51 protein-coding genes (2 of these 51 cut by a window edge) are annotated in these 57,671 nt (G+C 51.6%); 36 read left to right on the plus strand and 15 right to left on the minus strand.

Features of this window, described 5'->3' with window-relative positions:
- Positions 1 to 1,208: the 5' portion of a polyphosphate kinase 1 gene (gene ppk1, locus ACOQPM_RS26415; RefSeq protein WP_420631387.1), read on the minus strand. Its footprint begins 922 nt before the window's first position; 1,208 of the gene's 2,130 nt are visible here — the first part of the coding sequence; it begins with the start codon at positions 1,206 to 1,208; its stop codon lies beyond the left edge, outside the window.
- A 3-nt stretch (positions 1,209 to 1,211) separates the two neighbouring features.
- Here ppk1 and ACOQPM_RS26420 point away from each other — a divergent pair, with 3 nt between their 5' ends.
- The 3 genes from ACOQPM_RS26420 to map all read left to right on the plus strand — a co-directional run bounded on the left by ACOQPM_RS26420 (position 1,212) and on the right by map (position 4,778).
- Positions 1,212 to 2,936, plus strand: coding sequence for a CapA family protein (locus tag ACOQPM_RS26420; protein ID WP_420631388.1), 1,725 nt, complete (start codon positions 1,212 to 1,214; stop codon positions 2,934 to 2,936).
- Positions 2,937 to 2,941: 5 nt separating this feature from the next.
- Complete coding sequence (locus tag ACOQPM_RS26425; RefSeq protein WP_420631389.1) at positions 2,942 to 3,613, plus strand: hypothetical protein; 672 nt, start codon at positions 2,942 to 2,944, stop codon at positions 3,611 to 3,613.
- A gap of 400 nt (positions 3,614 to 4,013) precedes the next feature.
- Positions 4,014 to 4,778: a type I methionyl aminopeptidase gene (map, locus tag ACOQPM_RS26430; protein WP_420631390.1), complete on the plus strand. Its 765-nt coding sequence runs from the start codon at positions 4,014 to 4,016 to the stop codon at positions 4,776 to 4,778.
- A gap of 79 nt (positions 4,779 to 4,857) precedes the next feature.
- Here map and ACOQPM_RS26435 read toward each other — a convergent pair whose 3' ends face one another.
- Positions 4,858 to 6,018, minus strand: a complete 1,161-nt coding sequence (locus tag ACOQPM_RS26435; RefSeq protein ID WP_420631391.1) for an AI-2E family transporter — start codon at positions 6,016 to 6,018, stop codon at positions 4,858 to 4,860.
- 233 nt (positions 6,019 to 6,251) lie between these two features.
- Here ACOQPM_RS26435 and ACOQPM_RS26440 point away from each other — a divergent pair, with 233 nt between their 5' ends.
- From ACOQPM_RS26440 to rpsU, 9 genes are all read left to right on the plus strand, one after another.
- Complete coding sequence (locus ACOQPM_RS26440) at positions 6,252 to 6,971, plus strand: SDR family NAD(P)-dependent oxidoreductase (protein ID WP_420631392.1); 720 nt, start codon at positions 6,252 to 6,254, stop codon at positions 6,969 to 6,971.
- A complete protein-coding gene (locus tag ACOQPM_RS26445) occupies positions 6,971 to 8,080 on the plus strand; it encodes an S-adenosylmethionine:tRNA ribosyltransferase-isomerase (RefSeq protein ID WP_420632423.1) in 1,110 nt (369 codons plus the stop codon). Before ACOQPM_RS26440 ends, ACOQPM_RS26445 begins: the two co-directional genes overlap by 1 nt.
- A 217-nt stretch (positions 8,081 to 8,297) precedes the next feature.
- A complete protein-coding gene (locus ACOQPM_RS26450; RefSeq protein WP_420631393.1) occupies positions 8,298 to 10,232 on the plus strand; it encodes a Kelch repeat-containing protein in 1,935 nt (644 codons plus the stop codon).
- 89 nt (positions 10,233 to 10,321) lie between these two features.
- On the plus strand, positions 10,322 to 11,557 hold the full coding sequence (locus tag ACOQPM_RS26455) for a metallophosphoesterase family protein (RefSeq protein ID WP_420631394.1): 1,236 nt from the start codon (positions 10,322 to 10,324) through the stop codon (positions 11,555 to 11,557).
- Positions 11,554 to 14,532 (plus strand): AAA family ATPase, encoded by a 2,979-nt coding sequence (locus ACOQPM_RS26460; protein ID WP_420631395.1) that lies wholly within the window; start codon positions 11,554 to 11,556, stop codon positions 14,530 to 14,532. Before ACOQPM_RS26455 ends, ACOQPM_RS26460 begins: the two co-directional genes overlap by 4 nt.
- A gap of 190 nt (positions 14,533 to 14,722) precedes the next feature.
- On the plus strand, positions 14,723 to 15,100 hold the full coding sequence (locus ACOQPM_RS26465) for a response regulator (RefSeq protein ID WP_420631396.1): 378 nt from the start codon (positions 14,723 to 14,725) through the stop codon (positions 15,098 to 15,100).
- A 126-nt stretch (positions 15,101 to 15,226) separates the two neighbouring features.
- Complete coding sequence (locus ACOQPM_RS26470; protein ID WP_420631397.1) at positions 15,227 to 16,039, plus strand: UbiA family prenyltransferase; 813 nt, start codon at positions 15,227 to 15,229, stop codon at positions 16,037 to 16,039.
- A gap of 24 nt (positions 16,040 to 16,063) precedes the next feature.
- Positions 16,064 to 16,699 (plus strand): deoxynucleoside kinase, encoded by a 636-nt coding sequence (locus ACOQPM_RS26475; RefSeq protein WP_420631398.1) that lies wholly within the window; start codon positions 16,064 to 16,066, stop codon positions 16,697 to 16,699.
- A 113-nt stretch (positions 16,700 to 16,812) separates the two neighbouring features.
- On the plus strand, positions 16,813 to 17,016 hold the full coding sequence (gene rpsU / locus ACOQPM_RS26480) for a 30S ribosomal protein S21 (RefSeq protein WP_420631399.1): 204 nt from the start codon (positions 16,813 to 16,815) through the stop codon (positions 17,014 to 17,016).
- 127 nt (positions 17,017 to 17,143) lie between these two features.
- Here the strand turns inward: rpsU and ACOQPM_RS26485 are convergent, their stop codons facing one another.
- Complete coding sequence (locus ACOQPM_RS26485; RefSeq protein WP_420631400.1) at positions 17,144 to 17,839, minus strand: sugar transferase; 696 nt, start codon at positions 17,837 to 17,839, stop codon at positions 17,144 to 17,146.
- Between the two features lie 431 nt (positions 17,840 to 18,270).
- Between ACOQPM_RS26485 and ACOQPM_RS26490 the strand changes: the two genes are divergently transcribed.
- A complete protein-coding gene (locus ACOQPM_RS26490) occupies positions 18,271 to 18,915 on the plus strand; it encodes a LysM peptidoglycan-binding domain-containing protein (RefSeq protein ID WP_420631401.1) in 645 nt (214 codons plus the stop codon).
- Between the two features lie 68 nt (positions 18,916 to 18,983).
- Here ACOQPM_RS26490 and ACOQPM_RS26495 read toward each other — a convergent pair whose 3' ends face one another.
- Entirely contained in the window at positions 18,984 to 19,205 is a 222-nt protein-coding gene (locus ACOQPM_RS26495) for a hypothetical protein (RefSeq protein ID WP_420631402.1), read from the minus strand.
- 27 nt (positions 19,206 to 19,232) lie between these two features.
- Positions 19,233 to 19,466, minus strand: coding sequence for a hypothetical protein (locus ACOQPM_RS26500; RefSeq protein ID WP_420631403.1), 234 nt, complete (start codon positions 19,464 to 19,466; stop codon positions 19,233 to 19,235).
- A gap of 261 nt (positions 19,467 to 19,727) precedes the next feature.
- On the opposite strand from ACOQPM_RS26500, the gene ACOQPM_RS26505 reads away from it, so the two are divergent.
- Together ACOQPM_RS26505 and ACOQPM_RS26510 are read left to right on the plus strand one after the other, a co-directional pair.
- The gene (locus tag ACOQPM_RS26505; protein ID WP_420631404.1) at positions 19,728 to 20,153 is read left to right on the plus strand and encodes a hypothetical protein; all 426 of its coding nucleotides are present in this window, start codon (positions 19,728 to 19,730) and stop codon (positions 20,151 to 20,153) included.
- A 307-nt stretch (positions 20,154 to 20,460) separates the two neighbouring features.
- The gene (locus tag ACOQPM_RS26510) at positions 20,461 to 20,850 is read left to right on the plus strand and encodes a LutC/YkgG family protein (protein WP_420631405.1); all 390 of its coding nucleotides are present in this window, start codon (positions 20,461 to 20,463) and stop codon (positions 20,848 to 20,850) included.
- A gap of 93 nt (positions 20,851 to 20,943) precedes the next feature.
- On the opposite strand, the gene ACOQPM_RS26515 is transcribed toward ACOQPM_RS26510, so the two are convergent.
- The 7 genes from ACOQPM_RS26515 to ACOQPM_RS26545 all read right to left on the minus strand — a co-directional run bounded on the left by ACOQPM_RS26515 (position 20,944) and on the right by ACOQPM_RS26545 (position 27,322).
- On the minus strand, positions 20,944 to 21,252 hold the full coding sequence (locus tag ACOQPM_RS26515; protein WP_420631406.1) for a hypothetical protein: 309 nt from the start codon (positions 21,250 to 21,252) through the stop codon (positions 20,944 to 20,946).
- 87 nt (positions 21,253 to 21,339) lie between these two features.
- Complete coding sequence (locus ACOQPM_RS26520; RefSeq protein WP_420631407.1) at positions 21,340 to 21,840, minus strand: ester cyclase; 501 nt, start codon at positions 21,838 to 21,840, stop codon at positions 21,340 to 21,342.
- A gap of 210 nt (positions 21,841 to 22,050) precedes the next feature.
- Positions 22,051 to 23,244: an ester cyclase gene (locus ACOQPM_RS26525; protein ID WP_420631408.1), complete on the minus strand. Its 1,194-nt coding sequence runs from the start codon at positions 23,242 to 23,244 to the stop codon at positions 22,051 to 22,053.
- A gap of 104 nt (positions 23,245 to 23,348) precedes the next feature.
- Positions 23,349 to 24,356, minus strand: a complete 1,008-nt coding sequence (locus ACOQPM_RS26530) for a carbohydrate ABC transporter permease (RefSeq protein WP_420631409.1) — start codon at positions 24,354 to 24,356, stop codon at positions 23,349 to 23,351.
- 1 nt (position 24,357) lies between these two features.
- Complete coding sequence (locus ACOQPM_RS26535; RefSeq protein ID WP_420631410.1) at positions 24,358 to 25,221, minus strand: carbohydrate ABC transporter permease; 864 nt, start codon at positions 25,219 to 25,221, stop codon at positions 24,358 to 24,360.
- Between the two features lie 101 nt (positions 25,222 to 25,322).
- A complete protein-coding gene (locus ACOQPM_RS26540) occupies positions 25,323 to 26,804 on the minus strand; it encodes an ABC transporter substrate-binding protein (RefSeq protein ID WP_420631411.1) in 1,482 nt (493 codons plus the stop codon).
- Positions 26,805 to 26,830: 26 nt separating this feature from the next.
- Positions 26,831 to 27,322: an ester cyclase gene (locus ACOQPM_RS26545; RefSeq protein WP_420631412.1), complete on the minus strand. Its 492-nt coding sequence runs from the start codon at positions 27,320 to 27,322 to the stop codon at positions 26,831 to 26,833.
- A 496-nt stretch (positions 27,323 to 27,818) separates the two neighbouring features.
- Here ACOQPM_RS26545 and ilvE point away from each other — a divergent pair, with 496 nt between their 5' ends.
- From ilvE to ACOQPM_RS26625, 16 genes are all read left to right on the plus strand, one after another.
- Positions 27,819 to 28,721: a branched-chain-amino-acid transaminase gene (gene ilvE / locus ACOQPM_RS26550; RefSeq protein ID WP_420631413.1), complete on the plus strand. Its 903-nt coding sequence runs from the start codon at positions 27,819 to 27,821 to the stop codon at positions 28,719 to 28,721.
- A 74-nt stretch (positions 28,722 to 28,795) separates the two neighbouring features.
- Entirely contained in the window at positions 28,796 to 29,527 is a 732-nt protein-coding gene (locus ACOQPM_RS26555) for a FadR/GntR family transcriptional regulator (RefSeq protein WP_420631414.1), read from the plus strand.
- A gap of 149 nt (positions 29,528 to 29,676) precedes the next feature.
- Positions 29,677 to 30,660, plus strand: coding sequence for an ester cyclase (locus ACOQPM_RS26560; protein WP_420631415.1), 984 nt, complete (start codon positions 29,677 to 29,679; stop codon positions 30,658 to 30,660).
- Positions 30,661 to 30,675: 15 nt separating this feature from the next.
- Complete coding sequence (locus tag ACOQPM_RS26565; RefSeq protein WP_420631416.1) at positions 30,676 to 31,773, plus strand: ester cyclase; 1,098 nt, start codon at positions 30,676 to 30,678, stop codon at positions 31,771 to 31,773.
- 317 nt (positions 31,774 to 32,090) lie between these two features.
- Positions 32,091 to 33,521: an extracellular solute-binding protein gene (locus ACOQPM_RS26570; RefSeq protein ID WP_420631417.1), complete on the plus strand. Its 1,431-nt coding sequence runs from the start codon at positions 32,091 to 32,093 to the stop codon at positions 33,519 to 33,521.
- A gap of 96 nt (positions 33,522 to 33,617) precedes the next feature.
- Positions 33,618 to 34,481 (plus strand): carbohydrate ABC transporter permease, encoded by an 864-nt coding sequence (locus ACOQPM_RS26575; protein ID WP_420631418.1) that lies wholly within the window; start codon positions 33,618 to 33,620, stop codon positions 34,479 to 34,481.
- A gap of 1 nt (position 34,482) precedes the next feature.
- Positions 34,483 to 35,487 carry a carbohydrate ABC transporter permease gene (locus ACOQPM_RS26580; RefSeq protein ID WP_420631419.1) on the plus strand — a complete coding sequence of 335 codons (1,005 nt, stop codon included), beginning with the start codon at positions 34,483 to 34,485 and terminating at the stop codon, positions 35,485 to 35,487.
- A gap of 23 nt (positions 35,488 to 35,510) precedes the next feature.
- Positions 35,511 to 36,578 carry an ester cyclase gene (locus ACOQPM_RS26585; RefSeq protein WP_420631420.1) on the plus strand — a complete coding sequence of 356 codons (1,068 nt, stop codon included), beginning with the start codon at positions 35,511 to 35,513 and terminating at the stop codon, positions 36,576 to 36,578.
- A gap of 50 nt (positions 36,579 to 36,628) precedes the next feature.
- Complete coding sequence (locus ACOQPM_RS26590) at positions 36,629 to 37,774, plus strand: NAD(P)/FAD-dependent oxidoreductase (RefSeq protein ID WP_420631421.1); 1,146 nt, start codon at positions 36,629 to 36,631, stop codon at positions 37,772 to 37,774.
- A 97-nt stretch (positions 37,775 to 37,871) separates the two neighbouring features.
- Entirely contained in the window at positions 37,872 to 38,918 is a 1,047-nt protein-coding gene (locus tag ACOQPM_RS26595) for an ester cyclase (protein WP_420631422.1), read from the plus strand.
- A 143-nt stretch (positions 38,919 to 39,061) separates the two neighbouring features.
- Positions 39,062 to 40,141 (plus strand): ester cyclase, encoded by a 1,080-nt coding sequence (locus tag ACOQPM_RS26600; RefSeq protein ID WP_420631423.1) that lies wholly within the window; start codon positions 39,062 to 39,064, stop codon positions 40,139 to 40,141.
- Between the two features lie 49 nt (positions 40,142 to 40,190).
- Positions 40,191 to 40,700, plus strand: coding sequence for an ester cyclase (locus ACOQPM_RS26605; RefSeq protein WP_420631424.1), 510 nt, complete (start codon positions 40,191 to 40,193; stop codon positions 40,698 to 40,700).
- 70 nt (positions 40,701 to 40,770) lie between these two features.
- Complete coding sequence (locus ACOQPM_RS26610; RefSeq protein WP_420631425.1) at positions 40,771 to 41,262, plus strand: hypothetical protein; 492 nt, start codon at positions 40,771 to 40,773, stop codon at positions 41,260 to 41,262.
- A gap of 10 nt (positions 41,263 to 41,272) precedes the next feature.
- Positions 41,273 to 42,370 (plus strand): hypothetical protein, encoded by a 1,098-nt coding sequence (locus tag ACOQPM_RS26615; RefSeq protein WP_420631426.1) that lies wholly within the window; start codon positions 41,273 to 41,275, stop codon positions 42,368 to 42,370.
- A 4-nt stretch (positions 42,371 to 42,374) separates the two neighbouring features.
- Complete coding sequence (locus ACOQPM_RS26620; protein WP_420631427.1) at positions 42,375 to 43,607, plus strand: MFS transporter; 1,233 nt, start codon at positions 42,375 to 42,377, stop codon at positions 43,605 to 43,607.
- Between the two features lie 2 nt (positions 43,608 to 43,609).
- The gene (locus ACOQPM_RS26625) at positions 43,610 to 44,707 is read left to right on the plus strand and encodes an ester cyclase (protein ID WP_420631428.1); all 1,098 of its coding nucleotides are present in this window, start codon (positions 43,610 to 43,612) and stop codon (positions 44,705 to 44,707) included.
- Positions 44,708 to 44,745: 38 nt separating this feature from the next.
- On the opposite strand, the gene gyrB is transcribed toward ACOQPM_RS26625, so the two are convergent.
- The 3 genes from gyrB to pulA all read right to left on the minus strand — a co-directional run bounded on the left by gyrB (position 44,746) and on the right by pulA (position 53,454).
- Positions 44,746 to 46,683, minus strand: a complete 1,938-nt coding sequence (gene gyrB / locus ACOQPM_RS26630) for a DNA topoisomerase (ATP-hydrolyzing) subunit B (RefSeq protein WP_420631429.1) — start codon at positions 46,681 to 46,683, stop codon at positions 44,746 to 44,748.
- 247 nt (positions 46,684 to 46,930) lie between these two features.
- On the minus strand, positions 46,931 to 48,910 hold the full coding sequence (locus ACOQPM_RS26635) for a hypothetical protein (RefSeq protein WP_420631430.1): 1,980 nt from the start codon (positions 48,908 to 48,910) through the stop codon (positions 46,931 to 46,933).
- Positions 48,911 to 49,095: 185 nt separating this feature from the next.
- Positions 49,096 to 53,454, minus strand: a complete 4,359-nt coding sequence (gene pulA, locus ACOQPM_RS26640; protein WP_420631431.1) for a pullulanase-type alpha-1,6-glucosidase — start codon at positions 53,452 to 53,454, stop codon at positions 49,096 to 49,098.
- 159 nt (positions 53,455 to 53,613) lie between these two features.
- Here pulA and ACOQPM_RS26645 point away from each other — a divergent pair, with 159 nt between their 5' ends.
- The 5 genes from ACOQPM_RS26645 to ACOQPM_RS26665 all read left to right on the plus strand — a co-directional run.
- Positions 53,614 to 54,294, plus strand: a complete 681-nt coding sequence (locus ACOQPM_RS26645; protein ID WP_420631432.1) for a restriction endonuclease — start codon at positions 53,614 to 53,616, stop codon at positions 54,292 to 54,294.
- Complete coding sequence (locus tag ACOQPM_RS26650; RefSeq protein ID WP_420631433.1) at positions 54,291 to 54,920, plus strand: class I SAM-dependent methyltransferase; 630 nt, start codon at positions 54,291 to 54,293, stop codon at positions 54,918 to 54,920. Before ACOQPM_RS26645 ends, ACOQPM_RS26650 begins: the two co-directional genes overlap by 4 nt.
- The gene (locus ACOQPM_RS26655) at positions 54,917 to 55,720 is read left to right on the plus strand and encodes a hypothetical protein (protein WP_420631434.1); all 804 of its coding nucleotides are present in this window, start codon (positions 54,917 to 54,919) and stop codon (positions 55,718 to 55,720) included. The genes ACOQPM_RS26650 and ACOQPM_RS26655 overlap by 4 nt, the downstream gene beginning before the upstream one ends.
- On the plus strand, positions 55,717 to 56,328 hold the full coding sequence (locus ACOQPM_RS26660; protein WP_420631435.1) for a histidine phosphatase family protein: 612 nt from the start codon (positions 55,717 to 55,719) through the stop codon (positions 56,326 to 56,328). Before ACOQPM_RS26655 ends, ACOQPM_RS26660 begins: the two co-directional genes overlap by 4 nt.
- Positions 56,329 to 56,405: 77 nt before the next feature.
- On the plus strand, positions 56,406 to 57,671 hold the 5' portion of the coding sequence (locus tag ACOQPM_RS26665; protein WP_420631436.1) for a M20/M25/M40 family metallo-hydrolase. 114 nt of this gene lie beyond the right edge of the window; the window shows 1,266 of its 1,380 coding nt (coding positions 1–1,266); its start codon is at positions 56,406 to 56,408; the stop codon falls past the right edge of the window.

Raw genomic sequence — 57,671 nt, forward strand, 5'->3', positions numbered from 1 at the left:
ACCTGCTTGCCATTTTCTCTTGCCTTCATGAGGGCATGAACGATGGGCGGATTTGGCCCCACGCGATAAAGCGTTTGCTTGATGGCCAGCACGTTCGGGTCTTCGGCAGCTGCCTTCACGAAATCTACGACTGGCAAAAAGCTGTCGAACGGCGTGTGAATGAGAACATTGTGTCGCTGCAAGACATTAAAAATGTTGTCTCCAGTCCGTAAATTGGCGGGAACCGTTGGCTGAAAGCCCTCATCTTTAAGCTCTGAGCGTTCCGATTTGTGCAGTTCCCACAGACTGCTTAACCCTAATGGCCCATTTGTAGCGTAAACATCGGTCGCGCTAACTTCCAAATTGCTAATCAAAATGTTGCGGATAGTATCTGGCGTATCTTCGTCAATTTCCAGGCGAACCACACGCCCAAAGTGGCGCTGGCGCAGATTTTCTTCCATCGTCAGCAGTAAATCGTCCGCTTCCTCTTCCTGAATTTCCATATCGGTGTTACGTGTGACGCGGAACGGATAGGCGGCACGGATATCCATGCCGGGAAAGAGCCGATCCAGATTGGCGGCGATGACCTGCTCTAGCCAGATAAATTTCTGGGTGGTGGGCGGCAGCAGCTCATCCGGGTCTAGCGGATTAAGCGGCACCAGCCGGGGTAGGGTGGCTGGCACTTTTACGCGGGCAAAATGAATTTCATCATTGTCTGGGTCGCGCACTTCTACGGCCAAATTGAGGCTGAGATTGGAAATGTGCGGGAAGGGATGTGTGGGATCGAAAACCAGTGGGGTGAGCACGGGGAAAATCTCTTGCTCAAAGTAAGCAGCCAGCTTTTTTTTCTGGCGAGATTTTAGCTCGCTGTAATTGAGGGTATGAATGCCTTCCTTTGCCAGGGCAGGCTGCAACATCTCTAGCCAGCAGTTGTTGGCTTGGGCAAATAGCTGGGTGACAGTGCGATGAATGGCGACGAGCTGCTCGCGCGGGGTGAGTCCGTCGGCGGGGCGGTCTGTGATGCCGAGCAGCACCTGCTGCTTTAGCCCGGAGACACGCACCATGAAAAATTCATCCATATTGCCGCTGAAAATGGCAATAAATTTGACGCGCTCCAGCAGGGGATGTTCTGGATTTTCGCACTCTTCCAAAACGCGGCGGTTAAATTCGATATTACTCAATTCTCGGTTAATATACAGGCTAGGATTTTTCAGATCTATTTCGGACATAATATGATTTTTCGTGTAAAGGTTTGGATTAACGGACAATTTTTGGTATCAGGATTATATCTCGTTGCCCTGTTCTGGCTAACGGCTTGTGGGGGTTTGGGGCAGGAGCCGCTGCCAACCGTGGCTCCGCTACTTACTTTACCTGCGCCGCCCACACCCATCGGGCTGCCTACGCCCACGGGTGACCTGCCGCCGACCCCAGCGCTGCTTGGTGTGTTGCCGCCGACGGCGACTGCTGTGCCTTCCCCGACAGGAACGGCCGTTCCCCCCATCACCCTCAGCGCAGACCCCAGCGTGCCACAGGATTTGGTTCGCATGGCGCAAACGCTGGCAGAGCAAAACCCTGCCTTCGTTTGGGTAGAGTCTATCTCTGCTGATGTGCAGCTAACGTTAGGTACTGGCCGCCATTTGGCAGATTGGATCTATGTGGTGGCTGCTCCCTTCGCTACGGTGGAAGATGAGATTTCGCTAGCACAGGTGCAGTCGCGCTGGCAGCAGGGTGAGGCAGTTTTTGCTGTGAATGAGCTGGCTGGATGGGATACGGCCGTTCTCAACCAACCAAACCCCGCCATTACTTTCTTACTGGATGTGGCTGAATTGAGTGAACTGGCCTGGATGGAACGGCCGTCTCTGCTCATCTTTCCCTTCCATAAACTCCAGCCTGATTTGAAGCTGCTGCGGTTGGATGGCGTCTCGCCGTTGACGGCCGAATTTGACCCGGCGACCTACCCTTTGACGGTGGAAGTGAATGTGGTGGGGGAGGAAACGGCCGTTGCTCAATTCCTCGCGGCCTGGGATGGCCCCGCCAGCAATTGGGACGGTAGCAAGCTCACCCGCGTGGCGATGAGCGGCGTCACCGCGCTCACCCGCGCTACCGCCTTCCAGATGGAAATTAGCGGCATCCTCACGCCGGGGCAGGCGGTTGGCCCGGTGCTGCAAAGTGCAGACATTGCCCATGTGAGCAACGAAGTCTCGTTTACGCCCGACTGCCCGTACCCCGATCCAGTTGGCGGCACGACTTTTTGCTCCCGCGACAGTTACTTTGAACTGCTCACCTTTTTAGGCGTGGACGTGGTGGAGCTGACGGGTAACCATGTGAATGATTGGGGCACAGATGCCATGCTGCACTCGCTTGATTTGTATGCGAAGGCGGGAATGGCGGTGTTTGGCGGCGGGGCAGATTTGGCTTCGGCGCAGCAGCCCGCCTTTTTTGAGCACAACGGCAACCGGATTGCCTTCATTGGCTGCAATCCATTTGGGCCAGCCTACGCTTGGGCGGGGGAAAGTAAGCCCGGTTCGCGTCCCTGCGACGCCGATTTCGAGGCACAAATCAGCCAGCTTGCCGCCGATGGCTATTTGGTGATTGCCACGCTGCAATACAACGAGTTTTATCATTACGCGGCAACGGCGCAGCAAAAGGTGGATTTTGCGGATTTGGTGCGGGCGGGGGCAACGGCCGTTTCTGGCAGTCAGGCGCATCATGCCCAAGGGTTTGCTTTTGTGGATGGTGCATTTGTCCATTATGGGCTGGGCAATCTCTTTTTTGACCAGATGAACATGCTGGGTACGCGGCAATCGTTTGTGGATACGTACGTGTTTTACGACGGCCGTTTGCTCAGCGTCGAGCTTTGGACGGGACTCATCGAAAATTATTGTTGCCCGCGAGAAATGACAGCTGTTGAACGGGAGGCGGTGTTAACGGCCGTATTCCAGGCCAGCGACTGGTAACTAATATGAATAAACGATTTAGATTGATTCTGCTTATTGGTTTTTTGCTTGTAATTATCGTTGGCGGTTATCTTTTTTATTTGAGTACACATCCACCCCAAGGCACCTACAGCTTTTTGCTAGACGAGGCTTGCGCGTTACCCTGTTGGGAAAACATAACCCCCGGCGAAAGCACACAGTTAGAGGCATTAAATTTGTTGGTGGAAGGAAGTTTGATTGATAGATCAGCACGTTATTTGGGTGATGGCTCGTTATTTTTAAACACGCAAAACGAAGATAAAGTCCACATTTACTTTTCTGAAGGAATTGTTCAACAAATTGATTTTGATCCATCTGCATCGCTTGTTCTCGATGATTTTATTGAAACCTTTGGACCGCCAGAAAAAGTTCACATGCTTGTTGATGGAGAGCATCAACTATGTATGGTTGGATACTTATATTACCCTCGGCACGGTTTGCTCATTTCGGCAGGGGAGTGTGCAGATTTCAATCGAACTGATACTTTTAAGAACGGGAATGTTTTGCCTGACACCCCTGTGATTTCGCTTAGTTTTGTTGAAGTTTCCACGAATGCTGAACAAGTGCTCCAATCCTTACAGCGAGTGCAAGGAGTAAAGCTAGAAGAAGTCCCGTTAAATTGGGTTGATTGGAAAGGCCACGGTTACTATGAGCCATAAAAATTCTTAGCAATTATTTTTCGCGTTAATTAAGGGCTTAAGCCACTGCCTCAGGCAGTGGAAAAAGTAACGATTTTACCAGCGTATTGAGTATGATGAGTAATATTCTATCTGCTTAGAAGGTGCGAAACTAATTAGGAGATAGACAAAGACTACTCGTCACTTCAAGAGGTTAGCCCATTCGTTGTATGAGTACAAATATCATATCGTATTTTGTCTAAAATATCGCTACAAAATCCTACAAAAGAAAGTAGCAACGTACCTCAAAGCAAACTTGCCCTACGAACCTTTGACTTCGCATAAACATTGTGCTGGAGAGCTTTACATTGATTGGCAGGCTCTTTTTCTTGTGTGCTATACTTCGCTCTCGAACAAAATATACATAAATGAAGGACATTTTATGCGATTGAAAAATGCCAAAGCAATCTCCCGGATGCGAGATTCTGGCCGGATGGTGGCCGAATGTTTTGCTTTGCTAAAAGAAAATATTCGGCCAGGGGTGAGCATTCGCGCATTGGACCAAATGGTAGAAAATTACATTGCCGAGCGGGGGGCCGAGCCGCTTTACAAAGGGTACAAAGGTAGCGGCAACAACCATCCGCCGTTCCCCGGCGTTATTTGTGCTTCTGTTAACCACGAAATTTGTCATGGTTTGCCCGATGACCGCATTCTCAATAATGGCGACATCATTGGAATTGATATTGGCCTGAAATACAAAGGTTACTGTGGGGATGCCTGCTACACTTTTCCGGTGGGTACGGTTCCGCCAGCGGCGGCACGCCTGCTACAGGTGGCCGAAGAGGCACTTTATGTGGGCATTGAGGCGGTGAAGCCGGGTGGCTATTTGTACGATATTGGCCGCGCCATCCATGATTTTGCCGATAGCAAGGGCGTGTCTGTGGTGCACGAGTGGGGCGGGCATGGCATTGGGCGCATCTTGCACGATTCGCCCTCCGTGCTGCACATTCGTCAGAACGGCCGTGGCCCCAAGCTGCGCCCCGGCATGACGTTTACCATTGAGCCGATGATTAACCAGGGCGGGCATGAGTGGATTTTGCTGAAGGATGGCTGGACGGTGATTACGAAGGATGGCTCTCTCTCGGCGCAATTTGAGCACACGGTGGCAGTTACCAAATCTGGGTACGAGATTTTGACGAAGTTGTAGATTTGCCACAGAGTGCACAGAGATTTTAGAGAATATTTTCTTTCAATATCTCGAAAAGCTTCTTTAGTCGGTGGCTTTTTTAGTCTGAAGATTCAACGGCCGTATTCTGCGTGGATGCGGCCGTTTCTGCTTCCTCGGGCTCTTCAATGATCCGTGAAGCCATCCGGGCATTGTCTGCCCACGGGTCCATTTTGAACAGTTTGTGATAGGTGTAGCGGCTAATCACGGCAATGGAGCCCAAGACCGGCACAATGATCAGTGCCGTCAGGACACCCGCCAACGAGAGCGACCCCACAATGGCAATAAAAATGATGGCTGGATGAATTCGCACGCTGGAACTCATGATGCGCGGGCGCAGCCAAATATTTTCGATCCCTTGTATGCCCAAATTAAAGGCCAGCACAATAAAAGCAAAGATCGTATTGGAAACTGCCAGGGTGTTTGAGCCAGCCAACAAAGCAACCACGGTGGCAATAACCATGATGATAGCTGGGCCAACCGAGAGCAACACATCGAAGATGGCGGCAAACACCCCAAACAGAATTGCCCCAGGCAAGCCTAAAATGAGCGAACCAGCCCCTGTGAGCAGCCCTACAATAATCGAGAGCCGTAGCTGCCCCCGAAAATACCGATTCCACACCAGCTTAATTTCATCGTAAAGTCGCCGAAAATCAGACTCAAACGGACCTGGTGCCCAGCTAAACAGCCATTCTCGCAATTTATCCCAATCTTGCAGCAAATAGTAGGTGGCAACCAGCACGACCAAAATCCAGCCAAGATTAGTGGTGCTGGTTTGCAGTAGCTGCACAATGATGTCGGCGCGAATGAAAGAGGAAACCAGTTCAGAAAGGTCTGCCTCAGGCAACAATCCGTCCAGAGCAATCTCAGTGTTGAGAATAACAATGGGCTCGGCCAGAAAATCCTGTTCAGCCTGGGTCATCAATGTTTGCATATCTTCCAAAAAGCTGGCGGTTTGCTCTGGAATGGCGGGTATGAAGATGATGGTGACGGTGATGATGGCGCCCAATGAGAGCAGGTAAACGAGAAAAACTACCAGTGACCGCGCTACACGCGCTCGCTGGTTTACCACTGTCACGATAGGGTTAAGCAAGTATGCTAGCAGTGCAGAAATGGCCAATGCGCCAATGAGCGCCTCAGCTGCGGTGATGAACCAAATAAATCCGGCAAGAACCAGGGCAAAGACAAAATAGCGTGTTGTAGTACTCCACTCTTTATTCATAAATTAGCCAATGTTTTGCGCTTGCAAGAACAAAATAGAAACAACTGTAACAGAATTTTAGCAAATATTAGTTGGGAACCAAACTGCGTAACGAAAATTTTGAATAGCTGATCTTATGGACAGGCAAACGGCCGTACCTTTTGCAAGGTCGGTTCTGGTCTCTCGCCTGGGGTGGGGAGACGGCCGTTCCTCTACAATTTCCTTATCAATCATACTAAAAATGGAGAGTTCCCATGAATACAAACGTGAAAACTGCACTGATCACGGGTGCCTCGCGCGGGCTTGGCCTGGCGTTGGCGCGAACGCTGGCCCAGGCAGGCTGGCAGCTCATCATCAATGCGCGTGGGCAAGCGGCCCTAAGTCAGGCACATCAAGAATTAGAACAGTGGACAACGGTAACGGCCGTTCCCGGCGACATCAGCCAAAAAGCACACCGACAAGCATTGGCGGTAGCGGTTCGGGCGGCAGGTGGCCTCGATTTGCTGGTAAACAACGCCGGAATTTTGGGGCCAAGCCCCCAGCCAGCCCTGTTGGATTACCAGCTCGATGTACTAGAGACGGTTTTCCAAGTTAATGTGGTTGCCCAGCTTGGCGTGCTGCAAGCCGTTGCGGGTACGCTCAAGCCCACCGCTCGCATCATCAACATCACCAGCGATGCGGCCGTAGAACCTTATGCAGGCTGGGGTGGTTACGGGGCCAGCAAGGCGGCGTTTGAGCATCTTTCTGCAATTTTTGCAGTGGAGCTAGCAGACCAGTTGCCTGATGTCCGCGTTTACTGGGTTGATCCGGGCGATATGCGAACGCAGATGCACCAAGAAGCGTTCCCCGGCGAAGATATTAGCGACCGACCGCTGCCAGAGGCGAGCCTGCCCGGTTTTATGGGGCTCATCAACGGCAATTTGCCAAACGGCCGTTATCAGGCGCAAAATTTTCCGGTGGAGGCAGTAGCATGATGACCCTGCTCTCTCCGCCAGCTTCGGCTACCCAAAATGCTATCGCTCATTTGCCTGCGCTGGAGTTTGAGCTGCCGCCGGGGTTAGAGGCCAGCGAACCGCCAGAAGCGCGTGGGCTGGCCCGCGACGATGTGCGGCTCATGGTGTCTCATTACCAGGATGACCGGGTGCAGCACACGCACTTTCGGCAGCTTGGTGACCATTTGCAGGCGGGCGACCTGCTGGTGCTGAACACCAGCCGCACCATGAATGCCGCCTTGCCAGCCACCCTGCCAGATGGGACTGAACTGTGGCTGCACCTGTCCACCCAGCTTCCTGCTGGTTTATGGAGTGTGGAGTTAAGACGGCCGTCTACCACAGCCACCGAACCTTTTAAGGATGGTCAGGCCGGGATGTTGCTCACCTTACCTGCAGGCGGCACGGCACGGCTGCTCACGCCCCACAATCTGGCGTTGCGCCACTGCCCGGGCCAGCCCGTGCGGCTATGGTTGGCAACATTGCAGTTGCCGCTGCCGCTCACCAGCTACCTGGCCGCACACGGCAGCCCCATTCGCTACAGCTATGTGCCAGATGCCTGGTCGCTGGATTATTACCAGACGGTTTTTGCCACAGAGCCAGGCAGTGCCGAAATGCCTTCTGCTGGCCGCGCTTTTACGCCGGAGCTAATGACGCAACTGGTGGCACGCGGCATTCAGTTTGCACCGCTGCTGCTGCACACCGGGGTGGCCAGTTTAGAAGACCACGAAGCCCCGTATGAAGAACATTACCGGGTGCCGTCGGAAACGGCCGTGCTGGTAAACCAGGCGCGGCAGCAGGAACGACGCGTTATCGCCGTGGGCACAACCGTCATTCGCGCTCTGGAAACGGTAACTGATGAAGCAGGCGTTACTCACGCTGGCTCCGGCTGGACGGATTTGTTCATCACGCCGCAACGGGGCGTACGCGCAGTGGATGGCTTGCTGACTGGCCTGCATGAACCGCGTGCCACCCATTTGGCAATGTTGGCTGCCCTGGCGAATCCAGGCCACCTATCACTGGCATATGAACAGGCGTTGCAACATCGCTACCTCTGGCATGAATTCGGCGATCTGCATTTACTCCTTCCTTAGTAGTTCAAATGAAGCGCGGCGAAATGAAGAATCCCAGCCAACTTGGCTGGGATTCTTCGTTGCACTTAGTGTGACAAGTGTTGCTTAGAAATATGTTGAGAAACTGAGTAACGAATGTCTAAAATAGCCAATTGCCCCGGCAGTTTGGTACAATCGCCACATATTGCGCGATTGGTAACTTCCAACACTGGTTACAAGTTTGCCGGAGGCTTTGGTTATGCGTCACCTCACATTTCTGTTATCTATTTTGCTGCTGTGCCTGGGCATTGTGAATATCCCCACGCCCGCACCAGCGGTGGTTGCTGCCGCGCCCAGCGTGGTGCCGGGAGCCCTGCCCGTACAAAAGATGACATTGCAGCCGCTGCCTGAAGCCCCGCTCATTGCCACCGCTGCCGCCGACAGCTGTTCTAACGCCACCACCATTACTTTAAACGGTTCCGGCGTGGGTGAAACGACAGTTGTCAACAGCATGACAGAAGGGAGTGAAGACCCGGTGCTGACCTGCGCCTGGGGCAGCCCTAGCCGCCCCGAGGGGTATCGCACGGTTTGGTATCAATTTACGCCCACCAGCAACGGCCGTGTCACCATAGACACTGCCAATAACTTTAACCCCAACAGTTACGACACCATTTTGGCAGTACACACGGGCAGTTGCGGCGCAGCCACACTCGATTTGGTTGCCTGCAACGACGATTACCAGGGCTTTGCCTCGCGGGTGACGTTTAATGTGTCTAAAGATGTGACTTACTTTGTAGAGGTGGCCGACTGGAACGCAGCCGAACCGGGTACGTTGGAACTGGATATCTTCTTTGTCCTCGATCCGATTCCCACCAAATGGGCAACGTTGGCAGCGGCTGGCCCTGCCAGGGCGCGCCACGCCTCAGTAAATGCCGATGGGCAAATTTATGTACTGGGTGGGCAAACCAATGCTGTTGGTACACCCGATATTGAGGCTGCGAATACGCCTTACCGCTACAATCCCGCACTGGATAGCTGGACCCCTTTAGCCCCAATGCCTGATCCCAAACTGACAGATGTAACGGCCGCATACCTGAACGGCCGTATCTTCATCCCCGGCGGCTATGATGGCAACAGTATGGTTGGGTCGCATCATGTGTTTAGCGTGGGGGCCGGCCTTTGGGAGCCAGATCGTGACCCACCCCCGGTGGCCGTTGGCTGGGCGCAGGCGGTTGTTCCCGACGACGAGGGCGGCTATTATCTCATTGGTGGCATTAGCAACACAGACTTTCTGCAAAATTCGGCGACGGTTCACAACGATGTTTCATTCTTTAGCTTGAGCACCAACACCTGGATAACTGCCATACCAGACATGGATGTGCCGCGTTATGGGCATACAGCCGTGTGGACCAACGATGGCATCTACGTCGTGGGTGGTATTGACGACAACAATCAGCTACTGCCCGGTGGTGAATATTATCAGCCAGCGGGCAACGGCCAGTGGGATCCGCTACCGCCGATGAATATCGCCCGCTACGGCGCGAGCAGCGCAGTGGCTCCAGATGGCAAATGGTACGTTTTTGGTGGTTTGGATTTCAGCAACAGCGCCGTCCCGGAAGTCGAAATGTTCGATCCCTTGAACCCTGGAGCCGGTTGGCAAATTTTGGACGTGACGTATGATTTGGGCGGCACCACCACCTTGCGGGCGCGCGCCTTCCCGGAAGGGCAATTTGTGGGCAACTATCTGTACGTTACTGGCGGGTACGACACGATAGATTATGCCGTAACATCCACCGTGCAGCGGCTTCTTTTGTTGGGAGAGACCAATTACTTGCCAATTATTCTCGATGGAGCAAACCAGTTCAACGATAATTTTAGCGTGGCGCAACGGTTACAGCTCAACGTCGCCCAAACCCATCAATTTAATGGTTCATTTGACTTCTTTGATGCTTTTTATTTCGATCAGCTCAGCGCAGATTTTGTGACGATACGGTTAAGCCAAATTCCCAGCGGCAGCGACTACAACGTAACTATTTATGATACCGACAAAAGCGTGCGCGGTAGCGGTACGCTGGCAGGAAACCAAAGCGAGGCGGTGACGCTGTTGTTGCCCACAGGGCGTTATTATGTGATGGTAGAGCGCATCTTTGGCCAGTCGGATGGCTCCAATTACCGCATCATTGTTGAAGAATAAAGATTAGCCGCAGAGGACACAGAGGAAAAAGAGAAGAAACTCTTAGCTCTCTGTGTTCTCTGTGGCAAAAAATATCCCCGAAGGAAAACATGTCTACTGATAAGCCAGTTCGGTTGCTTCATTTTGCAGATGCCCATATTGATATTGCCAATTACGGCCGTCACGATCCCAAAACCGGCCTCCCCAGGCGCGTGATGGACTTTTTAAACGCGCTAGACCAAATTGTAGATGCCGCCATCAAAGAGAAAGTGGATTTGGTCATCTTTGCCGGGGATGCGTACAAAGATCGCAACCCCCAGCCCACCTTCCAACGCGCTTGGGGTGAGCGGATGATGCGCCTCTCTGGGGCGGGCATTCCCACGCTGCTGCTGGTGGGCAACCACGATGTTTCTCCAGCGGTGGGGCGCGCCCACACCCTGCACGAATTTAGCACCCTGAGCGTACCCCACATTCATGTGGCCGATGGCTTGAAACTGTGGAAACCAGACGAGCTTGGTCTGCCGGTGCAGGTGATTGCTGTACCCTGGCTTTCGCGCAGCATGTTGGTCGGGCGTGTCAACACATTGGGGCGCACTATCGAAGAGATCTATCGGCAGCTAGAGGAGCTGGTGACCCAACGGATTACCAGCCTCATTGAAAAAGCCGACCCAGACATTCCGCTCATTTTAACGGCGCATACTAGCGTGAGCGGCGCCAAATATGGCAGTGAGCGCACGGTGATGTTGGGGCACGAACTCGTGCTCAGTGGCGGGCTGGTGAACAATCCCAAGCTAGATTACGTGGCGCTGGGGCATATTCACAAACCGCAGCTACTTTCTGGCAAGGATAGCCATCCTCCCATTGTTTACCCTGGCTCTATTGAGCGCATAGATTTTGGCGAAAAAGAAGATAAACGCTTTGTGTTGGCCGAGGTGGGCAAGGGGGAAACGCATTGGGAATATCGGATGCTCAAAACGCGCCGTTTTATTGATCCAGACCCGATTACGCCGCGTACTGAGCATTTCATGGAAGACATTCTTAGCCAGCTTCCGGCGGCTGAAGACGTGGCTGATGCCATTTGCCGGGTGCGCTTGCACTTTCCGCGAGACGATGAGCCATTGCTGGATGAGCGAGCTATTTTAGCCCATTTTAAAGATGCGTTTGATGTGAAAATTCAAAAGCACTACCTGACCAGCAAGCGATCACGCTTGGGGGATGCGGCAGGGGTAGAGACGATGACGCCACTAGAGTTGCTGGAAACCTACTGGGTGAGTGAGGAGATGGACAACGAAGAGATTGAGGTGTTGCTGGAAATGGCAAAAGGGGTTTTGGCAGACGAATTATGATTCCGACAAAATTAGAGATTTCCAACTTTTTGTCTTATCGGGAAACGGCCGTACTTCCCTTTGCCGGTATTCATTTAGCCTGTATTTCCGGGGCGAACGGTGCCGGAAAATCTACCATTTTAGACAGCATTACCTGGGTGCTGTTTGGCCAGAGCCGCAGCCGTAGTGATGATGATCTGGTTAATCGCCTTTCTGCCATTGATGATGAGGCGGCTGAGGTGAGCCTGGAATTTGAGCTGGAAAGCACGCTTTACAAGGTGACGCGCAGTAAACGCAAAGGCAAAATCACCCGGCTCGATCTGCAAATTGCTGCCGGAGACAATGCCTGGAAAACGCTCACCGAAGGCAAGCTGCGTGATACGCAGGCAGCTATCGAGAACTTGCTGCGGATGAATTATGACACCTTCATCAATGCCAGCTTTTTGTTGCAGGGCAAGGCAGATGAGTTCACCACCAAGACACCCAATCGCCGCAAAGAAATTTTGGCCGATTTGCTGGGGGTAACTGTTTGGGAAAAATACCGTGAGCTGGCAGCCAATCGCCGCAAGAATGAAGAGCGGCAGCTTGATTTGCTAGACCACCAGATTGCGGAAATTGATGTGGAGCTAGAGCAAGAAGTGGCGCGGCAAACGGCCGTTACCGAAGCCAAAATCGTCCTGGAAAGCATCACCGAGCGATTGAACGATAAGGAAGCTCTGCTACAGCAGCTGCGCCGGGCAGAGACGGCCGTTCAGCAACACAAGCAACTCGTTGAAACTTTGGCAACCAACGTGAACCGGGCAAAGGCGCAGCTGGAGAGCCTCCAGCGCAGCCAAACCCAGCGGCAACAGGAGCGGGATGGCTACGCGGCCATTTTGGACGAGGCTGAAGCCATCACCACAAAGTACACCGCGTGGCAGGAAGCAGAAGATACCTTCCAAAGCTGGCAGGAGCGGGCGGATGCTTTTAACCAGATTGAACAGCGCAAACGGCCGTACGAACTCACCATCGCTGAAGAAAAATCGCGCCTGACCCAGCAGCTTGAAGCTCTGGAAGCCCAGGCCGCTCGCGCCGAGGCCGCCGCTGATGAGAAGCAGTCACTGGAAGACGCGCTTACTGCGGCCAGGGCAGAATTGGCTGCGCTGGAAACGCAGCTAGAGACCCTCAATAGCCAAGAGGCCGAATGGCATCAGTTACGCGCCGAGCTACAAAAGCAGGAAAGTGAGCGAGAGGCACAGATACGAGAGCTGAGCCGACTGCAAAACCAGGCCCGGCGGATGGTGGCCCTCCGTGAAGAGGAAACGGCAGTTTCCCAAAATTTACAAACGGCCCAGCAGCAAATCAGCCAGCTCACGGCCCAGCTTGCCGACCTGAGCCAGCAAGAACAGGCGCATAGCAGTGCCACTGCCGAAAAAGTGGGTTTGGAAAGCAGCCAGCCCGCCCTGAAAGAGCAGATGAATCGGCTGAAGGCGCGCATTGAGCAGCTAGAAGCACAAAGTGGCGGCAGTTGCCCACTGTGCGGCCAGGCACTCACCGCCGACCACCGTACTCAGGTGGTGGGCGAGCTACGTGCTGAAGGCACCAGTTTGGGTGATCGGTATCGGAGCAATGTGCAAACCATCGAAACGCTAACTGGCCAAATTGCTGAACTGGGGCAAACGCTGGCGCAGCGGCCTCAGTTAGAAAAATCACTACAAACGCAGCAAACGCGCCAGGCACAGGCGCAGGCGCGTCTGGATGAAATTGGCCAACAGCTAGCCGAGTGGGAAGCGGGCGAGGCGACCCGCTTGGCGGAGCTTGAAGCAGCATTGGCGGCCGAACATTTGGCTGATTTGCGGGAGCAGGTGGTTGCATTGGGAACGGCCGTGCAGGCCAAGCCCACGTTGGAAAATGAACGCCGTCAGCTTGAACAGCACCTGGCAAACGACGAGGCGCGCCTGGCTGAACTGAATCGTTTTATGATTGATTGGGCCGAGTCTGGGCAAGATACGGTTAAAATGGTCAGGCAGCAGTTAGCAAATGATGACTTTGCTACCCAGGCGCGGCGGGCGTTGCTGAACCTCAACGCGGAACTGGCTGAACTGGGCTACGAGGCTGAAGCCCACGCCCAGGCTCGGGGGGCGCGGCAAGCCCTTGCCGATGTGCCGGAGCAGTACCAAAGGCTCAAACAAGCAGAGGCCGCAGTTAAGCCATTGCAAGATGCGCTGTCGGAAGGCAGCAAACGCATTGCCGAGCAGGAAGCCTCTTTGACAGAACGAACCCAGCAGCATGAAACGGCCGTTGCCGAACTAACCCAAATGACAGCCGATGGCGGGGATTTGCGTGGTGTCGAACGAGATGTCTTCGATTTACGCGAGGAGCAAATTGCGGCTAACCAAAAAGTGGCCGTTGCCCAAAACCGGCTAGAGGTGTTGGGCGATCAGCGGGAGCGGAAAAAAGCATTGGGCGAAACGCGAACGGCCGTTACCCAACAAATTCAAAGGCTCAAGCTGCTAGAAAAAGCATGTGGCAAAAGTGGCGTTCAGGCTCTGCTCATTGAGCAAGCGTTACCAGAAATTGAAGAACGCGCCAACGAACTGTTGGATCGGCTAACAGGTGGCGAAATGCGCGTTTCATTTGCCACACAGCGCCAGCTCAAAAGCCGAGACGGGCTAGCTGAAACATTGGATATTCATATTCGAGACAGTGCAGGGGAACGGCCGTATGACAATTACAGTGGCGGCGAGCAGTTCCGGGTTAATTTTGCCATCCGGCTGGCACTGTCGCAGCTACTGGCCAAGCGGGCAGGGGCGCGGCTGCAAACGCTGGTAATTGATGAAGGCTTTGGCAGTCAAGACCCGAACGGCCGTCAGCGGCTCATTGAAGCCATCAACACCATTCAGGAAGATTTTCGCCGCATTTTGATAATCACCCACATTGACGAACTGCGTGATGCCTTTCCTACCCACATTGAAGTTCGGAAAACGGCCGTTGGCTCTCAAATTGAAATTGTGTAACTGCTATGAAAATTTATAAAAATTTTATATAATGAGGCCAATTCTATTTCCGGTTGAGCTTCTTATTTTCAAAGGACGCATCATTGCATAATAAATGATCATCAGGCTCTATAGATTAATTGTCATATTTGTTTTATAGATTGAATCCCCATAGTTTTGGGTTTATTGATTTATGAAAAGGCAGATGATCATGGGATATTCCGTATTAGTTGTAGATGATGATCCAATGAAGCGACAGTTATTACGCTTAATATTGGAGCGTGCTGGCTTTGGCGTGAAGGAAGCTGCGGACGGGACAGAAGCGTTGCTAGTTCTGGATGGTTACGTACCAGATTTAATGACGTTGGATGTGATGATGCCCAAAATGAATGGCTTTGCCGTGTGTGAGCAGGTGCGCCAAAATCCCAAAACGGCCGAACTCCCCATCATCATCGTCAGCGCCAGAGCCGATGGAGGGAGTAGGCGGGAGGGATTAGCCGCAGGTGCCAATAGATATTTGCCTCAACCCGTAATGCCTGATAAATTGCTAAAAACAGTGGGTGAGCTGTTGCCACCTTTAGAAAATTAATCTGGCTCTTACTCACAAATTTTGCACCGAGCCAGCCAAAACCGAGCAACGTTTTGCATGGCTCAAGAGCAGAAGTGCCCAACAATTTCCCCCAGAATTGCTTATCTGAAATTAGTTTATAATCACATGGACGCCTGGCAAGTGACGCTGGTGGTGGCCACATTGCCGTTGTTTATTCACGACGCGATTCGCTGGGAAACGGCCGTTCTGGTTCTAGCAATCGGCGCGGGGTACTGGTTTGCCTTTGCCCTCAACGATTATTATGATGCCCCATTCGACGTTTTGGATAGTCAAAAAAAGAGCTGGAACTACTTTGTTCAGCAATCCGTTCCGGAGCAGAAACTCTTTCTTGTTTCCGCAGCGTTGTTGCTTGTTTTGGCCCAGGCTTATGCTCAATTTGGTTGGCGCGGTTGGCTCCTTTGGGGGATTAGCTGCTTCGTTGCCTGGGCGTATTCTGCTCCCCCAATCCGGCTGAAAAATCGGCCTGGCCTCGACTTATTGACGCATGCAATTTTTGTGCAAACATTTCCATACACGGTGAGCATGTGCCTCATTCGGGCTGCCTGGAGCTTGCTAGATTGGGCGTTGGTAGCCATCCTCTTTTTGGCCTCCTTAACAGCCCAACTTGAGCAACAAGCGCGCGATTTTGCAGTAGATGCCCGGAGTGGCAGCACATTTACCACAAAGGTCGGCAAGAAGCGTATTGTGATGGGGTTGCGGTTGGCAACGGCCGTTTGCATTATGATCGCTCTTATTTTTGTACTCAATGGGACAATGCCCTGGTATTCACTACCTTTTGGTTTCATAGGCTTGCCAGCCTTGCTGCATCGCTTTTGGCGCGCACCAGAAGCACCCCGTTCAGAAAAGCTGGTTATTTTGTCCACCACTGTTGGCTTTCTGTATACTGGATTTATTTTCTGTTACTTTCTCTTCTACTAGCCAAATCAACAAGGATTAAGCTCAATGCCAAAATATTTTATTACGATTGCAGGGAACATTGGGGTTGGTAAATCCACACTGGTGAACTTGCTGGCCAACCGTACAGGATGGGAACCAGTATACGAAGCCGTAACCGAAAACCCCTATTTGGCCGATTTTTACGAGGATATGAGTCGCTGGAGCTTTAATTCCCAAATATTTTTCCTATCTCGGCGATTGCGCCAACATCACTTTTTGCTCCAACGAGAAAATGCCATCATTCAAGATCGCAGCGTGTATGAAGATGCCGAAATTTTTGCTCGCAATTTGTACATGCAGGGTAACATGAGCCAGCGCGATTGGGCTTGCTACTACGACCTGTACCAAACGTTGGCGACAGTGTTAACGCCCCCCCATCTTGTTATTTATCTCAAGGCCTCTGTGCCTACATTGCGGCAGCGCATTGCCCAACGAGGCCGCGACTATGAGCAAAATATTGCCGAATCATATTTGATGCGGCTGAATGAGCTATATGAAGCATGGGCAGAAAATTTTGCACGGAGCGCAATGTTAACCATTGATACAAACAACTTAAATTATGTACGATACGAGGAACATTTAGACCAAATCTGGCAAAAAATTGACGAACGGTTGCAGGGACGGGACTTTTTGGCCTTGTAAGCAAAACGCTAAAATCATTTTGCGATTCTTACTGGAGAAGGTAAACTTAGGGGTGGTGCGAGGTTTGTTGCACCGAAGGTATCATTTTTAGATGAAATTGTCCCAAAAAGGGGGTGAGAACACTGCCAAAAGTTGAATTACGGTCAAACGAATCGCAAGAGCAGCTACTGCGCCGCTTTAACAAATCGGTTATCAAAAGCAAAGTGCTAGCTGATGTGCGTCGTAAGCGTTGGTTTGTTTCCAAAAGTGAGCTTCAACGTATCGAAAAGAAGAAAGCGGTTCGTCGGCAGCGCAAGGCACAACGGCAACGCCGGTAATCTTTGCACGAAATAAGAATATCCCCAAAAAGGCTTCCTTGTGACAAGGGAGCCTTTTTTGTTAAAAAGAAAACCTCCGCATTGCGGAGGTTTTCAGGTTGGGGAGGAATCAGGGAATTCGTTAAGTTTAATAGGCGCCGTCACCTTTCATGACGGCGGGAATGGTTTTGAACAGGATTTTGATGTCCAGGAAGACGGACCAGTTGTCAATGTATTGCATGTCTAGCTTTACGCGGTCATCGTAAGTGGTGTTGGAACGGCCGCTTACTTGCCACAAACCGGTTAAACCTGGCATCACGGTGAGCAATGTTTGTCCCCACTGACCGTACTTGGTAATTTCATCGGGAGCAATGATACGGGGGCCGATGATGGACATATCTTGTGCCAGTACGTTGAAGAGTTGGGGCAGCTCATCCAAGCTGAACTTGCGTAAGAAGGTGCCTACGCGGGTAACGCGAGGGTCGCACTTCAGCTTGTAGTTCTGGTTCAGCTCTGCCTTGAGCTTGGGATATTGTGCCAAAATCTCATCACCGTTGATGTACATGGTGCGGAACTTGAAGGCATCGAAGATACGGCCGTCTCGACCCAGTACACGCCGACGGTGAATAATGGGGCCTGGAGAATCCAGCTTGACTGCAATGGCAAGGATGAGAAACAGGGGCCAGATAAGCATCAGGGCTGGAATGACGATTGCATAGTCCAGTAAAGCTTTCAACCGACGGTTTGCTTGTTGTGCATTGCGTTGGGTAAGGGGCAGTCGAGTGATGGTAGCGCTTTTCTGGGTGGCTTGCTTTAATGTTGTCTTGGTGGCTACAGGTGTCATTCTTAATACCTCAATATTGTATCTACGGTGTTTTCCTTTACGCTCAAATCTAGAATATGATCTTATCCTTACAGCGTGCCTTATGCTTTCTTACGATAATTTTTTGGCCTTTTTATGCAAACCACAGAAAATATTTTGAAAATCGAAGCGCGATTTCTCTGTGGTTTGCTCAAGTAAAAGCCAAATTTGCACGCGACCTAATTAAAGATGCTTTTTGGCTTTTACATAAATTTTGCGATAAGATTAAACCACGAGTTTTGAGTGTTCCTACTTCTTTTTCTTTCTCACCTGAGATTTTCTGACACGAGATGGTGTCAGTTTGCCGAATCCTTGTAGATCGATTGATTTGTAGCCTGAAATAGCCATCGTCAACTGTGGCGATGTTGGGATGTAGCTTGCAAGGATTTACAACACACTTTAGAGGAGAGAAGATGATGAAGATTCATTTCGTTCGTGTTCCAGTTATATTTTTTTTGATGTTTAGCCTAATTTTGGTAACAAGCTGTCAGCAAGAAGAGGATCCCATTCCAGCTGCCCCACTATCGGTTGATCCGGTTGATAACCCAGAGGATACTACCATCATTGACCCACCTGTTGAACCTCCTGATGAATCGGCTGCTGTGCAAGAGGAGCCGGAAGAGAGTGGTGAAGAACCACCAGAAGAAGAGGTTGAGGATGAGCCAGCCCCTGTAGAAGAACCGCCGCCGTCTGACAATACAGATTTACCGGCCGTAGGCGCCACTGTTGAGCATCAGGTTCAGGTGGGTGATTGGTTAATGCAAATTGCTCGCTGTTATGGGGCAGATTATGCGGCCGTTCGTCGGGCAAATCCACAGCTAGCCAACCCAAATTGGATTAAACCAGGTGCGGTTATAACTGTGCCAAATGTAGGCAGCGAGGGCGAGGCACATGGCTCGCCGTGCGTAGCAGAATACACGGTTGCTTTGGGAGATACCTGGTTGGGCTTGGCGGATCAGTTCGGCACAACGGCCGTCATCCTGCGCCGAATAAATCCTGGACCTCTGTTGGCAGCAGATAAAATTATTGTGCCAGCCCATCCCACAGAAGCAGAGTAAGTTATAAAGCAGGACGGCCCTTGCGATACGGCCGTCCTGTTTTAGCTAAACTGAAACAGAATTGCAGATTATTGGGTATTGTCCAGGAAACTGATTATATCTGCTGTGACCTGGTTCCCGTCCAGTGGACCATTCCAGCGCATGACTTCTTCGCCGGCAGCATTAAGTAAGACATAAGTGGATCGAGTACGGATGGCGTACTCATCCATGTACAGCCGGGAGTCAGCAATATCAACGTCCAACAAGAAAAAGTCAATTTCCGCAGAAAAATCACGTTCTAGCCTATCCACGATAGGCGCATTCGCGCGTCAGGTGGATCACCAACTGGCGTAGACATTCAGTAGCTGGGGTCTCCCGGTTTGGCCAATGAGGGTGAGGTCACTGGTGTCTATGCTTACTTCTTCGGGCGGGGCTGTTGGGGGGACGGTGATGGTAGCGGTTTCTGGCGATTCAGTCGGCACCACAGCTTCTGCTGCCTGGTTATCGCTGCATGCTATGAGGAAAACGGCCGTGCTGCACAAAAGCAATAATAAAGTCCAAAGTCGTTTCATCAATCGCTCCTTTTTGAGAGGTTTTGCCTGATTATAAGGTGCAATTGCGGCGATAGAAAGAAATTGTTTGAGAGCCTTAATCTTCTGTGTAAAAGCCAAAAAGAATTCTATAGTTTGCACAATACAAAACTTTTTACGATCCGATTAAATGCTGCCAACAAACGGTAGAACAAACGATTGGGAGATATTCTCATTTCCAGAACCTGCTTGTTTCTTTGTAACTATTTTTTATATCGCACCCAGTGCAAAGGAGATGTTGAGATGAAGCGTTTTTCTGTTTTTGCTGTATTGGTTTTGGCAGCAATCTTTTTCGTGTCTATGGCCAGTGCCGATAGCGGTGGCTCTGGCAACTACTTTGTGGGATTGTGGGAGGGGGTAGATCCAAACGACGGCTCACGTCGCTCGGTTTCCATCAGCGACAATGACCGGGATGGTGTGTTTGATGTGTACCAGTATGACACATTCTGGACGCTGTGCGGGGATGACAAAGGCGTAACGGCCGGGTCTGCAGCCGTTGGCGCAGGTGGGGTCTTACATTTTGAGGGGACGCTGACGTGCCTTTCAACGGGAACAACCGTGCCATTTGCAGTTGATTATGAAGCATTCCGGTTCTCTGACACGTTGGTGGAGGTTCCACTGGGGGTACCATTGGCACCAGCCACGCTGCATCGGACTAGCAGCCGATAATACCCTCATAGTTTGCCAGTTTCGCGGGGGAAAACGGCCGTTCTCATTTTGGTGGGAACGGCCGTTTACTTTTTCTATCTAATGCAAATCACGCCAACTCAATAACTTTGCCGGGAAAATTTGAGCATCGCGAATGTTGAACGAAACGAAATTTCAAGCTTTTGGAATGCAGCTTGATAGCATACCACCCGTATAATTTTTGTATACGGCCTGTATACAGGCCGTATGTAGGAGTTAACAGGTGAAGAGAAGTAATGGATGAATTAGAGCGTTATCTTGTAAAACAGGCAAACGTATCGGTATTCCCGTGCCTGGTTTGGGGGAAGCGTTGGACAATGCCAACATCTCTTGCGTGGGGCAGGATAGCGATGTACGCGTGGGATTGACTGGTGTAGACGCGGCGTTGGCGGCGACGGGGAGCGTGGTGGTGATGAACGGAAACGGCCGTTCACGCACTGCTTCTCTTCTTCCCCCAATCCACATCGCCATCGTTACCACCAACCAAATTTTACCCGATTTAGAAAGCTGGTGGGCTTCCCAAAGATCTGCAAGCTTGGAACAAACCCGACAATACAGAAACATTGTAGTGATTACGGGGCCCAGCCGTACCGCCGACATTGCCATGCAGCTTGTCATGGGCATGCACGGTCCAAAGGTGCTGCATTTGCTGCTTCTCTCAAATTTGGAAGGAAGTTAACCAATGGACGGTAAATCTTTCAGGATGAGGTTTATGCACCTTGCCGAGATTGAGTGTAGATGCTTTTTTGCTCATTTTCTATCTACTACAATATTATTGCAGGTGTGTCACTCGCCACAGTTCAGTGCCTAAGTGTTCGTCAACCAACTCTTTGAATTTTTCGAGATAAGGCCCCATTTCCTCGGCCATTTCCTCCCATTCTTCCCAACCTTTTTGGAGATCGTCTAAGGATTCAAACTCCAACTCAAAGCAAAATGCGCGATATGGTTGCCCAACATAGGTAAAATAATGTCGCATTTTGGCTCGTGGAAATTTAAATTCCTTTGACCATTTTCCCAGCAATTCTTGTAATTCAAGATAACGCCCTTTTTTACATAGCACGGTTTGACGTTCTACAAACATGCTATTCTCCTTATTGTTGACCAGCAGAAAGAGGTGTGACTTGCCCATTCACCGGGAGCATTGCAGGCTCTTGCCAGCAATCGGGTATCAGTCCGTCTCCATCTCCACGCTGTCAAAGAACTCAGGTGGCTTGGAGCCGATGAATGCGAGTACCTTGTTAATGTCATAGCCCACTTGCTCCAGAAAGCCCAGGATGTCGAAAAGCACCCAGTTCAAATGCAGCTTATCCCCTTTGACTTGCCAGAAATCCATATAGCGCAACTTGATTGTTTTTCCGCTGGCGGGAATACCGAGCCAGTCCCCGGTGTGGGTGGCATACTCAAAGCCGTAGGCCGCTACATAGTCCCCTTCAGCGATTCGGATATCGTCGATGCATTCTTTGGAGCTAAAAGCCTTCTTGAAAGGTACGCGCAGTACTTTCTCGAACTCCTCGATGCCCCGCAAGGTGCCTATTCCCGCTGGCCCATCCCAGACCATGTCCTCGGTCCAAAACTCATCCATAATCCCGAACACGCCCGTGTTGAGGCCATCGTACATACGTGCGACCAGGTCTTTGTTTTTTTCTTCTTTATTTTTTTCTGCAGACATGAATCTCATCTCCTTCGGTATCAGATTGATAGATAGTCCCTCTTTGAAAAGGCAGCGAAGCCCTTTTCGTCTGAAAATCTTGCACAATATGCGAGAAGATCGCATCCGCGAAGGACGTCTAGGAACACGAAGAGGAAACCTTGGTGTGTTCTGGTCCTTCAAGAAACCAAAAATTCAGCTTGGTTCCGGCTTACCCAGATTATGGTCAAGCTAATCACGAAAGATTTGCTGCATGATGGCGAATTCGTTGAAAAGCATCCACTCTTCAACGATTATGCCATCCTTGATGTGGTGCTGGGTGATGCCCCACATATTGATACGCCGGCCGGTGGGTGGTCCGTAAATGCCCATGCCACGGTGCGTCCCGACGATGCTCCAACGAACCGAGGTCAGGTAGCCATCCTGAGCGTTGCCCATCCAATATATGTCGTCGATTTGATGCACTAAATCTGGGAACATCGCCATTATAGATAAGATGAACGATTTATACTCGCCCCGGCCATAGTACACACGACCAGTCGATCCCCGGAAGCGCAAAGTTGGTGCATAGGCGGCATCCACGTTACTCAACATGCGCCAGTTCCAGATGTAGTGGTAAGCGCGTCGAACAAAGTCTTCCACGTCAAAACCGTCCGACGCTTTAGGAGGCATATGCGGCGGCTTGCCCTGCCCTGGCAGGCGCTCCGGCTCGCCAAAGCGCATATCGTTCAGTCCATCCAGTTCGGTTTGGTTCCCAAACTCACGGGCTTTCTCACGCAGGTCGAAGCCGAGCTGGTGGATCAAGCTGGCGGTATCGTAGAGTACCCACTCTTCGAAGATTTCGTTCTCCAGGGCGATGCAGTTGGCGATGCACCACAACGTCACCTTTCTACCGGTCGGTGAGCCATACCGACTGTAGCCAGTGTTGTGCCCAATAAGAACTGCACGGTGTGAGGTATGAAAGCCTACTTCGTCGTCGCCCGCCCAGATGATTTCATCAGCATACCCGCGCACATTGGGAAAGGCGTTGATTGTGTGGATGGTGTCCGCGACGATCTTGTCCCGGCCGTATTGCAGGCCGGAATCATCGTAAACGTGAGAGTTGTGTTTGTAGGTATCGTAGATATAGCCAATGTCCTTTTCTTCCCAGATGCGGTGCGTAATGCGGACGATGTAGTCAATGATGTCAACGTAGGTGTCGTCAAAGCCCCGCATGCGCTGCATGCCCTCCGTAGCGGGGTTCAGCAACTGGCGATCAGTGCCTCCTTTTGTCGCCAAAGAGATAGCGAAGTCGTTTGGCATCAGCCGTGGCTCGCCCTTCGGTTTCAGAGTGTGCGAGTTGGCCTGCGCTTTAGAGGTACGTGTGGCAGACCCCTCATTTTTGGCTTGTTTCTGTTGGGTCTGATCCTTCTTTTTAGCTGTCATTTTAATTTCCTCCTTTTTCGAAAAAGGTGGCGAAGCCCTTTTTGTCAATGGGGCGCGGATTGGTCGCTCATGAACAGCATCCCTTGCAACCCCAGACGTCTGGCTCAGCCCTTCACTGCCCCGGCCGACAAGCCCTTCACCAGTTGCTTCTGGAAGAAGATAATCACCAATACGATCGGGATAGTGCTGGACACGGCCGCTGCAGCCTGCATCGCTATCTGACCCGTGACCTTCGCACCGCCGACAAACTGGACCATCGCCAACGGGAGTGTCCACTTTGACTGGGTGAGTATTCTCACCAACAAGAACTCGTGGTAGGCTAGCAACAGCGTGAACAGTGCCACCGCGACAATGCCCGGCCACATGATCGGGATGATCACTTTCAGGAACGCCTCGAGCCGGGAGGCGCCGTCGATCATGGCTGACTCCTCAATTTCGCGAGGTATATCCATGAAGAAGCTTCGCAACAACCAGATTGTGAACGGTTGGTTTACTGCCACCAGGGCAATAATCACCAGGAAGTAGGTGTCGTGAAGGCCACTTATCCTGCCCATCCAAAAGTAGGGAAGTAAGAATGCCAACCTGGGCAGGGCTCGAAAAGCGAGTGCCACGAGCAGTATGACCACGCCAGCTATCCCAGAGTAGCGCGCCAGCGCATAACCAGCAAGACAACCGATGCTGACCGAGATGGCGACCGCCCCCACGGCCACAATCAGCGAATTCACAAAGTAGTCATAGAACTCTGCCGTATCCACGATCTTGGGAATGCCCCAAATGATCGCGATCACAGCACCCAGGATACCGACGTAGATGAGCTTTCTCGGGATGGGCAGTCGTTCCGCAAAGACACCAAGGAGTACCAGGACGACGATTACGCCCATCAGACCGGTAGCGAGTACTGCGAGGTTGTCGGGGGTCGAGTCCAACCACAGGCGACCATAGCTCTCGAGGGTAGGTTCGAAAACAAACAGGGGAATGGGCGCGGCCGCCTGCCGCTGCGTCTTGAACGACTGGAGTGTTGTCCAGAGAAAGGGGACGAGGCTGTACAGCAGGAACAGTATTAGAAATACGTAGATGGCGAACCGGCCAATAGGATTCTTGATGGGCTGCATGTCAGCGCTCCTCGATCTGCTCGCGGTAGGTCATAATGAGAAAAGGGATGACCACCACGAAGATCCCGATCACCGTTAGGATGGCCATCGCGCTTCCCTTTCCCAAGCGCCCCACGGTCATCGCCACTTTGAAGTTATAGGTCAAGACGGAGTCAGCTTTGAAAATCGGATTCAGCTCAGTCAGGATGAAAACGCTGTCGAAGAGGCGGTAGAAATCCATGAGCGCGACTAGGGCCTCCAGCACGATCAATGACCTCAAGTGGGGAATAACAACGTAGCGGATCTGCTGTAACCTGTTGGCGCCATCGATTCCCGAAGCGTCAACCAACTCCTTGGGCAGCGTCTGCAGGCCGGCAAAAAAGATGAGCAGAGCAAACGGCGTGCTCACCCAGATCGTGTGCATTATGATAAGCGCCTTCACAGAGGGCTCTGTGAAGATAAAGCGCTGTCCAACGATCTCGCTGAAGAACCACGCAAACAAGCCGGCCGGCTCAAACAGTTGCCTGAACATGAGTGTCCCAACGACGGGGACCACGATCATGGGCATCAGCATCCCGGGCAGGAAGACGTCCCGCATCCGACCCTTTATCTGGTCGAGCAGCAACGCTACGACCAAACCGATTGTGATATGCACCGGGACACAGATCGCGGCGATCAGCAGCGTGAACTCGAGCGCCTGCCAGAACCGCACATCGGAAAGAACTTCCAGGTAGTTTGCGAGACCGACGAAATTTGGCGTGTCGAAGGTGCGAAAAGTGATGAAGTTAAGACCCAGCCAGACCGCCATCACCAGAGGCAAGGTCATAAGCGCAACCATCACGATGTTGCTCGGAGCAGTATACCTGAAGAACGTTCCTCGTTTCATAGCCCTTTCCCTTTCTTCGCGTCTTAGGTTTTGGCTCAGTTCGGAAGGAGGAGGTTGCGCCCGATAGACCAATCCGGGCGCAACCTTCATCATTGTGTTGACTAGGGAAGGAAGCCCTGAGCGGTTGCTTCGGTGATATACTCCTCGGCCGCTGCATCCAATGCCTCTTGCGGCGTCATTTCGCCAGTGCCTATGAATGGCAGCCAGTTCCAGAGGGCGGACTGAGCCAGGGCCACCGCCGGGTTGGGGTCATAGATGCCCACGCCATTGGCGATGGTCTCGTTGGCGGCCGCCGCATTGGGTACGCCTTGAGGGACTGACAATCGGGTCATGGATTGAATCTCCGCGCCCTCCTCTTGGCTCTGCCTATCCGTCGCCTCCATTATTACTCGGAAGACGAGATCTGGGTCAACCTCGCTCGTCACTGGAATGGTCCAGTAGTCGTGCCAGGCACTGCCTCCCAGCAGTCCCCCAGGGTTGGGAGCGGCCGCTGGTGCGGACTCAACTAGGCCGACTACATCCGACGTCTCAGGATCGTCAAAGATAGTACTTTGACTCCCCCAAGTGTGTATGAACGCGAGCGTACCAGTCGCCAGACCGTTCGCACTATCCTCGATACTATAGGTGAGGCCCTCGGGCCCCATGCAGGCGTCGATAACCTCTTTTATCTGGGTAGCGGCAGTGACACCCTCTGGGCCATTGAATGCCGGCGTGTTATCGTCGTTGAGGTAGTCTCCCCCGTAGGACCGGAGGAAGGAGAAGAACCTGAACTCCCACGCCCAGCCAGCATGCACTTGCATGGTGAATGGAAGAGTGATGCTGGGCTCATCCTTCAGGACCTCACACGCCGCGATCACCTCATCGTACGTAGTTGGCGGTTCTAGGTCATATTTCTCGAACAGGTCCGACCGGTAATAGAGGTGCAGCGTGTTGGACATAAACGGGATGCCGTAAACCTGGCCGTCAATGGTGGCGCCCTCCCAAGCCTTGGGCGAGTGGTCGTCCAGGTCGTACTCCTCACCGTACTTATCGATCAAATCGTTGAGTGGCAAGAGCCAGCCCGCCGAGCCCCACTCGACGAGCTCGGTATTGGACGCATGCACTATCTGGTACGGCGATTCGCCGCCCCCTGATAGCGCCAGGCGAACCTGTTCCGTTACGCTAACGAAGTCCAGGATCTGCGAGTTGACCTCAAGATTCTCCACGTCTTCACACTTCGCAAACTCGTCGGCATAGAAATGCGTAACGAGACCTGCCCAGGCAATGGTGTTGATGGTGGACGGAGACTCGGGTGCCTCGAGGTTACAAGCCGTGGGGTCGACGGAGACCTCAGTCGTAGCCTCGACTTCGACAGTCTCATCAACCGTCTCGGGTTCTGATGTGGGGCTACAGGCGGAGAGTACGATGGATAACACCAGCATGGTAGCGATTAACAATTTCCACAGATAGTTCTTGTTTGAGATAAACATCTCTTCCTTACCTCCTTTGTGCTTCTTGAGAAACAGACTACGGCCGTTCCTTTCAGGTATCGGTTGCAACCGTTGTTTTTGCTTTTCACCTCCTTCCCCCTTCACCGGGAGCATCGCAGGCTCTCGCCAGCCATCGGATATTAGTCCGTCTCCACGCCGTCAAAGAACTCAGGCGGCTTGGAGCCGATAAATGCGAGCACCTTGTCGATGTCGTAGCCTAATTGTTCCAAAAAGTCCAGGATGTCGATGAGCACCCAGTTCTCAGCCAGCTTGTCCCCCTTGACGTGCCAGAAATCCATGTAGCGTATCTTGACTGATTTTCCGCTGGCGGGAATACCGAGCCAGTCTCCGGTGTGGGTGGCATGCTGATAGCCGTGGGCGGCTACATAGTCTCCTTCAGCGATACGAATCTCGTCGCGGGCCACTTTGTCGGGAAAGGCATGGTTGAAGGGTCGCAGCGCCTCATCGAACTCCTCGACGCCGTGTAGGGTGCCGATACCCGCTGGACCGTACCAGCCCATGTCCTTGGTCCAAAACTCCGGCATAAGCCCGATCACGGTCTTGTTGAGGGCCTCATACATACGTGCGACCAGGTCTTTGTTTTTTTCTTCTTTGCTTTTTTCAGCAGACATTATTTCATCTCCTTCTTACCTATCAGTCTATCAGCCATCAGCTAGCTGCTAGCTGCTAGCTATTATCATTTTATACCTGAGTGTCCCTGTTCGGTCAAGCCATCCATTCTGGCGATCAGGGTTTTTGAGTAAAAAGAAAGGCTCAACTATGAAATGTGTGCAGCTTGTCTGGGTGTGACAGTCACATTGGCACACACTTTTCACCCATGAGCCAAAAGAAAAATACACAAAAAGCACTACCTTTGTTAAAAAGATTATCATCACAAAACCAAACCAAGTTGAGGTAGTGTGTGGGTTAACCTCTCGTCCATCTCAAAAAGCAACGGCTGAACAACTGCCTGACTGGATTAGGCTTGCCAGCACAATACGCTCACCAAAATGGATAGCTTGACCGAGCAGAGGCATTGGGTTACAACTGATAGCAGCTAGCTGCTAGCTGAGAGGAAAGATTGAAGTTACGACAGACGAGACAATAGCACACCCGGAGGTGAAAGGGATGAATATTGGAACAGGCAGTTCGGAGCGCCAGGTCTACGTTGGTGGGGAGTATGTTCCCGAAAACGAGGCTCGAATCTCTGTCTTTGACCATGTGGTGCTCTATGGTGACGCTGTGTTCGATACGGCCTGTGCCTGGGGTGGCAGGGTGTTCAAGCTGGACGAGCATGTGAATCGGCTGTTCGAATCCGCTCACGCGCTAAAGATTGAGATCCCTCTCGACAAAGAAGGCGTGAGGGAGGTCGTCCTTGAGATTATGAGGCGCAACAGGCTTGAAAATGCTTACATCAAGATACTTGTAACCCGCGGTGTAGGGCGAATGCCCTTGATGAGCCCCTACAACTGCACGCCGAATCTGATCGCCTTTGCCATCCCCTACATCAGCCTAATAGACAGTAACGTACAACAAGAAGGCATTCGGGCTGGAATATCATCGATGCGTAGGATTCCTTCAGAGTGCTTAGATTCAAAGATTAAGTGCACAAACTACTTGAATCACATCCTGATGCGTATGGAGGCAAATGAGGCAGGGCTCGACGAGGCGATCGAGCTTGACATTCACGGCTACGTAGCCGAGGCACCTGGCTACAATGTCTTCGCAGCGAAGAACGGAATCTTGTACACACCGGGTGAGAACATCCTCGTCGGTGTGACACGACAGACTGTTATAGAGCTGGCGGCAGAGGAAGGGATGAAAACCGAGGAGGCCAAGTTGACAGCCTTCGACCTTTACAACGCTGACGAGGTCTTCTTGACTAGTACAGCGGGAGGCATCTTTGCCGTCAGGGAAATAGATGGACGAATGATCGGTCGTGGTAAGCCAGGTTCGATCGTGCAAATGCTGAATCAGAAGTATGTAGAGCTTCTCGAAAGTGGTAAGCAAAGCACGCCTGTGTATTCGTGAGAGGGTTGAAAGTCAAAGCCAGGAACTCAAGTTACAAAGGCCGTGAGCGATTTTAGTGATGAGGATAAGTGAGCATGATATCAAATTCAAAGTCTCTAGCTAGGACTGGGCTCGTAGATCAGGCCGTAGATGCAATACTGGCAATGATTGCCGAGCAGGGATTAAAGCCTGGAGACTTTCTTCCATCGCAGGCAGATCTGATGCAGCAATTCGGGATTGGTCGTACCTCTCTCCGTGAGGCCATTCAGCGGCTAGTCGTCCTAGGTGCTGTCACCGTGACATCTGGCAAGAGGATGTCTGTTGGGCCAATGATACGAAGCAACCGACCTGCGACTGCTGCCGAACTTGAAGCCTCTCTAAGGCATGCGGCACTCCGAGAACTGACAGAGGTGCGCGACCTATTAGAACCTCAGGCTGCGGCACTCGCTGCCCAACGAATTACAGATGATTTGGTTCTTCGCCTTGAGAACATTGTTGACGAGATGAAGATGCCAAAGGACTCTGCTACCGACTTCCACCTGAACACACAGTTTCATGCGACAATCGCTGAGGCAACCCAGAATGAGGCTCTACAACACATTCTTAAGGTTGTCGCTGACATGCTAGCGCCACTGCAGGGCCATATGTATGAGCGAGCGCTAGAGAACTACAGGGCCGATCAGGAACACCTTCCTATTTTGCAGGCTCTAAAGGATCGCGACCCCGATAAGGCCAGAAAAGCCATGCATGATCACATCGGGATCTTTAGCAAATTTGTATCCAGCAATTATGCAACTCCTTCAAACAGTAAAATGGACTCCTCCTAATAATCCCGTGTGGTGAACCAGTTAGATGAGACCCTTTGATAGAAAGCTCAAGGCGGAGCGATGTATCACTATCAATCAGGATTGAAAATCTGTTCGAGAAAGGAAAACCCGACTAATCTCAAAAATCTTCTATTGGAAAGGAGTTCATCATGAGCATGCAAAATTTTGCTCCGGAATTTGAAACGCCAGAGCAATATATCGTCGATATTACCTACATCATTTGGGAAGAAGGGAACGTAGGACGCATTTATGATTGGTATGCGCCTGTTTGCCCGGTGCGGTCCCCGCATGGTGTCATGAACACGGTGGACGATATGGTCAATGAAACCTTAGAACAGATGCACGTATTCACCAACCGGCTGCCACTGGCCGATGATGTAATTATTGGCGATATGCTAAGCGGTTTCTACTCATCACATCGCGTTCGTTCAGTAGGAAGGCACATGGGAGACAGCGCGTTGGGCCCGGCAACCAAGCGCAATTTCCAAGGGTTAGGTATTGCCGACTGCGTGTGCCGCGATAACAGAATCGTGGAGGAATGGAAACTGCGTGACCACGCATCTTTTGTCCGGCAGCTTGGCTTCGATCCGGTGGCCTATGGCATTTCCCTTGGTAAGAACAATCCCCAAGCGTATGCCATTGGCAATGAAGCAATGCGCCATCGCTGGGCGGACGAAAATGGGTTGACTATCTTGGGCAATAAAGTCATTGCCAACCGTATGATCGACACGCATGACGCGCTGTGGAATGGGAAGCAATTCAACGTTGTGACTGAGCAATATGTGCCGGCAGTGCGGTTTGAAGGACCAGATAGGCTTCTTAGCTACGGCCGTGAATCCGTAAGCAACAGGGTCGCTAGCATGATGGCTTCTTTGCCAGACGGCCGTTTTGAGCCGCATCATCTCATCGTTCGCCAACAGGATGATCGGGCGGTTAGAGTCGCCATGCGCTGGACTTTTTGCGGCACCCACAGTGGAGATGGTCGGTTTGGCGCGCCAACAAACGCCCCTGTAGCCATCCTGGGGATCTCCCATTTTGAATTACATGATGGTTTGATTGCCAGTGAGTGGATGGTGGTGGATGAAACAGCGATTTACGCCCAAATTGCTGCGTATCAGGAGAGTAGAGAGTAGAAAGCGATTAATGCCATGACAAAAGAAAAAGATTTAAATAAATCCCGTAAACCCGCTGTCGATATTACGCTACAAAAAAAGGGCGATCTGGCTCACATCATTGCTGTTGATGGCTATGAAAAATCAGCCTTGCGCGGCTTCGCCCCCAAATTTCAGGACATTGTAGACTACATCGTAAAGATCACCCATGAAATCTGGGAAGAACATGCCATCGGTACGCTGTATGACTATTACGGAACCAACATGCGTATTCACACCTCTAGCGGTGACATCTACACGCGAGACAAAGTAATTGAGGGCACGATCCAATCGCTGGCTGCATTTCCAGATCGTCGCCTTTACGCCGATGAGGTCATTTGGACAGGTGATGATGATTCTGGCTATTTTTCTTCGCATCGCCTGACACATGAAGGGCACAATTGGGGACACACTGCCTATGGCCCGCCCACGGGTCGCAAGATTAGCTACCGTGCTATTGCCGATTGTGTCATTGTAGAAGGGGTCATTGTTGAGGAGTGGCTGGTGCGGGATGAGTTATCTTTGGTGTACCAACTTGGCTTCGATGTGCATGAGATGGCTCGGCGAATGGCGCAACAAGAGGGAGATAGTGGTCGGCAGTTTACCGTTCCGGCCGAGCCGGATCGCCTCCAAGGGCAATTGCCACCTGAAGCCCCGCCCGTAGAGTCTGCCGATTTTAATATTGGCAACTTTGTACGAAGAGCCATTCATGAGGTGTGGAATTGGCGTTTACTGAACAAGCTGGATGATTATTACAGTCAGCAATATATTTGTGAATCGGCATCGGGGCGGGTACTGTACGGCCGTAATCAATTCCGTACCTATATCCTTTCCTTACTCTCTCCATTCCCCGACCTGGCTGTTTCCGTCGATCATTTTTGCGCCTTGGCAGACGGCCCTGGCCGTTATCGTACCGCTACCCGCTGGACGATGATGGGTACGCACACCGGCCCCGGTGTTTATGGCGAGCCAACGGGTAAGCAAATTCATATTATTGGCGTTAGCCATCATTTAGTGGCAAACGGCAAATTCATTCAGGAATGGACGCTCTTTGATGAGTTTGCCCTGTTAAAGCAGCTCTATCGGCCTTCTTAAAGAAGATTGATGATTTGAGATTGTGGTTTGGTGTAAGCAACTTATTTGTTTTCTAGTTTGGTTATAAATAGCGAGCCACCCAGTCAGCCGGCAGGCATGGTGGATGGCCCGCATGTATCCAAAGGAGGCGCGCCTTTGTGCGGCAGCAAGTATAGCAGATTGTTGGCTGTACGGCCGTTTCCCCACAAACGCGCATCCCATAATTAAGCCAAAGGAGGTGCAACGATCCCAAATTACTTAAAAAGTGTAAATCAAGACCCTATTTGTATTTGAATCTATTTTCAGAAAAGGAGAAGAACATGTAAAAACGAACTCTCATGACCGTATTGGCTTTGTTGGTTGCCGGACTCATCCTGGCAGCCTGTTCGCCACAAACCGTGGAAGTGACCCGGGTTGTAGAAGGTGAAACAATCGTTGAAACAGTCACCGAGCAAATTGAAGTGACCCGCGTTGTAGATGGCGAAACGATTACCGAAGTTCAAGAAGTTGAAGTCACCCGCGTCGTTGAAGCCGCTGCCGATCCAACAGCATGCAACATCGAACCACCAGCCGAGCCTGTTGAAGTGAGGATGCTCGGTACCGCCTTCCCCATCACTGAATTCTTTGCGGGTGAGTTTGAAAAATGTAATGACGTTGAGAACCTGACTGTGAGCACGCAGCTAATGGCCTCAGGCGATCAGCTAGAGCAGCAGCGGCTAGGCCTGGCCGATGGCGGGGTTGCCCCCTGGGCCATCATCCACACGACGCCCGATTCTGTCGAGTTCATTGATCAAGGGTTAATCCTCCCCCTCAATGACCTGGTTGAAAAATATTGGGAAGAGTACCGCCTTTGGGAAATTCCGCAGACTGCCTGGGATGTATCGACTGTGGACGGTGTGATTTACAGTGTGCCCTTCATGTCCAACACTCTGCATATGTTCTACCGCACCGACCTGTTTGAACAGTATAACTTGGAACCACCCACAACCTACGACGGCGTCATCGCGGCCTGTGAAGTGCTAAAAGATGAACCCAGCATCGACATTCCCTTTACTATGAACCTCCACGCTGGTTGGGCTTGGGACATCGAATTTTTCCACTTCATTCGCTCCTTTGGTGGGGATTACCTCAATGAAGACAACACCCCAGCCTTTAATTCCGAGGCTGGCATTGCTGCTCTGACCAAAATGCAGGAAGTTGTAGACGCCTGCATGGGGCCTGAAGGTTTAACCTACAGCATCGACGACAGTGAAATTGGTATGGAAACCGGTGGCTTGGCCTTTGTGAATATCTGGGCTAGCCGGGCGGCCAATATGGACAACCCGGAACTGTCTGACTTTGTAGGCCAGATCGGCTTTGCCCCTGCTGCTGCCCCCAATCCTGGTGGCGCTCTAGGCGGCTCTGCCTGGCTCGACGCCTATGCCATTCCCATCAATACTGACGTTGACCATGATCTGGCCTTCCGGATCATCATGGAAGCACTCGATTTCCAAAGCATGAAAGAGGGTGCAGAGTTTGGTATCACCCTTCGTACCTCCGTGGCTGATGCTGGTGCTGGTGCTCGTTATCTGCCAGCTGCCTCTGAAACCATTGCCAATGGTGTTGGTAGCTATCCACCCAATCCGGCCATTCCCCTAGCTGGAGCAGCATTGGGGAACTGGCTGCCGCTGGTTGGTAGCGGTGAACTAACCCCTGAAGAAGCCTTACAAGGTGCCGCAGAAGAATATATCACGCAAGCTACGGAACAGGGATTCCTCGAAGAAGAATAAAGCCTAGCTAAAAGTTGGATAGAGTGGCCGTGCCTTTGTCATGGGGTACGGCCGTTCCATCCATACCTATATCCCAGAAACAATTAGGTATCTGTTATGAAAATAAAAACCTTTTACCAGTTTACCTCGCCGAGCCTCATAGCTATGACAACGCTGATGGTGTTTCCGCTGATTATAGCGATGTGGCTCGGCTTACATTTCTTGACGTTCCGCAACATTAATACACCGGAATTTGTGGGGTTGGAAAACTACGCATCCGTGCTTACTGATCCCAGATTCTGGCAGTCGGTTCGCTTTACTTTGCTATACATTGTCATTGCCGTGCCGTCTTTGATAATTAATGGCTTTATTCTAGCCATGCTTCTGAACCAAATCACCCAACGTCTCCGGGGCGTTTTTATTTCCACTTACCTCCTACCTATGGTTGTTGTACCAGTGGTAGGCACGTTGATGTTTAAACAAATGTTTGTGCCTAGTGGCGTTGTATCTTGGTTTTTCCGGGATATTTTGGAGCAGCGCTTCATATTTTCAGAAGTGTCAGTCAAAATTCTAATCTTTATCAATGCAATATGGGGGGGCACGCCTTTTCCCTTCATTGTCTTGTATGCGGGACTGCTCACCTTGCCAAAAGAACAGATTGATGCGGCCGTTGTGGATGGCGCTACCAGATGGCAGCAGGTGCGCTATGTTGCATTACCTCACCTGCGTTCTCTTTTTGTTTTCTTGGGCCTCATTCTGACGATGGATTCTTACCGGATTTTCGATACCGTCTTTGTATTGACTGAAATGAACCCTGTGTTTAAGGCAGATACCGTGATGCTCTACATATTCCGGACGTCCATGGACGTGCAGCGACTGGGCAAAGGGAATGCCATGGCTATCTTAACGGTTATCATGATTCTAATTATCTTGGTTCCCTACCTGACGCGAACCTATCGCGAACAAATTGAGGAGCGTTAATATGCAAAAAATAAAGAATCCTATTGGCATAACGCTTATTTATATTGGCTTAATTGCCTATGCGCTTTTCAGTCTGGGGCCTGTCTTATGGACATTCCTGCAATCTTTGAAAACCCCCCGACAAGCCAATGCCCGCACTCCCTTGATTTTCTTTGATGCAACTCTCGATAACTATACTGATCTTTGGTTAAATTCAGTCCCCGAAAATCCAGGGGCTGTTGCTTTGGTGCTGGTTGGCATCATCATAGTCCTTGTTTTGCTGGGTATGTTTGCCAATCGCTTGCCAGTTGCAAACTCTGTAATTTACGCAGCCATTGTTGCCGCTTCATTACTGCTACTGTGGAACATTCCTCGATTTGTACACACGGCCGAGTTTTATGATTACTTTTTGAACACAATCATTGTCACTGTGGGTACTGTGACAATTTCTATGACCATCGGTTGTCTAGCAGCTTATGGCCTGGCTCGGTATGCGGGGCTAGCTGGGGTGATTATCCTGGTAGCGGCCCTTGGTTTTCGCTCACTACCCAGCCTTGCCTATGTGCTGCCCTACTTCTTTCTGGGGCGAAGAACTGGCTTGTTTGACTCCTATGCGCTGTTGATTATCACGATGGTGGCCATCAACCAGCCCTTTACCATCTGGATGTTACGCAGCTTTTTCATGACCATCCCTAAAGAAATTGAGGAATCGGCCATGGTGGATGGGGCCAGCCGCTTGACAGCTTTCATCAGGGTTATTATCCCGATTATGTGGCCGGGAATCATTTCAACCGGGTTGTTTTCTATCCTATTGGCCTACAGCGAGTTTCTGATGGTCAGAATTCTGACCCAATCCAAATGGACCCTATCCGTAGCTATCGCCCGGTTTACCGGCGGTGAAGATCCTGGTCACCTGACCTTAGCCGCTGCTGCTGCCGTGTCGGCGACGCTCCCGATTGTAATTGTCGTTCTCTTCTTCCAGAAGCATCTGTTGGCTGGGTTAACGGCCGGAGCCGTGAAAGGATAGATTGCCAAATTGAGGCAAAAGCGATGACCAAAATGAGAAGGAACCAGGAGAACAAAACGGCCGTTTGGGACTTCTGGCAAAAGTTGAACCACGTCGAGCCTGAAAATGTGGCAACGCTTGTTCGTGCCGCCATGCACGAAGACGTGGACTGGAACGGCTCACACCCCATCAATCAGTTAGTGGGTGTCGAGGCAGTTGTTACTGATTTTTGGCAGCCATTGTTACGCTCGTTCCCCGATCTCAAAAGAACCACGGACATTTTCATGGGCGGCATTGTAGACGGTGAGGAATGGGTTTCTGGTCTGGGGTATCTTACCGGCACTTTTGTTCAGGATTGGTTAGGTATTCCCGCCACGGGCAAGAAAACAAATCTTTGGTTCGGTCAATTCTACTTGATGCGCGAGGGCAAGATTGCCGAAAGTTATCTCATACTTGATCTGCTGGCGGTGATGAGGCAGGCAGGATTTCAGGTGTTGCCACCCGCTCGCGGCATGGAAGGGGGCAAGGTTCCCGCACCGCATACTGGTGATGGCATCCTGCTGACTGAACAGGATGAACTGGTAACACAAAAAACCAGGCAAATTGTTGGCGCCATGGGGTGGGGGATGGAGCGATATGTGCGGAGCAGGGATGGCGGCAACTTGCGTAGTATGGAGCAGGAACATTATTGGTTGCCGCAAATGCACTGGTATGGGCCAAGTGGGATTGGCGCCTGTTTGAGCCTGGAAGAGTTTGAGGATTTCCATCAACGGCCGTGGCTACACGGCTTTGGGGATCGGGGTTTACACCAAACGGGCGGTGGACGAGCCACACCCTTCATATGCGAGGGACATTATGGCAGTGGCGGCATTTGGGACACGGCCTTTTCCAGACATCATGGGGAATACCTGGGGGTTCCGGCCACTGGCAAGTTGATCACCATGCGTGATTTTGATTGGTATCGGTGCGAAGGCGACTTGATTGTTCAGAATTGGGTTCCCATTGATCTCATCGATCTCCTGCTACAAATGGGCGTTGACCTCTTTGAACGGCTGCGTTACCAGATTGAACTGCAAAAGCGTGGCACACCCTGGTTTGCAGGTTCAGGGTAAGATTTCAGTGTCATACTTGATGATTTTCTCTTATTTGGCGGGAACCCTCAATGAGTGAGGCGATTGTAATTGGTGGCGGGATTGTGGGTGCAACGATTGCCTATCGGCTGGTTCAGGCTGGCGCTCAGACGCTGCTACTTGATCGAGCCGATAGGGGTCGGGCGACGGATGCAGGCGCAGGCATTATTTCATCCGGAACGACACGCTATCATTCAGAGCTTTGGCATGATTTTTTGGTGAAGGCAGCTGCCTTTCACGTGAAGCTGGACGAGCAGCTGCGGGATGAAGATGCTGGGGAGACTGGCTATAGCCAATGTGGCGCGCTTGCGGTGGCTGTGGATGAAGAAGAAATACCGCTATTCGAACAAGCCTCTGCCCTCATGATGGCGCGGCAGCAGCGACCAGATCGTCTATCGTCAAGCGACATTCAGCTTCTTGAGCCTGGGGAAGCGCAAAAGCTCTTTCCGGCATTGGCTTCGGTACATCGTGCTTATTTCCACCGTCAAGCGGCTCGGGTAGACGGCCGTCTATTAAGGAACGCTCTGCTTAAAGCAGCCAGCCAACGAGGTCTTGTCATCCGAGAAGTCAGCGTTGACAAGCTCGTCATCCAGTCTGGGAAGGTGACGGCCGTCACGGCTGGCCATGAGATATATCCTGCCGACAGCGTAGCCATCGCCGGTGGTGCCTGGACACCCGAGTTTGAAGGGCAACTAGGAATTCGCATTCCAGTGCAACCCCATCGGGGGCAGATCATCCACCTCCGGTTGGATGATGACCCGGGTGTACCAATTGCCAACTGGCCTATCGTTCACGCCTTTCGTGATCATTACATGTTGACGTTTCCCGGCAATCGCATTGTTGTTGGAGCGACCCAGGAGGCGGATACGGGTTTTGCTCCTTTCATGACGGCTGGTGGCGTACAAGAGGTGCTCCGCGAAGCGCTGCGCGTCGCGCCAGGGTTGGCGAAAGCGGAGATAAGCGAGCTACGCGTGGGATTACGTCCCAAAACGCCCGATGGCTTGCCCATATTGGGAAGCGTCCCCGGCCTGCAAAACCTCTTCCTGGCAACAGGTCACGGTGCTGGCGGGCTTACTCTGGGTTCGTATAGCGGTGTGCAAATCGCTGACCTCATGCTGGGTAAATCAGCCGAAACAGACATTACTCCGTTTGGTCTTAGCCGTTTTTCTGGCCAATAGCGTAGCCTATAGATTGTGCTGGCTATTCCGATTTTTGGCGTATTGCCGCTGGATTCTCCCCAGCAGTCCAACTCACCATTAAGTGCAGGAAGCAGAGATGCCCTCCAGGAATCAGAAAAACAAAGGGATGGTTTGGGACTTTTGGCAGCGCATGAACCATGTTGAAGTCGAGAATGCTCCCAGGGTTATCCGAAATGCCTTCCATGAGGATGTAGACTGGAATGGCTCACATCCCATCAATCAATTAAGAGGCACAGCGGCACTCATTGCGAGATTTTGGGAGCCATTGCGGCGTGCTTTTCCTGATCTCAAACGGAACGTTCATATTTTTATGGGCGGTCTTAGCGGTGGCGAAGCGTGGGTGTCTGGCTTGGGCTATTTTAGCGGCACCTTCTGGCAAAATTGGCTCGATATTCCCGCCACAGGGCAAAAGACGACTATACCGTTTGGTCAGTTCTACTTAATGCGCGAAGGAAAAATCGCCGAGAGTTTTGTGATTCTTGACCTGTTGGCCGTGATGCGACAGGCGGGCTATCAGGTATTGCCACCATCTCTTGGGGCAGAAGGCGGGAATGTTGCTGCGCCACATACCAGAGACGGCGTGCTGTTAACAGCGCAGGACGCTTTAGAAACGCGACAAACCGGCCAACTGGTTGAGGCGATGATCCGGGGACTTTTGCGCTATGACCGAAGGGCGGGCATAGAAAGTATGGAGCAAACCCATTACTGGCATCCCCAAATGCACTGGTATGGTCCAACCGGAATCGGTAGTTGTTTCAGCTTTGCCGAGTATGAGGATTTCCAATTGCGCCCGTGGATGACCAGTTTTGGTGAATGGCCGGATTTGGCGGTGGGGGACGGCCGTGTGATTGGCCTGGCAGAAGGGGATTATCTAGCCGAAGGAAAGTACGCTTCTCTTGGGGTTTGGGATGCACCATTTTCAATCCACCACAGAGAGTACCTGGGCGTACCCGCAACCGGCAAGCTGCTGACGATGCGCGATTTTGACTGGTACCGGCGCGAAGGCAATCGGCTGGCTCAAAATTGGATACCTATTGACATGATTGATCTCTTCATGCAAATGGATGTTGATCTCTTTGGGCGGATGCGTCATCAGATTGAAACGCGGAGATCGGATGTTTAAGGGTCAAAAAACACGCCTATTTTAGAAAAAGGGAAGCAACTAAACACGTCATTCCTGCGAAGGCAGGAATCCAAACATCTGGATACCTGCCTTCGCGGGTATGACAGTCGAGAGATACCCGTATAGACACAAAGGAATAAACCATGTCTAGCAACACGAATCAGAAAAACAAAGCAATCGTTTGGGACTTCTGGCAAAAGATGAATCACGTTGCCAATAGTGATGTGCCCACTGTCGTTAAGGCGGCTTTCCATGAAGATGTCGATTGGAATGGGTCGCATCCTATCAATCAGTTAAAGGGTGTTGAGGCACTCATTACAGGTTTTTGGCAGCCTTTACGGCACTCGTTTCCTGACATCAAAAGAAAAGCCGACATCTTTATGGGCGGGTTGACCAGCGGCGAAGAGTGGGTTTCTGGCCTGGGCTACCTCACCGGTACCTTCGCACAAGATTGGCTAGGCATTCCCGCTTCTGGCAAAAAGACGAATATTTATTTTGGGCAATTTTACCTGATGCGCGAGGGCAAAATTGCCGAAAGCTATGTGATTTTCGATATCTTGGCCGTTATGCGGCAAGCGGGTTTTCAGGTGCTGCCGCCTGCTCGCGGCATGGAGGGGGGCAAGATTCCTGGCCCCCATACCAGGGATGGCATACTTTTGACCGAGCAAGACGAACTGGAAACGCAAAAAACCGGGCAACTGGTCATGGCCATGTTATACGGCCTTCGTCGGTATGTTCGGAGTCGTGATGGTGACAACCTGCACAGCATGGAGCAAGCGCATTACTGGCAGCCTCAGATGCACTGGTATGGCCTGAGCGGCATTGGTTCCTGTCTTAGCCTTGAGGAGTTTGAAGATTTCCATCAACGGCCGTGGCTGCAGGGTTTTGGTGACCGTGGGGTTCAGTCTGACGGCCGTGGCCGACTGATCGGGCTGGGTGGGGATGATTTCTTGGCAGAAGGGAAATATGCCGCGCTTGGCGGCTGGGATTCCTTGTATTCGAGGCACAACGGGGAATATGGCGGGGTTCCTGGCACCGGAAAAATGATGACGATCCGAGATTTTGATTGGTATCGGCGTGAAGGTGATCTGATAGCCCAAAACTGGGTGCCGATTGACATCATTGACCTTTTCATGCAAATGGGTGTGGATCTATTCGATAGATTGCGGCGACAAATTGAACTGCGAAATCGGGGTGAGCTGTGGTTCACGCCGCCCGGTTAATGGCATGTAACCAAATTGATGATTGAAACGACAGAATTAGGAGGAAACAATGTCCGACAGATTGAAGAATAATCAAAAAAATAAAGCAGTTGTGTGGGATTATTGGCAGAAGCTGAATCACGTAGGGCTTGATAACGTCCCTAGCGTTATCAACGCTGCCATGCACGAAGATGTGGATTGGAACGGCTCAGAGCCTATCAACCAGATCATAGGTGCTGATGCTGTTTTTACTGATTTTATGCGGCCGTTAATGACCGCATTCCCTGATCTTAAGTGGCGGCCGTATGTCTTTTTAGGCGGCACAGACGATGTTGGGGATGAGTGGGTCTCCGGTTGCGGCTACCTCACCGGAACCTTTGCCCAAGATTGGCTCGGCATCCCCGCCTCAAACGATAAAACCAATATTGGTTTCGGCCAATTTTACGTGATGCGCGAAGGCAAAATCGCCGAAAGCTACGCGATATTCGACGTGCTTGGCGTCATGCGGCAAGCAGGCTTTCAAATCCTGCCGCCCTCACGGGGCATGGGAAGGGGGCAAGATTCCCGGCCCTCTGGCTGAGGACGGCATTCTCCTGACGGAGCAAGACGAACTGGAATCACGTAAAAGCGCACAGTTGACCAGAATCGCTATGAACGGATTGGGGCGGTACGTCCGCAGTCGGGACGGTGGCGATATGAGCCGCATGGAACACGAGAATTACTGGCATCCGCAGATGCACTGGTACGGCTATACCGGGATTGGTGCCACCTTTAGTCAGGAAGAATTTGAGGATTTCCACCAACGGCCGTGGCTGCATGGTTTTGGAGATCGCAATGTCTCCCTTCCCGGCGGTCGTCACATGGGTTTTGTAGGTGAAGGGCTTTATTCAGCGGGCGGCATTTGGGACGTGCCTTTTTCCATCAACCACGGCGATTATCTTGGCTTTCCTGCCACCAAAAAGATGATGACAATCCGTGACTTTGATTGGTGGAAGCGTGAGGGCGATTACCTGATCGAGAACTGGATTCCCATTGATTTGATCGACATTTTTAAGCAAATGGGGGTAGATATCTTCGACCTCTTACGCCACAAGGTTGAACAGTGCAAGCGTGGTGTTCAATGGTTCAATATCACAGGATAAGGCGGATATTATGTCAAATGCAAGCGTACAAAATCAAAAAAACAAAGCGGCCGTCTGGGACTTCTGGCAAAAGATGAACCATGTAAGCAATGATGACGTTCCCGGGGTCATCCGCGCCGCAATGCACGAGGACGTTAACTGGAATGGTTCAGCCCCCATTGACCAGGTGCTAGGTGCTGAGGCAGTCATCACCGATGTTTGGCTGCCGCTGCGCCGTTCATTCCCCGATCTCAAGCGCAAAGCCTACATCTTTATGGGCGGCATAGAAAGCGGCGGCTCCGTTTACGGGCCAGAAGCGGGCGAAGAGTGGGTGTCGGGCTGTGGCTACCTCACAGGCACGTTTGCCCAAGATTGGCTTGGTATTCCCGCCACCGGGGACAAGACGAATATTCATTTTGGTCAGCATTACCTCCTGCGCGACGGAAAAATTGCAGAGAGCTATGTAATGTTTGATATTTTATCTGTCATAAGACAGGCAGGGTTTCAGGTGCTGCCGCCTGCGCCTGGAGGGGAAGGCGGCAAGATTCCCGGGCCAGCTGCGGGGGATGGCGTCCTTCTCACTGAGCAAGACCCGCTGGAATCGCGCAAAAGTTTGCAGATAGTAGAAGCCATGGGGCACGGGCTGGAACGTTATGTACGTAGCCGTGATGGCGGGAACCTACGCAATATGGATCAGTGGAATTACTGGCATCCAAACATGCATTGGTACGGTTATAGTGGGATCGGTGCCACCTTTAGCCTGGAAGAGTTTGAAGATTTCCACCAACGGCCGTGGCTGCACGGGTTTGGCGACCGCAAGATCAGTCACGATGGCGGCGGACGAACAATGGGCTTCATCGGTGAGGGGAAATATGCTGCTGGTGGCATCTGGGACACCGCATTCTCATATCATCACGGCGAGTATGCAGGCATACCAGCCACGGGCAAGCTCATGACCATGCGAGACTTTGACTGGTGGAAGCGCGAGGGCGACCTGCTAATTGAAAATTGGGTACCCATTGATCTCGTCGATCTCTGTCGGCAGATGGGGGTAGACCTTTTTGAAAGGCTGCGAAAGCAAGTCGAACTGCGTAATCGGGGCATCCAATGGTTCGATCCGCCAGGATAACCCTATGTCTGTAAAAATTGATCAAATCAGTGCTGCTCGCACCGAAGAATTTCCCCGTTATCGTTATGTGATCGGCGCATTGATTTTGGCAGCTCATCTGGCGCTTGGCGTCAACTTCTTTTCCATCTCGCCTCTGTTCCCGCTGGCTATTGAAGAATATGGGATCACTCGGGCCACCGCCAGTCTTTTGATTGCCGTACCCACGCTGATCAAGGCGATGATTGGGCTGCCAGGGAGCTTCATCGTCGCCCGGTTTGGCTTAAAGAGGGTCTTCACGTTCAGTTGGTTCATGATCGGCGCCTTGACATTGTCTTCTTTGGCTCCCAATTACACGACCATGTTAGGGTTGCGACTCCTTTATGGTGTTGGTGCCGGTTTGATGATGCCCGCAGTAGGGCCACTTGTCATGCAATGGTTCCCGGCAAAAGAAATCCCGATCGTCAACAGTCTCAACCTGATTGTCATGAGCCTGGGCATTGCCGTATCTGTAGCCATTGCTGCACCGATGGCAAACGTCATATCGTGGGAAGCCGTCTTGGGCGTGTTCGGCTTAGTAGCATTAATTGGCGCACTATTGTGGACATTTCTCGGTCAGGTTCAACCGGACAGCGAGCAATCACAATCCAGGTTTGGCCTGAGCGATATCTGGAACGTACTCCGCAACCGCACCATTTTTCTGCTGGTTGTGGGAGATGCCTTGGTATTTGCGTTTTATGGCGCTTTAACTAGCTGGTTGCCAACCTATTTTCATGAAGTTCGCGGTATGTCGTTGGTCCAGGCTGGCAATGTCACTGGTTTGCTGCCCTTCGTGGGCATGGTGTCCGTGCTGGTCGGTGGATATCTGACCTACAAAATCAAATCAAAGCGTTTGTTTTTCATCATTCCCGGATTCTTAGTGGGGATAGGCGGGTTTGGTTCATTCCTATTTGCCAATCCAACATTCATTGCTGCCTCCGTGATCATTTTTGGCGTGGGTACCTGGATATATCAACCCATCCTACTGACATTGCCAATGCAGTTGTCATGGATGACGCCAAAGAAAATAGCGGTCGTTTGGGGTGCTTCGTTGACCATAGCTGGCTTTGGCATGTTCATTTCACCAATTGTGGTTGGCGCATCTCAAGACCTACTTGGAACCTACGTTCCAGGATTCATCATTTGGGCAGTGCTGGCCTGGGCGCTGGTTGGCACCGGTTTGCTGCTGCCCGAGAGTGACGTAAGTCAACAGGAGCAATAATTATGTCTGACGAGAAAATGAAAAACCAAAAGAACAAAGCCGTTGTTTGGGATTTTTGGCAAAGATTAAATCATGTTGGAACCGACAACGTTCCAGACTTGATCCGTTCCGCCGTCCACGACGACATCAACTGGAATGGCTCGGCTCCAATCGATCAGATCATCGGTACCGAAGCACTCATCTCCGACTTCTGGCTGCCCTTGCTCCGATCCTTCCCCGATTTAAAACGCAAAGCTTATATCTTTATGGGGGGTGTTGATAAGGGCGATACCGTTTTTGGGACAGACGATGAAGAAGAGTGGGTGTCTGGCTGTGGCTACCTCACAGGCACCTTTGCCGAAGATTGGCTGGGCATTCCCGCTACCGGCAAAAAAACCAATATTCATTTTGGCCAATTCTATTTAATGCGTGATGGCAAAATCGCTGAGAGTTATGTGATGTACGACATTTTGGCCGTCATGCGCCAAGCAGGCTTTCAAGTTCTTCCACCTGCGCCGGGCGCGGAAGGAGGTAAAGTGCCTGCCCCTGCAGCTAGAGATGGCATTCTCCTAACCGATCAAGATCCATTAGAAGGGCGCAAAACGTTGCAGTTGGTTGAAGCGATGGGCAGTGGGCTGGCCCGATACAGACGGCCACGTGATGGCGGTAACATGCGTAATATGGAACAGTGGCACTATTGGCATCAGGATATGAAGTGGTATGGTCCATCCGGCATTGGTGCTTGTTTTACGCTGGAAGAGTTCGAGGATTTCCACCAACGTCCCTGGTTACACGGCTTCGGTGATCGCAATTTGGAGGACAGCGGCGATGGGCAAGTGATGGGCTTCATCGGCGAAGGCAAGTACGCTTGTGGCGGTATCTGGGATTACGAGTTCTCTCATAACCACGGCGACTATGCGGGCATCCCTGCTACCGGCAAATTGATGACGATTCGTGATTTTGATTGGTGGAAGCGCGAAGGCGAGCTGTTAATAGAAAACTGGATTCCGATCGACCTGATCGATCTCTGTCGTCAGATGGGCATTGACCTCTTTGACCGCTTGCGTTACCAGATTGAAATGCAAAAGCGGGGCACACCCTGGTTTGTGGGTCCAAGTTAAGATTTCAGATTGTAACTGACAGATTAACACAACACACTTTACACGTCCAGGTTACGCACCTCGCTGCTGTGGGTCATTATAAACCGTTTGCGGGGCGCGACTTCGCTGCCCATGAGCATGTCGAAGGTGCGGTCAGCCACAACGGCATCTTCAATGGTAACTTGCAGCAGCATTCGCTCCGCCGGGTCCATGGTGGTTTCCCATAGCTGTTCTGGATTCATTTCACCCAAACCCTTGTATCGCTGTAAGCTGTACTTTTTCCCGTTCTTTTGCAGCTGCTTGAGCAGTTCCTGATTTTGGGCTTCGGTGTAGGCGTAGTGCATCTCTTTGCCCGCTTTTAGGCTGTACAGTGGCGGCTGGGCAATGTACAGATGCCCTTTTTCGATGAGCTGTGGCATGTAGCGGAAGAAGAAGGTAAGGAGCAGCGTACGAATGTGGCTACCGTCTACGTCTGCGTCACACATAATGATGATACGGCCGTACCTTAAATTCTCCACATCAAACGTTTCCCCAATCCCGGTGCCTAACGCCGAAATCATCGCTTTTACTTCATTGTTCGCCAGGATTTTGTCCAGGCGGGCACGCTCCGTGTTGAGAATCTTGCCGCGCAGGGGCAGGATGGCTTGGAAATGCCGATCGCGCCCTTGCTTAGCGCTACCACCAGCCGAATCACCCTCCACAATGTACAGCTCGCACTTATTCGGATCGCGCTCAGAGCAGTCGGCCAGCTTGCCGGGGAGGGTGAGGCTTTCTAGTGCGCTTTTTCGCATAACCAGCTCGCGCGCTTTGCGTGCCGCGGCGCGGGCACGTGAGCTGGTGAGACACCGCTCGATAATCTTTTTGGCATCGCGCGGATTTTCTTCCAGGTACAAATTGAACGCCTCGGCAGTGATGGAAGCGACGATGCCCGAAACTTCTGCATTCATCAGTTTCACTTTGGTTTGGCTTTCAAACTGTGGGTCTGGGTGCTTCACGCTAATGACGGTGGTAAGTCCTTCACGAGTATCATCGCTGGAGAAGTTATTGTCTTTTTCTTTCAGAAAGTTGTTTTTGCGGGCGTAGCTGTTGATAACGCGGGTAACGGCCGTACGCACCCCTGTCAAATGCGTCCCACCATCCGGGGTATGAATGGTGTTGGCAAAAGCATATTCAGAAATGGCGATCCCGTCGGTGTATTGTAGGGCGACCTCCACATCAATGCCTTCCACCTCTTTTTGGGCGTAGATGGGGCTGCCGTGAATCGGCTTGCGGTTCCGATTGAGGTAGCGGACAAACGATTTGACCCCCCCCTCAAAGTAAAAACTCATCTCTCGTGGGGTCGTCGGCCGTTCATCCCGAATCTTCAGAAAGACACCACTGGTGACAAAGGCCATCTCACGGAAACGATTCAGCAGCGTTTCAAATCTGTACGCTGCCCCCTCTTCAAAAATTGTATCATCAAACTTAAAGTGGGTAGTTGTGCCCGTGGCTTCACCCCGCTTCATTTTACCGATCTTTTTTACAGCGGCGTCGGGCAAACCGCGCTGGTAACGTTGGAACCAAACAGCGCCTTCACGCCGCACCGTTACCTCCATCCATTCAGATAAAGCATTAACGGCCGCTGCACCCACGCCGTGCAAACCACCAGATACTTTGTAAGCGTCGTTGTCAAATTTACCGCCAGCGTGTAGGGTGGTGTGTACCAGCTCTAGCGCCGACACTTTTTCGGTTGGATGTTTGGCTACCGGGATACCAACGCCGTCGTCTTCAACGCTGACGCTGTTGTCATCGTGAATGGTTACTTCAATACGGCCGCATCGCCCAGCCAGGGCCTCATCAATGGAGTTATCTACAATTTCATAAACAAGATGATGCAATGCTTTTACATCGGTGCCGCCTACATACATACCTGGGCGGCGGCGCACAGCTTCCAGCCCCTTGAGAACCTGGATGCTGCTGGCATCATACTGTCTTTCTGCTTCAGTTTTTCTAGCCATGAAAAGTTCCTTGCAATCCGCAGATTTCACATTTTACACAGGATTTGCTCTGTGCAATCTGCGAAATCTTTGGCTAATATTTACAGGGGAAAATAGGTATTTACACCTCAATTTTACAAGACATAATTGTACCACATTTGTTCTAAGCGGGATAGTAAAACAATAGTTACGGAAGTATGAAATGGTGCTTGGTAATACGGCCGTTACCAACTAAGAAATTTGTGGTTCTCGTCAAAATGAATTTGGGTTATGGCACCCAAATCAGCCACATTTCGCTAGCTGAAACAACATCACCATAAACATCACGGTATTCAATCGTGATGTCTTTGCCTTTCATTTGCTCCATCAAGGCAAACGGAATGATTAAGCTGGCGGCTTGGGGCGTGTTTTCAGCAGAAAAATCATGAGTATAGGTGATAGAATCATTCATTTTGATAATGATTTCATCATCCACTATTACTGGTGAAATTGCATCCGATTGTGCTGAAAGATAGAAGTTGCCGCTATTGGGCAGCTCTTGAGGTATTTGAATAGTAGTACTATAAAAAATTTCGCGAACAGCCTGAACCTGTCGTTGCGGGAATGGATCGCCAATAAATATTGGTTCCATATCTGTAACGACTTGATTTAGAATTGCAGGTAAAAATAGTTGCGGTAAGCTTCCCAAATTAGCTCCGTAAATTGTAATAGGTTCCCCTGTTGTGGCTGTTCCGGGCGAGAGCATCGTTATGAGCGGTGGCGAATCAGAATCCTTGAATGAACTGCTAAATACTGACCCAATTATTGCATCCGAAGGCATTCCAGCACCCCATTCTGTTGGGCTGCTTCCCCAATAACTGTCATTGGCGTAAACAATTCGGCTTGATTCATTGACTATAGCGTAACTGGAAACCCCATCAAAACTTTCAAAAACATTTTGAGCGATGATTGGTTCAAATGTGTCGAAGGACTCTGTTTCCGTGATAACAACGCCCAGGGGTGCATCAGAAATGGTGTTGAACCGGACTGTTGGTTGAAAATCTTGCAGCCCATCAGATCCCCGCGGGACTAAATTTAGGTAAATATTCGCTTCATTGCCAAACAACAAGTTATTCTCGATAACGGGTTTGGAATCTGTATCGGAACCGGAGGCATCGCTGCTGCCAAATGTTTCTACCATGATGCCATTTGTTGCATTGTTACGGATGATATTGTTTCTGATTGCGGTACGCTCATCAACATGGCCTAACCACCATGATTCCGACTTCAGATAGATTCCTGTGCCGTTTTGTTCAATAACGTTGTTTGTGATAATGGGATTTGTTATAGCACTTTGATAGCCGCACCAAATCCACAAGTAAATTCCTTCCTCAACATTGTTAGCAATAACGTTGTTCTTTATATTTGCCCCAACATTTATATGAATTCCATCTGGCCAATTGACATTTGCTCTAATTGTGATGCCAATTTCGTTATGCTGGATTACGCAATTCTGAATATTGGCCCAGGAATCACCACCCCCAGGTATGTCTACTGAGCCTATACTGACGCCTTCTGTGGCGTATTGGATCATGCAAATGCTCAGCTCAGAGGTTGTTGATCCTTCGCGAATTTGAATTCCACCCCAATCTCCTGATGATTTATTTGCGGCATCAGAGGTGAAATGAACTGGATCGGATTCGGTTCCGTTGACTAGCAAGGTGCCAAACACTATCAATTCTGTTTTATCAGTCCAGCGACCGGTTGCTTGATCATCTCCCACCGATGAGCCAAAAATTGTCGAACCACCATTGATTGTTAGGGTAACGCCTGCGGGAACAGTAACATCGCCTGTGAGCAGAATATTCGAGTCCCAGATAGTGTCTATGCTAATTTCTCCACTAAATGTAGATTGCCAGGTTTGCGCTTCCCCTGAGTCATCGGGCGCAAAATTTGATCCAAGTTCGAAGGATACGTTGTTGCTGGTTCCTGTATTTGTCGTGACGGAAACGTTTCCGCTGATGCTGTCAGCAGGTACGGCCGTATCAATTTGTGTTTCTGAAAGATTCAAAATTGTGGCTGGTTTGTTATTGGGGAAAGTAACGGCCGTATTTGACCAACTGGCTGCGCTTGTACTCAGATTTTTGCTCAATCCAGACAAATTACGTGATTGTAGGAGAACAATGCTGACGATAATGATAAGGAATAACGTAAACCTGATAAATTTTCGGAACGGTTTCTGCACTTTGTGGGTGTGAAGCAGGTTCATGATTTCTCCAAATGTAATGCAAATGACAACGAACAAAATGGTAAGAACGGAAAGGTGATACTGGCGATTTAGGCAAGGAGTAGCCAAACAAATAGTAGAACAAAAATATTACGTTGTTGATTACGTTCCGTAAGAACAGCGCGAAGCCCGTCCCCTCAAACCGAGCTTCGTGCTGTTCTAAAGAATTAGTGATGGTCTGGTGATTGGCGTTTGCGTTGGCTTAGCCAAGCGATTAGTAACGCGAAAACAAACCCGCCGCCAAGCAAGCTCAGCCACAGAGCCCACGGCGTGCCGGGCGCATCCTGGATTATCTCGGTTTCAGCATGGCCATCGTCATCTGCCTCTGTTTCTTCGTCGCTGTGAGCTTCTTCCTCGGCTTCTGCAGTGGTTTCGGCGTCAGCTTCGGCTTCTTCACCATCTGCTACTTCGGCTTCCTCAGATTCTTCAACCTCAACGGCAGTTTCCTCACCACGAATTGGTTGCTCTACACTGCCTTGCGGCAAGGCAAAGACAGCCGTTGTCCACGCAGGTACGGTAAAGGTGCCGCTAGCGTCATCAAAGGCAGCCGTTTGCACCACACCGTCCACCGAATTTTGTTGGATAGGATGAAGAGAGAAGGGGAGGTTGGTTACGGCCGTTTCCGTAAAGCTCACTTCGTCAGGCGTAGCGTTGAACACAACCACCACCATATCAAAATTCGGGTCGAGGTCTTCGCCCGTCAGGTCGCTCAGACTCATCACAATCACGCCTGGTAGCTGCTCTGCCCCAGTGTTGTGGAACATGAGGCGCTCTTGGATTTGTACGGCCGTTTGCAACCTAAATAGCGGCGATCCAGCCCGAATTTGCAGCAGTTCAAGATACGTGTCGCGGGCAAAAGCAATATCATCTGGCGTCGGTGCCAAATCTGGATTTGCCAGCAGCGGCTGCATCGTCGGCCACATGCTCTGGTTGTCTGCCGCAGGTGGCAGGCCAATGCCCCAATTGTTACTTTGGTAAGTAAAGTCGAGCCGATTGAACCAATCACCAGAGTTGTAGCTGTTGCGATCCAATGATTTTGACCGCAGCAAATCATCTCCGGCCTGGAAGAAGGGAATGCCCTGGCTAAACATCACAATCGAGTTGCCCAACGTTTGCATTCTGGCGCGATCCTCAGTGCTGGTACCCAATGGTGCCTTGTACTGAATGATGTCAAACAGCGATTCATTGTCATGCTTGGAGATGTACACAATTTGCTCTTGCGGATCGGCCGTGTAGCCTGCCGGAGAGCCGTTGTACAAAACCTCGCTGCCTGAAACGGCCGTACCGTCTGCACTGACAAAGGTGAAATCACTCAAATTACCAGCCAAACCCACCCGAATGATGTCCATGAAGTTTTGCAAACGTATCCACTGTTCGGTTTCGCTGCCCTGGTCAGTTTCGTTAGGATAAACATACAAACCATTTAAGAAACCTTGCTCCGTCTGACCGCCAAATGGGCTGCCGCCACGCGCCGCATCGCGCAAGCGATCGCTAAACGTGCCAATGCCCGTACCCGCCATATTGAACTGCGTGGCGTTGAGGCCCCGTGCATTGCCGCCAACTTCACCAAAATCCCAGCCCTCGCCATAGACGTAGATGTTTTTGCCATCCACACCGTGCTCTTCCAGCGTGAGTGCATCCAGCGCGGCGCGCACGGCCAGCATATCTTCCATCATATGGTGGCCCATCAGATCAAAGCGAAAAGCGTCAATCTTGTAAGCCACAGCCCAGGTCACCACCGAATCAATCATCAGCTTACGCATCATGTTGTGTTCAGTGGCCGTATTTTGGCAGCAGGTACTGGTTTCCACATTCCCCGTGCTGTTCAGCCGATGGTAGTAGCCCGGCACAATCTGATCCAGCACCGATTTATTGGCCTGGCCGCTGGCGTTGGTGTGGTTGTATACCACATCTACCACTACGTGCAGGCCAATTTCGTTGAGTGCCTGAACCATTTGGCGATATTCTTTAATTCGGTCAATCCCGCCAGGGTTGACCGAATAGCTGCCCTCCGGTACGGTGTAGTGGAATGGGTCGTACCCCCAGTTGAATGGGTCCTGATCACGAATAGCGGAGATAAGTGCCTGCTGCTCTTCGGAATCAGCAGGTAGGTTGGCCAGTTCAGCAAAGGTTGGCGTTGTCCAGGTAGATTTGTCCTCGTCTATGGTAGCAATGTCAAAGGTGGGCAGCAGATGTAGATGGGTCAACCCCGCCTCAGACAGCGCTGCCAAATGCTGCATCCCGTTGGAATCTAGCTGTGTAAAGGCCGCATACGTGCCGCGCAGCTCTTCTGGTACGCTGGCATCGTTCACGCTAAAGTCGCGTACGTGTAGCTCATAGACAATAATGTCTTCTGGGGCAGCAATGCCTGGTTTCACGACATCCAGCCAGCCGTCTGGCATGGTGGCAGCGTCCGTCAGATCTACAATTTGGCTGCGGGTGCTGTTGGTTGCCAGACTAAAGGAGTAGGGATCGGTGACGAGGTTGGTTTGTACGCTGCCCTCAGTAGGTACATACACTTGCACTTCGTATAGATAATATTTGTCCGCCCAATCTGCTTCGCCGGTGAGTGACCAGGTGCCATTGCTGGGCGTGGGGCGCATCACCAGAATTTCAGCTTCGGTGTTGGGATCGGCATCGTCGAAAAGATAGAGGCGCACCTGGCGAGCCGTGGGTGCCCAAACGGTGAGGGTTGGCACGCCGTCATTAAAAGTGACACCCAAATCGCCATCGTATGGGTACAAATCATCCAGCACGCCAGGCGTTTGCAGACCGGCGGCATTAATGGTTTGCCCACCTTCATCCTGAGCAGAAACAGCAATTTGTCCTTTGAGGGCGACACGGGCAACGCTCAAATCATCTTCGCTAAATTTGAGGGCAGTGAAGTTCTGTAGGTGGGGGAACTTGGCCACCACTTCGTCGCTAAACCCGTTGGGGTCTACGGTAAGCGGCACGGCTTCGCCGCCAGAGATGCCATCGAAGCCGAGGGAGAATGCGCCCCCAAGTGGATCGTAGTGGAAGAAGTATTGGTTACCGGGAGTGTCTTCAATGTTCCAGGCGATGGTGTCGTGAGCGACCCAGTAGGCACTGCGCTGGCTGATGTTGCCCTGAATGCCGCCAGAACCGACGGAAATGTTCAAGAGGTTGCTCCTTGAGTCGAAGGTGAAGGTGACGAGGGTGTCTGCTTCCTGTACGCTGAAGGGGATGTTAGCACCGTCTTGTGCGCCGTCTTCGCCGTAGTTTACGTCCCAGGTGCCATTTACAGCGACTTTGGCTTCATATTCACCCACGGGGATACTGACAGTTTGGAAGGTGAATGTGCTGTCCCCGTCTGGGTCTTGCAGCCAGGTAGCCAGGCAGCTTGGCATCCAGTCCTCGGCGCAGCCAAGTTCATCCTGAAAGCTGCCGGGTACGTTGGCAATGAGGTTGTTGACGCTGTCGGCAACCCAGCCGGTTTGGTTATCGAAGTAAAAGGTAACGCTGCTGTCTTCGGCTAACGAAAGCGGAATGTTGGCACCGCCCGGCTGGGCATTGAGGCCAAAGTTCACATCCCAACTGCCGTTGAGGGCAACTTTGTATTCATACTCACCGGCAGGGATGTCGAAGGTGCCGCTGAAAAGCTGGTTTTCTTCGCTGTAGGTGAGTTCGGTGTTGGTGCAGTCTGGTGCCCAATCTCCGGCGCAACCCAGCACAGACTGAATAGTGCCGGGAATGACAACGAGGTCGGGGAACGGTGTGGCTGCAGGGGGTAAGCCGCCACCGCTGCCCGGCGTTGCGGCCAGGTCGTCAGGAATCTCATCGCTGACTTCTATGGTGAGTAAATTTGTAGCAGGGTCGTATGCAAATATAATGGCCTGTTCTTCGCCGACTGTGAAAGGGTGGTTGGCTCCGTTGGCTTCGCCATCTGCGCCAAATACTTGCTCCCAGCTCTGGTTTAGAACCAGCTGGGCTTCGTATTCTCCAGCGGGAATGCTGGCAGTGATGAAGGTGTAGATGCCGTCTGCGTTGGGGTCTTGCAGCATGGCGCGAAGGCAACCGGCTGACCAATCTTCGGCACAGCCGAGTTCTTCTTGAAAGTCACCAAAGGCGGCGGCAACCAGGCTGTTGATGCTGTCGCTGACCCAGCGGGTTTTGTGATCGTACCAGAAGGTGACGGGGCCATCTTCGGGAACTTCAAGGGGAATGTTGGGGCCGTAATATTCTGCGTTGAGGCCGTAGTTGTCGTCCCAGGTGCCGTTGAGGGCGGCTTTGTATTCGTAGTTACCTGCGGGAACGTCGAAGGTGGCTAGCCAGATGTCGTGTTGTGCATCGTAGGTGAGCTGGCTTTCGGCGCAGGTGGTGTCCCATTCGCCAGCGCAGCCTATTACAGACTGGATGGTTCCGGCGATGGTGACGGTGTCTGGCGGGGGGATGCTGGCGGGGTCATCTGTTTGGGCACTAGCGGAAACGGCCGTTACGCCCAATATCAATAAAATTACCAAAAAGAGGCGGAGTTTGCTCCACTGTTTGTTGATTTGTTTATTCATCTTTTCTCCAACACACACTTAACTGATTAACGGCCTGATTGTACGACAAACGAGAACGGCCGTCATCCGTTGTAATCGCAGCTAATATTGGAGAATCGTACAATCAAAATATGTTGTGGCTTTTTGGGATTTTTATCACTCCCGATTACAATTCAGCGCATGGTAGTTCGCACCGAATGGCGCTTTCGCCAGCAATCCCCCCGATTTCAAACGCAGCCACGCCCGGCCGTTTCTTGGCACAGTCGTTGGATCATTGGTGGATTAACGGCCGTTTACCTCTTTTGGCTGCTGGTTCGGGCAATTAGCCAACCCGCGTGGTTGCTAAATCTGTCTAGCGTAGCCACTGAATTGGTGCGGCTGGTGGAGATTGGCTGGCTAGCAACCTTGCTGGTGCTGTGGGGGGTGGTTTGGTGGCAAAAACGGCAAGAAGTGATACGGCCGTTTGTCCCACTCACTTTGGATCAGCTTTACAATTTGCAACCAGCTGAGTTCGAGCAGTATGTGGCACAGCTATTTCGGCAGAAAAAATACAGAGTGACTGTGCGGGGGCGCAGCGGTGATTTGGGCGTAGATTTGATGCTGACGCGCACCGGGGGTAAACGCGCTATTGTGCAGTGCAAACGCTACCGCAGCACCATAGGCCCAGTCATCGTGCGGGAGCTATACGGCACCCTCATTCACGAGGGCGTGGCGCACGCTTTTCTTGTTACTACAGCTAATATTTCTGATTCGGCCCGCAGCTGGGCGCAGGGCAAACCCATGACGCTGATTGATGGCTCAACGTTGGTAGAAATTGCTCATTCCCTGCAAACGATTCCTACGGATTTAAAATCTCCATGAATCATCTGCAAAAAACAGGCGAGACATACCGCCAAATTGCGGCCGACTATGCTTTGGCGTGGCAAAAGCGAGGTTCAATTGAGCCTCAGCTACAGAAATTTGTGGCCTTGCTGCCTAAAGGCGCGACAGTTTTGGACGTGGGCTGTGGGCCTGGGATGGATACGGCCGTTCTCCAAACCCACCGCCTAAACGCTGTTGGCCTGGATTACAGCCACGAGATGATGCGCGTTGGCCGCGATGAATTTGGCTACAGCGTACCATTTGCCCAGGCTGATATGCGCCAATTGCCGGTGGGGCAGGCCATAGATGGCATATGGGCTTCTGCCTCAATGCTGCACCTTCAAAGGGACGATCTATTGCCAACACTACAGCAATTTTGGCGCATTCTCAAGCCTGGCGGCATCCTCTATTTTTCCGTCAAGTTAGGGGATGGCGAAAAGTGGGTTCCCACAACGAAGTATGGCCACACCTTTCCTCGCTTCTTTACCTTCTGGCAACCTGAAATGCTAGGCTCGCTGTTAGAAACGGCCTCTTTCCACATCATCGAAGGCTGGATAGAGCAAAGCAAGAAAGATGATTGGCTGGTACGCTACGCCCGCAAAATAGAACTGGAGGCTAACCAATGAACTTAGCCAGATACAATCGTTTTACTGATGAGCTAACCCGCAAGCTGGATGACGATCCCCGCGTGTTGGGGCTGGTTGCGCTTGGCTCGATGGCGCAGCAAGATTACCAGCCAGATGAATGGTCTGACCACGACTTTTTTGTCATCACCATTCAGGGCGTGCAGGAAGATATGCGCCAGGATCTGTCCTGGTTGCCCCGTGCCGATGAGCTGGTTTTCCAATTCCGCGAGACGGAGCACGGGGTGAAGGCGCTCTATCGCGGTGGGCATTTGCTGGAATTTGCCGTTTTCAATGAGGATGAGTTGCAGATGGCACGGCTAAACCGCTACAGCATTTTGCTCGATAAAGCAGAACTTGCTCCCAAATTGGCAGAACGGGAATTGGCAACGCAAGATTTTGTGGCACACGGCCGTTCTGACCCAGAAAAGCGATTTGCCGAATTCTTGATAAACATTTACGTGGGCGTAGGGCGACAGGCGCGGGGCGAAGAACTGAGCGGTCGTCAATTTATAAAAACCTATGCCCTCACCCATCTGTTGCATCTGCTAGCCGACTTTTTGCCAGCCGAAGAAGCGCATCTGCTAGATAACCTTGACCCGTTCCGTCGCTTTGAGCAGGTATACCCAGCAACAGGCAAGGAACTCAACCAAATCTTAGACCAAGATAATCTAACGGCGGCGGAGAATTTATTACTGGTGGCGGCGCTTCATCTACGGCCGTACCTGCCCAACTTCCCAGAAACGGCCGTTGCTGAAGTGCAGCAATACATCAAAAAAGCAAAAGAGGAGCCAACCCCTTGACCAATCTCACCATCTTACTGACCCGGCATGGCCAAACCGACTGGAACAAAGCTGGTCGCTGGCAGGGCCACGCCGACATCCCCCTTAACGAAACGGGGCAGCAGCAAGCCAACGCCCTATGCCAACGGCTGCAAAGCTGGCCGATTGAGGCGGTTTACACCAGTAATTTGCAGCGTTGCATACAAACAGCCGTTCCCCTGGCCAACGCGCTCGGAATCGAACCGATCCAAACGGAACTGTGGCGGGAGCGAGACGTAGGCGACTTTAGCGGCCTAACGGGCGAACAAGCCCGTGAGCAATACCCGGAAATTTGGGCCAAAGCCATACGGGGCATGGTGGATCCTCCCAATGGAGAGCCATTTGTCGAGGTGCGCCGCCGTGCCTTACGCGCCTTTGAAAGCGTTGTTGAAGCCCACAGCGAGGGCATGGTACTCATCGTATCGCATGGCGGCTTGCTGCACGCCCTGCTAGGGCAGGTGATGGGAATTGATGCAGGAATTTACGGCCGTTTCTCCATGCGCGGCAACACAGGTCTCAGCATCGTCGAGGTAAACAGCCGTGGCCCGGTGGTCGTGCGCCTGAATGACACCAGCCATTTGGAAAAGTAATGGAGACCAGAGACTGAAAGTCTCCAGTCTCTGGTCTCCAATCTCAAAAACTCAGAAAATCCCCAAAGGAAGATGACATGACATCACAACACGCAAACCCCATCTGGGACAAAATTGACGCCCACATTGATGAAAATGTGGATTACTGGATTGAACAGCTAGCTCGTCTTTGCGCGGTGCCAAGCGTGTCTGCAACAAACGAGAGCATTGAGGAATGTGCCGATTTGGTGGCGACCATGCTGCGTGAGCAAGGCTTTGATGCCGAAGTGTTGCCCTCAGATGGGTATCCGGTTGTTTATGCTGAAGGCGGCGGCCGTTCCGACAAAACCCTCCTCTTTTATCTCCATTACGACGTGCAGCCCGCCGATTCGCTGGAGCTGTGGGATTCGCCACCGTTTGAACTGACCGAGCGGGATGGCAAATATTATGCGCGCGGCGTTAGCGATGACAAAGGACACATCATCTGCCGCCTAGCTGCTCTGGCAGCGGTGAAGGATGTGCTGGGCACACTGCCCTGCAATATTAAATTTATCATCGAAGGGGAAGAGGAGATTGGCAGTTCCAACATGCCCGCCTTTGTAGAAAAGCACAAAGAGAAGCTGGCCGCCGATGCCTGTATCTGGGAGTTTGGCGGTGTGGATTATGAGGGACGGCCGTCTCAAGCGTTGGGGATGCGCGGCATCTGTTTTGTGGAACTGTCTGTGCAAACCGCCTCGATTGATGCCCACTCCGGTCTGGGCGGCTCAATTTTTCCCAATGCCGCTTGGCGGCTCACCTGGGCACTGAGTACGCTCAAAGACCAAAATGAGCGCATTCTCATTCCCGGCTTTTACGATAACGTGCAGCCGCCTAGCGAGCGAGATTTGGAGCTGCTGGCGGCTATGCCGTCTGAGGCAGCAAAGCTCATGGAAACGTTTAATCTGGATGGCTTTTTGCTAGGCATAACAGATGATTTGGAATGGAAGAAGGCGGCCGTTTTTGAACCAACTTGCACCATTTGTGGCCTCACCTCTGGCTACCAGGGGCTGGGTTCCAAGACGGTGTTGCCCGCCAAAGCCAGCGCCAAGATTGATTTTCGGCTGGTTCCCAACCAAACGCCGGAGGAAGTTGTGAGCAAGCTGCGGGCACATTTGGACGCCAACGGCTTTACGGATGTGGAAATGACGCTGCATGGTGGTGGCCGACCCGCCAAAGTAGACCCAGACGATCCCTTTGTGCAGTTGACGAATGAAACGGCCGTTGCCGTCTACGGCAAAGAACCCAGTGTAGCCCCAATGATTGGCGGCAGCGGGCCAAACTATCCCTTCATCCACACGCTAGGATTGCCGTTGGTGGCGGCTGGC

The organism is Candidatus Leptofilum sp. (genome assembly GCF_965223525.1).
In the GTDB taxonomy this organism is placed as follows: Bacteria; Chloroflexota; Anaerolineae; order Promineifilales; family Promineifilaceae; genus Leptofilum.

Coding starts and splice junctions, on each gene's coding strand:
- ACOQPM_RS26540 (WP_420631411.1), bottom strand. CDS start 26,804: ATGCTCCCGGTGAAGGGGGAAGGAGGTGAAAAGCAAAAACAACGGTTG.
- ACOQPM_RS26645 (WP_420631432.1), top strand. CDS start 53,614: ATGGTAGTTCGCACCGAATGGCGCTTTCGCCAGCAATCCCCCCGATTT.
- ACOQPM_RS26450 (WP_420631393.1), top strand. CDS start 8,298: ATGCGTCACCTCACATTTCTGTTATCTATTTTGCTGCTGTGCCTGGGC.
- ACOQPM_RS26425 (WP_420631389.1), top strand. CDS start 2,942: ATGAATAAACGATTTAGATTGATTCTGCTTATTGGTTTTTTGCTTGTA.
- ACOQPM_RS26435 (WP_420631391.1), bottom strand. CDS start 6,018: ATGAATAAAGAGTGGAGTACTACAACACGCTATTTTGTCTTTGCCCTG.
- ACOQPM_RS26475 (WP_420631398.1), top strand. CDS start 16,064: ATGCCAAAATATTTTATTACGATTGCAGGGAACATTGGGGTTGGTAAA.
- ACOQPM_RS26505 (WP_420631404.1), top strand. CDS start 19,728: ATGAAGCGTTTTTCTGTTTTTGCTGTATTGGTTTTGGCAGCAATCTTT.
- ilvE (WP_420631413.1), top strand. CDS start 27,819: ATGAATATTGGAACAGGCAGTTCGGAGCGCCAGGTCTACGTTGGTGGG.
- ACOQPM_RS26530 (WP_420631409.1), bottom strand. CDS start 24,356: ATGCAGCCCATCAAGAATCCTATTGGCCGGTTCGCCATCTACGTATTT.
- ACOQPM_RS26610 (WP_420631425.1), top strand. CDS start 40,771: ATGAACGGATTGGGGCGGTACGTCCGCAGTCGGGACGGTGGCGATATG.
- map (WP_420631390.1), top strand. CDS start 4,014: ATGCGATTGAAAAATGCCAAAGCAATCTCCCGGATGCGAGATTCTGGC.
- ACOQPM_RS26535 (WP_420631410.1), bottom strand. CDS start 25,221: ATGAAACGAGGAACGTTCTTCAGGTATACTGCTCCGAGCAACATCGTG.
- ACOQPM_RS26595 (WP_420631422.1), top strand. CDS start 37,872: ATGCCCTCCAGGAATCAGAAAAACAAAGGGATGGTTTGGGACTTTTGG.
- ACOQPM_RS26590 (WP_420631421.1), top strand. CDS start 36,629: ATGAGTGAGGCGATTGTAATTGGTGGCGGGATTGTGGGTGCAACGATT.
- ACOQPM_RS26580 (WP_420631419.1), top strand. CDS start 34,483: ATGCAAAAAATAAAGAATCCTATTGGCATAACGCTTATTTATATTGGC.
- ACOQPM_RS26445 (WP_420632423.1), top strand. CDS start 6,971: ATGACCCTGCTCTCTCCGCCAGCTTCGGCTACCCAAAATGCTATCGCT.
- ACOQPM_RS26455 (WP_420631394.1), top strand. CDS start 10,322: ATGTCTACTGATAAGCCAGTTCGGTTGCTTCATTTTGCAGATGCCCAT.
- ACOQPM_RS26565 (WP_420631416.1), top strand. CDS start 30,676: ATGACAAAAGAAAAAGATTTAAATAAATCCCGTAAACCCGCTGTCGAT.
- ACOQPM_RS26655 (WP_420631434.1), top strand. CDS start 54,917: ATGAACTTAGCCAGATACAATCGTTTTACTGATGAGCTAACCCGCAAG.
- ACOQPM_RS26525 (WP_420631408.1), bottom strand. CDS start 23,244: ATGACAGCTAAAAAGAAGGATCAGACCCAACAGAAACAAGCCAAAAAT.
- ACOQPM_RS26490 (WP_420631401.1), top strand. CDS start 18,271: ATGATGAAGATTCATTTCGTTCGTGTTCCAGTTATATTTTTTTTGATG.
- ACOQPM_RS26485 (WP_420631400.1), bottom strand. CDS start 17,839: ATGACACCTGTAGCCACCAAGACAACATTAAAGCAAGCCACCCAGAAA.
- ACOQPM_RS26515 (WP_420631406.1), bottom strand. CDS start 21,252: ATGTTTGTAGAACGTCAAACCGTGCTATGTAAAAAAGGGCGTTATCTT.
- ACOQPM_RS26620 (WP_420631427.1), top strand. CDS start 42,375: ATGTCTGTAAAAATTGATCAAATCAGTGCTGCTCGCACCGAAGAATTT.
- ACOQPM_RS26635 (WP_420631430.1), bottom strand. CDS start 48,910: ATGAACCTGCTTCACACCCACAAAGTGCAGAAACCGTTCCGAAAATTT.
- ACOQPM_RS26460 (WP_420631395.1), top strand. CDS start 11,554: ATGATTCCGACAAAATTAGAGATTTCCAACTTTTTGTCTTATCGGGAA.
- ACOQPM_RS26470 (WP_420631397.1), top strand. CDS start 15,227: ATGGACGCCTGGCAAGTGACGCTGGTGGTGGCCACATTGCCGTTGTTT.
- ACOQPM_RS26440 (WP_420631392.1), top strand. CDS start 6,252: ATGAATACAAACGTGAAAACTGCACTGATCACGGGTGCCTCGCGCGGG.
- ACOQPM_RS26625 (WP_420631428.1), top strand. CDS start 43,610: ATGTCTGACGAGAAAATGAAAAACCAAAAGAACAAAGCCGTTGTTTGG.
- ACOQPM_RS26520 (WP_420631407.1), bottom strand. CDS start 21,840: ATGTCTGCAGAAAAAAATAAAGAAGAAAAAAACAAAGACCTGGTCGCA.
- ACOQPM_RS26420 (WP_420631388.1), top strand. CDS start 1,212: ATGATTTTTCGTGTAAAGGTTTGGATTAACGGACAATTTTTGGTATCA.
- ACOQPM_RS26615 (WP_420631426.1), top strand. CDS start 41,273: ATGTCAAATGCAAGCGTACAAAATCAAAAAAACAAAGCGGCCGTCTGG.
- ACOQPM_RS26600 (WP_420631423.1), top strand. CDS start 39,062: ATGTCTAGCAACACGAATCAGAAAAACAAAGCAATCGTTTGGGACTTC.
- ACOQPM_RS26570 (WP_420631417.1), top strand. CDS start 32,091: ATGACCGTATTGGCTTTGTTGGTTGCCGGACTCATCCTGGCAGCCTGT.
- ACOQPM_RS26585 (WP_420631420.1), top strand. CDS start 35,511: ATGACCAAAATGAGAAGGAACCAGGAGAACAAAACGGCCGTTTGGGAC.
- ACOQPM_RS26500 (WP_420631403.1), bottom strand. CDS start 19,466: ATGAAACGACTTTGGACTTTATTATTGCTTTTGTGCAGCACGGCCGTT.
- ACOQPM_RS26555 (WP_420631414.1), top strand. CDS start 28,796: ATGATATCAAATTCAAAGTCTCTAGCTAGGACTGGGCTCGTAGATCAG.
- ACOQPM_RS26650 (WP_420631433.1), top strand. CDS start 54,291: ATGAATCATCTGCAAAAAACAGGCGAGACATACCGCCAAATTGCGGCC.
- ACOQPM_RS26605 (WP_420631424.1), top strand. CDS start 40,191: ATGTCCGACAGATTGAAGAATAATCAAAAAAATAAAGCAGTTGTGTGG.
- pulA (WP_420631431.1), bottom strand. CDS start 53,454: ATGAATAAACAAATCAACAAACAGTGGAGCAAACTCCGCCTCTTTTTG.
- ACOQPM_RS26575 (WP_420631418.1), top strand. CDS start 33,618: ATGAAAATAAAAACCTTTTACCAGTTTACCTCGCCGAGCCTCATAGCT.
- ACOQPM_RS26465 (WP_420631396.1), top strand. CDS start 14,723: ATGGGATATTCCGTATTAGTTGTAGATGATGATCCAATGAAGCGACAG.
- gyrB (WP_420631429.1), bottom strand. CDS start 46,683: ATGGCTAGAAAAACTGAAGCAGAAAGACAGTATGATGCCAGCAGCATC.
- ACOQPM_RS26545 (WP_420631412.1), bottom strand. CDS start 27,322: ATGTCTGCTGAAAAAAGCAAAGAAGAAAAAAACAAAGACCTGGTCGCA.
- ACOQPM_RS26560 (WP_420631415.1), top strand. CDS start 29,677: ATGAGCATGCAAAATTTTGCTCCGGAATTTGAAACGCCAGAGCAATAT.